The sequence below is a fragment of the Hydrogenispora ethanolica genome (assembly GCF_004340685.1).
Taxonomy (GTDB): domain Bacteria; phylum Bacillota; class UBA4882; order UBA8346; family UBA8346; genus Hydrogenispora; species Hydrogenispora ethanolica.
On the sequence record NZ_SLUN01000028.1, the window covers coordinates 1 to 57671 of the forward strand.

General features: G+C 56.4%; 49 protein-coding genes and 1 other annotated feature (1 of these 50 running past the window's edge). Of the genes, 41 read left to right on the plus strand and 8 right to left on the minus strand.

What is annotated here, in order from left to right:
* Together EDC14_RS18995 and EDC14_RS19000 are read right to left on the minus strand one after the other, a co-directional pair.
* The coding region (locus EDC14_RS18995) for a DUF559 domain-containing protein (RefSeq protein ID WP_341540175.1) at positions 1 to 138 on the minus strand (138 nt) is incomplete at its 3' end.
* A 961-nt stretch (positions 139 to 1099) separates the two neighbouring features.
* On the minus strand, positions 1100 to 2011 hold the full coding sequence (locus tag EDC14_RS19000; protein WP_132015897.1) for an ArsR/SmtB family transcription factor: 912 nt from the start codon (positions 2009 to 2011) through the stop codon (positions 1100 to 1102).
* Between the two features lie 547 nt (positions 2012 to 2558).
* Between EDC14_RS19000 and EDC14_RS19005 the strand changes: the two genes are divergently transcribed.
* From EDC14_RS19005 to EDC14_RS19035, 7 genes are all read left to right on the plus strand, one after another.
* The gene (locus EDC14_RS19005; protein WP_243663026.1) at positions 2559 to 3902 is read left to right on the plus strand and encodes an ABC transporter substrate-binding protein; all 1344 of its coding nucleotides are present in this window, start codon (positions 2559 to 2561) and stop codon (positions 3900 to 3902) included.
* A 55-nt stretch (positions 3903 to 3957) separates the two neighbouring features.
* Complete coding sequence (locus EDC14_RS19010) at positions 3958 to 4872, plus strand: carbohydrate ABC transporter permease (protein ID WP_132015898.1); 915 nt, start codon at positions 3958 to 3960, stop codon at positions 4870 to 4872.
* Positions 4873 to 4875: 3 nt separating this feature from the next.
* The gene (locus EDC14_RS19015) at positions 4876 to 5721 is read left to right on the plus strand and encodes a carbohydrate ABC transporter permease (RefSeq protein ID WP_424337422.1); all 846 of its coding nucleotides are present in this window, start codon (positions 4876 to 4878) and stop codon (positions 5719 to 5721) included.
* 165 nt (positions 5722 to 5886) lie between these two features.
* Entirely contained in the window at positions 5887 to 7341 is a 1455-nt protein-coding gene (locus EDC14_RS19020) for an arabinan endo-1,5-alpha-L-arabinosidase (protein ID WP_132015899.1), read from the plus strand.
* 127 nt (positions 7342 to 7468) lie between these two features.
* Positions 7469 to 8041, plus strand: coding sequence for a LemA family protein (locus EDC14_RS19025; protein ID WP_132015900.1), 573 nt, complete (start codon positions 7469 to 7471; stop codon positions 8039 to 8041).
* 275 nt (positions 8042 to 8316) lie between these two features.
* Positions 8317 to 9099: a TPM domain-containing protein gene (locus tag EDC14_RS19030; protein ID WP_132015901.1), complete on the plus strand. Its 783-nt coding sequence runs from the start codon at positions 8317 to 8319 to the stop codon at positions 9097 to 9099.
* A 12-nt stretch (positions 9100 to 9111) separates the two neighbouring features.
* Positions 9112 to 9561: a TPM domain-containing protein gene (locus tag EDC14_RS19035; protein ID WP_132015902.1), complete on the plus strand. Its 450-nt coding sequence runs from the start codon at positions 9112 to 9114 to the stop codon at positions 9559 to 9561.
* Between the two features lie 172 nt (positions 9562 to 9733).
* Here the strand turns inward: EDC14_RS19035 and EDC14_RS19040 are convergent, their stop codons facing one another.
* Both EDC14_RS19040 and EDC14_RS19045 read right to left on the minus strand, forming a co-directional pair.
* Positions 9734 to 11299: an alpha-amylase gene (locus EDC14_RS19040; RefSeq protein ID WP_243663028.1), complete on the minus strand. Its 1566-nt coding sequence runs from the start codon at positions 11297 to 11299 to the stop codon at positions 9734 to 9736.
* Between the two features lie 109 nt (positions 11300 to 11408).
* Positions 11409 to 12971, minus strand: a complete 1563-nt coding sequence (locus EDC14_RS19045) for a carbohydrate porin (protein WP_165908136.1) — start codon at positions 12969 to 12971, stop codon at positions 11409 to 11411.
* 865 nt (positions 12972 to 13836) lie between these two features.
* On the opposite strand from EDC14_RS19045, the gene EDC14_RS19050 reads away from it, so the two are divergent.
* From EDC14_RS19050 to glgP, 9 genes are all read left to right on the plus strand, one after another.
* Positions 13837 to 15084, plus strand: coding sequence for a sugar ABC transporter substrate-binding protein (locus EDC14_RS19050; protein WP_165908137.1), 1248 nt, complete (start codon positions 13837 to 13839; stop codon positions 15082 to 15084).
* 124 nt (positions 15085 to 15208) lie between these two features.
* Complete coding sequence (locus EDC14_RS19055; protein ID WP_132015906.1) at positions 15209 to 16084, plus strand: carbohydrate ABC transporter permease; 876 nt, start codon at positions 15209 to 15211, stop codon at positions 16082 to 16084.
* Positions 16084 to 16935, plus strand: a complete 852-nt coding sequence (locus tag EDC14_RS19060) for a sugar ABC transporter permease (protein WP_132015907.1) — start codon at positions 16084 to 16086, stop codon at positions 16933 to 16935. The genes EDC14_RS19055 and EDC14_RS19060 overlap by 1 nt, the downstream gene beginning before the upstream one ends.
* A gap of 42 nt (positions 16936 to 16977) precedes the next feature.
* Positions 16978 to 18414, plus strand: a complete 1437-nt coding sequence (locus EDC14_RS19065) for an alpha-amylase family glycosyl hydrolase (protein ID WP_132015908.1) — start codon at positions 16978 to 16980, stop codon at positions 18412 to 18414.
* A 333-nt stretch (positions 18415 to 18747) separates the two neighbouring features.
* Positions 18748 to 19647 (plus strand): carbohydrate kinase family protein, encoded by a 900-nt coding sequence (locus EDC14_RS19070; protein WP_132015909.1) that lies wholly within the window; start codon positions 18748 to 18750, stop codon positions 19645 to 19647.
* 20 nt (positions 19648 to 19667) lie between these two features.
* Positions 19668 to 20513 carry a nucleotidyltransferase domain-containing protein gene (locus EDC14_RS19075; RefSeq protein WP_132015910.1) on the plus strand — a complete coding sequence of 282 codons (846 nt, stop codon included), beginning with the start codon at positions 19668 to 19670 and terminating at the stop codon, positions 20511 to 20513.
* 69 nt (positions 20514 to 20582) lie between these two features.
* Positions 20583 to 21602 (plus strand): LacI family DNA-binding transcriptional regulator, encoded by a 1020-nt coding sequence (locus EDC14_RS19080; protein ID WP_132015911.1) that lies wholly within the window; start codon positions 20583 to 20585, stop codon positions 21600 to 21602.
* Positions 21603 to 21763: 161 nt separating this feature from the next.
* Positions 21764 to 23797: an alpha-amylase family glycosyl hydrolase gene (locus tag EDC14_RS19085; RefSeq protein WP_132015912.1), complete on the plus strand. Its 2034-nt coding sequence runs from the start codon at positions 21764 to 21766 to the stop codon at positions 23795 to 23797.
* Positions 23798 to 23992: 195 nt separating this feature from the next.
* Positions 23993 to 25609: an alpha-glucan family phosphorylase gene (gene glgP / locus EDC14_RS19090; RefSeq protein WP_132015913.1), complete on the plus strand. Its 1617-nt coding sequence runs from the start codon at positions 23993 to 23995 to the stop codon at positions 25607 to 25609.
* A 140-nt stretch (positions 25610 to 25749) separates the two neighbouring features.
* Here glgP and EDC14_RS19095 read toward each other — a convergent pair whose 3' ends face one another.
* Positions 25750 to 26226: a DUF6803 family protein gene (locus EDC14_RS19095; RefSeq protein ID WP_132015914.1), complete on the minus strand. Its 477-nt coding sequence runs from the start codon at positions 26224 to 26226 to the stop codon at positions 25750 to 25752.
* 384 nt (positions 26227 to 26610) lie between these two features.
* Between EDC14_RS19095 and EDC14_RS19100 the strand changes: the two genes are divergently transcribed.
* The 9 genes from EDC14_RS19100 (at position 26611) to EDC14_RS19140 (ending at position 38610) form a co-directional block, all read left to right on the plus strand.
* Positions 26611 to 27084: a DUF2318 domain-containing protein gene (locus EDC14_RS19100; protein WP_132015915.1), complete on the plus strand. Its 474-nt coding sequence runs from the start codon at positions 26611 to 26613 to the stop codon at positions 27082 to 27084.
* Positions 27085 to 27335: 251 nt separating this feature from the next.
* Positions 27336 to 29177: an urease accessory protein UreH domain-containing protein gene (locus EDC14_RS19105; protein WP_132015916.1), complete on the plus strand. Its 1842-nt coding sequence runs from the start codon at positions 27336 to 27338 to the stop codon at positions 29175 to 29177.
* Between the two features lie 48 nt (positions 29178 to 29225).
* Positions 29226 to 31640 carry a heavy metal translocating P-type ATPase gene (locus EDC14_RS19110; protein ID WP_132015917.1) on the plus strand — a complete coding sequence of 805 codons (2415 nt, stop codon included), beginning with the start codon at positions 29226 to 29228 and terminating at the stop codon, positions 31638 to 31640.
* 291 nt (positions 31641 to 31931) lie between these two features.
* Positions 31932 to 33212 (plus strand): extracellular solute-binding protein, encoded by a 1281-nt coding sequence (locus EDC14_RS19115; protein ID WP_132015918.1) that lies wholly within the window; start codon positions 31932 to 31934, stop codon positions 33210 to 33212.
* An 84-nt stretch (positions 33213 to 33296) separates the two neighbouring features.
* Positions 33297 to 34196: a carbohydrate ABC transporter permease gene (locus tag EDC14_RS19120; protein WP_165908138.1), complete on the plus strand. Its 900-nt coding sequence runs from the start codon at positions 33297 to 33299 to the stop codon at positions 34194 to 34196.
* Between the two features lie 56 nt (positions 34197 to 34252).
* Positions 34253 to 35119 (plus strand): carbohydrate ABC transporter permease, encoded by an 867-nt coding sequence (locus EDC14_RS19125; RefSeq protein ID WP_165908139.1) that lies wholly within the window; start codon positions 34253 to 34255, stop codon positions 35117 to 35119.
* A 60-nt stretch (positions 35120 to 35179) separates the two neighbouring features.
* Complete coding sequence (locus tag EDC14_RS19130; RefSeq protein WP_132015921.1) at positions 35180 to 36973, plus strand: glycoside hydrolase family 2 protein; 1794 nt, start codon at positions 35180 to 35182, stop codon at positions 36971 to 36973.
* A 111-nt stretch (positions 36974 to 37084) separates the two neighbouring features.
* Positions 37085 to 38086 carry a LacI family DNA-binding transcriptional regulator gene (locus tag EDC14_RS19135; protein ID WP_132015922.1) on the plus strand — a complete coding sequence of 334 codons (1002 nt, stop codon included), beginning with the start codon at positions 37085 to 37087 and terminating at the stop codon, positions 38084 to 38086.
* A gap of 329 nt (positions 38087 to 38415) precedes the next feature.
* A complete protein-coding gene (locus EDC14_RS19140; protein WP_132015923.1) occupies positions 38416 to 38610 on the plus strand; it encodes a hypothetical protein in 195 nt (64 codons plus the stop codon).
* A 100-nt stretch (positions 38611 to 38710) separates the two neighbouring features.
* Here the strand turns inward: EDC14_RS19140 and ku are convergent, their stop codons facing one another.
* A complete protein-coding gene (gene ku, locus EDC14_RS19145; protein WP_132015924.1) occupies positions 38711 to 39535 on the minus strand; it encodes a non-homologous end joining protein Ku in 825 nt (274 codons plus the stop codon).
* 436 nt (positions 39536 to 39971) lie between these two features.
* Between ku and EDC14_RS19150 the strand changes: the two genes are divergently transcribed.
* The 7 genes from EDC14_RS19150 (at position 39972) to EDC14_RS19180 (ending at position 44365) form a co-directional block, all read left to right on the plus strand.
* Positions 39972 to 40226, plus strand: a complete 255-nt coding sequence (locus EDC14_RS19150) for a hypothetical protein (protein WP_132015925.1) — start codon at positions 39972 to 39974, stop codon at positions 40224 to 40226.
* A 162-nt stretch (positions 40227 to 40388) separates the two neighbouring features.
* Positions 40389 to 40808 (plus strand): type II toxin-antitoxin system VapC family toxin, encoded by a 420-nt coding sequence (locus tag EDC14_RS19155; RefSeq protein WP_279388783.1) that lies wholly within the window; start codon positions 40389 to 40391, stop codon positions 40806 to 40808.
* Positions 40809 to 40879: 71 nt separating this feature from the next.
* A complete protein-coding gene (locus EDC14_RS19160; RefSeq protein WP_132015927.1) occupies positions 40880 to 41140 on the plus strand; it encodes a GNAT family N-acetyltransferase in 261 nt (86 codons plus the stop codon).
* A gap of 88 nt (positions 41141 to 41228) precedes the next feature.
* Positions 41229 to 42410: a protein-L-isoaspartate O-methyltransferase family protein gene (locus tag EDC14_RS19165; RefSeq protein WP_165908140.1), complete on the plus strand. Its 1182-nt coding sequence runs from the start codon at positions 41229 to 41231 to the stop codon at positions 42408 to 42410.
* Positions 42411 to 42448: 38 nt separating this feature from the next.
* Positions 42449 to 43090 carry a class I SAM-dependent methyltransferase gene (locus EDC14_RS19170; RefSeq protein ID WP_132015929.1) on the plus strand — a complete coding sequence of 214 codons (642 nt, stop codon included), beginning with the start codon at positions 42449 to 42451 and terminating at the stop codon, positions 43088 to 43090.
* 77 nt (positions 43091 to 43167) lie between these two features.
* Positions 43168 to 43677 carry a lysozyme inhibitor LprI family protein gene (locus tag EDC14_RS19175; protein WP_132015930.1) on the plus strand — a complete coding sequence of 170 codons (510 nt, stop codon included), beginning with the start codon at positions 43168 to 43170 and terminating at the stop codon, positions 43675 to 43677.
* 472 nt (positions 43678 to 44149) lie between these two features.
* Positions 44150 to 44365: a hypothetical protein gene (locus EDC14_RS19180; RefSeq protein ID WP_132015931.1), complete on the plus strand. Its 216-nt coding sequence runs from the start codon at positions 44150 to 44152 to the stop codon at positions 44363 to 44365.
* 1034 nt (positions 44366 to 45399) lie between these two features.
* Here EDC14_RS19180 and EDC14_RS19185 read toward each other — a convergent pair.
* Positions 45400 to 45807, minus strand: coding sequence for a VOC family protein (locus EDC14_RS19185; protein ID WP_132015932.1), 408 nt, complete (start codon positions 45805 to 45807; stop codon positions 45400 to 45402).
* 502 nt (positions 45808 to 46309) lie between these two features.
* Between EDC14_RS19185 and mntA the strand changes: the two genes are divergently transcribed.
* Together mntA and ileS are read left to right on the plus strand one after the other, a co-directional pair.
* Positions 46310 to 46738, plus strand: a complete 429-nt coding sequence (gene mntA, locus EDC14_RS19190; RefSeq protein ID WP_165908141.1) for a type VII toxin-antitoxin system MntA family adenylyltransferase antitoxin — start codon at positions 46310 to 46312, stop codon at positions 46736 to 46738.
* 465 nt (positions 46739 to 47203) lie between these two features.
* Positions 47204 to 47438, plus strand: a binding site (T-box leader).
* A 75-nt stretch (positions 47439 to 47513) separates the two neighbouring features.
* Entirely contained in the window at positions 47514 to 50666 is a 3153-nt protein-coding gene (gene ileS, locus EDC14_RS19195; protein WP_132015934.1) for an isoleucine--tRNA ligase, read from the plus strand.
* Between the two features lie 152 nt (positions 50667 to 50818).
* Here the strand turns inward: ileS and speD are convergent, their stop codons facing one another.
* A complete protein-coding gene (speD, locus tag EDC14_RS19200; protein ID WP_132015935.1) occupies positions 50819 to 51199 on the minus strand; it encodes an adenosylmethionine decarboxylase in 381 nt (126 codons plus the stop codon).
* A gap of 133 nt (positions 51200 to 51332) precedes the next feature.
* On the opposite strand from speD, the gene EDC14_RS19205 reads away from it, so the two are divergent.
* From EDC14_RS19205 to rny, 7 genes are all read left to right on the plus strand, one after another.
* A complete protein-coding gene (locus EDC14_RS19205) occupies positions 51333 to 51662 on the plus strand; it encodes a hypothetical protein (protein ID WP_132015936.1) in 330 nt (109 codons plus the stop codon).
* Positions 51663 to 51742: 80 nt separating this feature from the next.
* Positions 51743 to 52468: an N-acetylmuramoyl-L-alanine amidase gene (locus EDC14_RS19210; protein WP_165908142.1), complete on the plus strand. Its 726-nt coding sequence runs from the start codon at positions 51743 to 51745 to the stop codon at positions 52466 to 52468.
* Positions 52469 to 52653: 185 nt separating this feature from the next.
* Entirely contained in the window at positions 52654 to 53898 is a 1245-nt protein-coding gene (locus EDC14_RS19215) for a competence/damage-inducible protein A (RefSeq protein ID WP_132015938.1), read from the plus strand.
* Positions 53899 to 53934: 36 nt separating this feature from the next.
* On the plus strand, positions 53935 to 54495 hold the full coding sequence (gene thpR / locus EDC14_RS19220) for an RNA 2',3'-cyclic phosphodiesterase (protein ID WP_132015939.1): 561 nt from the start codon (positions 53935 to 53937) through the stop codon (positions 54493 to 54495).
* Between the two features lie 115 nt (positions 54496 to 54610).
* A complete protein-coding gene (gene recA / locus EDC14_RS19225) occupies positions 54611 to 55654 on the plus strand; it encodes a recombinase RecA (RefSeq protein WP_132015940.1) in 1044 nt (347 codons plus the stop codon).
* 6 nt (positions 55655 to 55660) lie between these two features.
* Positions 55661 to 56101 carry a regulatory protein RecX gene (locus EDC14_RS19230; protein WP_132015941.1) on the plus strand — a complete coding sequence of 147 codons (441 nt, stop codon included), beginning with the start codon at positions 55661 to 55663 and terminating at the stop codon, positions 56099 to 56101.
* Positions 56102 to 56283: 182 nt separating this feature from the next.
* Positions 56284 to 57671, plus strand: the 5' portion of a protein-coding gene (gene rny / locus EDC14_RS19235) for a ribonuclease Y (RefSeq protein WP_132015942.1). It continues 142 nt past the right edge of the window; 1388 of the gene's 1530 nt are visible here — the first part of the coding sequence; the start codon lies at positions 56284 to 56286; its stop codon lies off the right edge, out of view.

Consider the following 57671-nt stretch of genomic DNA (forward strand, 5'->3'; position numbering starts at 1 on the left):
TCCTCGTTGACGGCGGAACTTGTATCCCGCTAATCGCCGGTCCCGTAAGGCTTCCCATAAAGTCTGTTCCGCCGGGGTCTGATTTTTGCGCAAATCCCGCGCCAAAGTATTGATATACCAGGGAGATTTCAGTTTCACTCGGAAAGCCCCTTTCGTAAGCCAACTCGATGCAGCCCCTCATCCCCAGCCCTTCTCCCGGCGGCCGGGAGAAGGGAGCCGAGCTTGTTATGATAGCCAATCCGTTCCCCAAACCCTCTACCGGCCCTTGACGGGAGAGGGTCGGCGCAGGCTTTTTCGCGCCGGGGTGAGGGCTGCTTCGAACCGGAGATTTGAAGGCAGTCAGTTATTTCTTAAGACGACTATTGGTCCCCGCGAAAGCCTTTTGGCATAAAGGCAATTTGGGAGATTTCGGTTTCACTCGGAAAGCTTTTTCGTAAGCTTGCTCGATGCAGCCCCTCATCCCCAGCCCTTCTCCCGGCCGCCGGGAGAAGGGAGCCGGGCTTGTTATCATAGCAAATCCGTTCCCAAAACCCTCTACCGGCCCTTGACGGGAGAGGGTCGGCGCAGGTTTTTCGCGCCGGGGTGAGGGCTGCTTCGAACCGGAGATTTGAAGGCAGTCAGTTATTCCTTAAGGCGACTATTGGTTCCCGCGAATGGCTTTTGGCATAAAGGCAATTTGGGGGATTTCGGTTTCATCGGAAAGCCCCTTTCGTAAGCCAACTCGACGCAGCCCCTCATCCCCAGCCCTTCTCCCGGCCGCCGGGAGAAGGGAGCCGAGCTTGTTATCATAGCCAATCCGTTCCCCAAACCCTCTACCGGCCCTTGACGGGAGAGGGTCGGCGCAATGCTTTTTTGCGCCGGGGTGAGGGCTGCTTCGAACCGGAAAAATTGGGAGGCAAGCCAGACACTCCTTGGGGCGACTATAGTTCTCCGCGAATGGCTTTTGGCATAAAGGCAATTTGGGAGATTTCGGTTTCACTCGGAAAGCTTTTTCGTAAGCCCGCTCTTGGGCCTCTTGAAAGCTTCAGCAAATGGCCTAAAAGATAGGCCCGAGGGAGGACCGGGAGTTCCGGGGCAGAAACCGGCCCCGGCGCTGAGCCTAATTCTGTTCGTAGATGACCCGGACTTTGATCCCTTGGCTATAGTTGCCGAAATTCTTGCCGTAAATGGTTAAGCCGCCGATATGCTCGGTATCGTCGGGAATGGAGAGCCGGATGGAGAGATCGCTCTTGTAATCGAGGCCGATATCCTTCAACGTGACCTCGGACGCTGCCACGCCGTCGATGAAGGTGCCGAAGCGGTTGATGGTCAGGAGCTTCAGCAGGCCGTACTGGTTCCAGCACGGGAACCACCAGGAAGGAGTCAGGATCCCTTTGCTGTCCGCATAATCGCCCGGACTGGTCCAGCTCGCGATATGCAGGTTATTGAGACTGAAGTGAATGTCCGACGGCCAGATGCTGCAATTTCCCGGCGCCTCGGAACCGATCTCCAGCGAGATTTGGATCTCCGAGAAGTCCTGTCCCGGCTTGAGATAGTTCGGGATGCGGTATTCCACGAAACCTCTGCTGAACCAGAGAATATCGCTGTTGATCCGCTCGGGATCGGCAAAATACCGGGGATTGTCGACTTCGCCGATGAGTTTGTCCTTGGTGGCGATGCCGCAGGTCGGAAAGATCTCGTAGGCCGTGTAGTGGCCGATGCCGAGCTCAGTCTCATAGGAATGGGGAACTTCCTGCTGGCCGATGTCGATGACGAATTTATCCTCGTGCAGGTTGCAGATCTTCTGCGTGCCGCGCTTGGCGGTGAGGGTGGCGATCCGGATGAGGCCGCACTCCTCAAGCTTCTTGACGTGCATCGTGACGGCGCCGTTGGAAAGCCCCAATTTCTCCGCCAATTCGTTCATGTTGAGCTGCTTATGGACAGACAAAAGCTCCAGAATCTGAACCCGGATCTCGGAACTTAGGGCTTTGAAGAGCGGCAGGCTGTTTTTGAGATTGGTGATGTGGATCATCGGAAATCTCCTTCGCTGGCACGGAATATACGATGGTGAGGATACGGGCGGAAAACCGCGGCATGAAGTCAGCCCGCCGGTCTTCCGCGGTAAAATACTGCCGCAAGCCCGCGATTTCCATCGCTATCTCCGTTTCTCCCTTATTCGACAGCGAATGGAAAATTCCTATTCATTTCGCCGGGTTCGGCGGGATATGGGCATTTTATTTTACAAGAATATAAAATGAAATTCATTTAGAATGAAGATGACGGATTTTCCCGATTTCTCGATTCCCCGATTTCTCGATTCCCCGGTTTCGGCCGCGTCCATAAGGGGTAAAAAATTAGATTACCTGCTTATAATGGATTTATAGCTGCGGCGATTGTTGCTTGGCGGCGCCGGTCACCGGAAAATACAAGCTCCAAGCATTTATTCTAAGCTAAACCATTTTATAATAAACTAAAATAAAGATTGATCCTTGGAAGCATTTGTAAGATAATAGAAACAGGACTGTCGTTACCCTATGTTAACCTGAAGAAAAAGATTATTTTACAAAGGGGGCTGTTCAATGAAGGTTGTGAGCTTGCGTTTCAGAACTGTCATGGCGGTGATCCTGGCGGTGTGCGTTGCATTGGCCGGTTTTTCCGTCGCGGGCGGCGCCGCCAGGGCCACCAGGATGGAGATGTGGGTTTTCGTCGAACTGCACAGCAAATTCTATAAAGAGATGATGCAACGCTGGAATAAAGTCAATCCCAAACGGCAGATCGATATCAAGTTTACCGTTCTCCCCTATGACGACATGCATAACAAGCTCCAATTGGCGCTACAGTCCGGCGCGGGCGCTCCCGACCTTTGCGACGTCGAGGTCGGCAGGTTCCCGAATTTTCTGATGGGAAAACCGCAGCTCGTGGAGTTGAACGATGTCGTGAAACCCTACCGGGGCAAGGTGGTCCAGTCCCGGCTGGATCTCTACAGCAAGGACGGCAAGCTCTACGGCCTGCCGACCCATGTCGGAGCCACAGTCGCTTTCTACAATACCGAGATCCTGGAGGCGGCCGGCGTCGATTATAAAACGATCGTGACTTGGGATGATTACATCCAAGCCGGCAAGCAGGTTTTGAAAAAGACCGGGAAACTGATGGGCGTCGCCGAAACCAGCGCCACCTGGATCATCTCGGCCATGCTGGCGCAGCAGGGCAGCGATCTCGTCACCAGGAACGGCGCCCCCAACCTCAATTCGCCGGAGATGCTGAAATCAGTCACCCTGCTCCAACAGATGCTGAAAGAGGGCCTCATTGCGGTCTGCCCGGGCGGCCAGCCCGACACCGAGGAGGGTTTCGGCTTCATCAACGGCGGCAAGGTGGCCAACGTGATCATGCCGCTCTGGTTCATGTCCCGGTTCAAGGATTATATGACCGATCTGAAGGGGAAGATCGCCATCGCCCCGGTTCCGGTCTTCCAAAAAGGGATGCCCCGTTCGGTGGGGCTCGGCGGCACGGGCACGGTGGTGACCAAGACCGCCAAAAATATCAAGCTGGCCAAGGATTTTCTGGCCTTCGCCAAGCTCTCGGAGACCGCCAACATTCAGATCTGGGAGGTATTGGGCTTTGACCCGGTCAACACCGGGATCTGGCAGAATCAGAAAGTGACGCATAATCCGAACAACGCCTATGTCAAGTACTTTAAGAATAATCCCTTCGACGTGCTCAACGAGATCAAAAACGAAATCGCGCTGCACCGTTCGGTGGCGGCGAGCCCCGCCATTTATAACCTGCTAGGGACGCAGGTCCAGAATAAGCTCTTCGAAAAGCTGGCCAATCCCGCGCCGCTCCTCAGGGATGCGCAGGCTCAGATCGAGAACGAACTCAGAACTAGCCTTCCAACTTCAGTGCCAACCATGGTAAGGATTTGATGAAACCGCACAATTCCATCGGGAGGCATCCCGATGGAATTTAATATCGGGACGGATGGGAGAGATATTTGTGGCCGGCCTCAAAAAACTGGTGTATTCGCAAAAGTTGGCGCCCTACGTCTTTGTGTCCGCTTTTTTCCTTACTTTTGCGATTTTCTTCGTTTATCCCCTCGCCAACACCACAGTGATGAGTTTTCAGTCCGTCTTGCCCGGCGAAGTGGAATTCATCGGCCTTGACAACTATACCAAGCTTTTTCACGACGAAGTGTTTTGGAAAGCGGTCGCCAACAGCTTTCTGTACATGGTCTTGACCGTGGCGCTGCTCATCCCGTTTCCCATGGTCTTCGCCTGCTTTATTCACAGCAAGATCATGATCGGCGGGGAATTCTTCAAATCGGTCCTATTCATCCCGGTGCTGACCTCGCTGGTGGTGGCGGGCACCATCTTCCGGCTGATCTTCGGAGAACTCCCCGGTTCGTTCATGAACCAGCTGCTCGGCTATTTCCATCACGAACCCATCAAATGGCTGAAAATGCAGACGACCGGGTTCGGCGCCCTGATCGTGCTGGCCTGTTGGCGCTGGACCGGGGTGAATATCTTGTATTTTCTCTCCGGCCTGAAAAGCATTCCCCAGGAATTCTACGAGTCGGCCGAGATCGACGGCGCCAATGCCTGGCAAAAATTCTTCCGGATTACCATGCCGTTATTGAAACCGATCACCATTTATGTCTCGACCATCAGCGTCTACGCGGGTCTGGCGATGTTTCTCGAAAGCTACATGCTGTGGACCAACAATAATTCGCCCGACAATATCGGCCTGACGATCGTCGGCTATCTCTATCGGCAAGGCATTGAGAAGAACCGCATGGGCTACGCCTCCGCGGTCGGCCTGGTGCTGTTGGCGCTGGCGATGCTGATCAACCTGGCGCAGCTGCGCCTGACCGGCGTTTTGAAAAAGGAGGGGGAGTGAGGAATGCGATCGATGCGAGCCAGTCAAACTTGGCCTAAAATCCTGCTGCTGGGGTTCTTCGTTTTCCTTGCCGTCCTCGTTCTGATTCCTTTTGCGGCGATTCTGATTGCATCGTTCAAACCGGGCAAGGATCTGATCCGTTACGGACTCAACCTGAACCTGGACTTTCAGATAATGTCCCTCGCCAACTATGTCTTTTTGTTCGCCGGCGACCATCCCTATTTCGTCTGGTTCAAAAACAGCGTGATCCTGACCGCCTTCCAGTCTGCATTGACGCTGCTGGTCAGCGCCGCCGTGGGCTACGGCTTCGCGATCTATGATTTCCGGTTTAAAAGGACGCTGTTCATTTGCGTGCTGCTGATCATGATGGTTCCTTTTGAAATCCTGATGCTCCCGCTCTACCAACAGATCATCGCCATCCGCCTGGTGGATACGTTCTCCGGCATCATCCTCCCCTACATGGCCAACGCTTCGACGATCTTCTTTTTCAAGCAATACCTGGGCGGGATACCGCGTTCGCTCATTGACGCCGGGCGGGTGGACGGCGCCTCCGAATACGGGATCTTCGCCCGGCTGATCTTCCCCCTGATGAAGCCGGCCTTCGCCGCGATGGGGATCCTTTCGGCCATGGGCAGCTGGAATAATTTTCTCTGGCCGCTACTGGTGTTGCGGAGTTCCGAAAAATTCACCCTGCCGATCGGGCTCAATACGCTGCTCACACCCTATGGAAATAACTACGATCTATTGATTGTCGGGTCTTGCTTCTCCATTATCCCGATCTTCATTTTGTTCCTGTATTTCCAGAAGTATTTCATCGCCGGGATGACGGCCGGGAGCGTCAAGGAGTAGTGAGCCGTTCCGCCGCGCCGGCGGCAAATGGTACAGCATTTTGCGAAAGCGATGACGGGTTTGGAGCGCAAAGCGCGAATGCTTCACCGCACTTTTCGCGAGTCAAGCCGTTTACGCTTTCTCAAAATGCTATAATGGCCGAGGATTTCAGGAGGGGTTGCCGAGATGTTCAAACCGATCTTCAGAGCGCTCGCTCTTGGCGCGCTATTGGTCATGGTCCTGTCGTTTGGCGGGTTGGCCGTTTCCGATGCTTCCCGCCTTGTGAAAGACATTGCAACGGCCAATCCGCCAACGGAGCCGCCAGGGGAGCGGCTCTATGACTTTTCGCTCCTCGGCCGGCCGGATGCCTGGGGAAATCTCAATGTGCACGATCCCGCCGTCTATCGGGACGGGGATACCTATTACGTCTTTTCGACCGACGCCAGTTTGGCCGATGTGGCCCGGCCCGGGATCCAAGTCCGGAAGTCCCGCGATCTGATCCACTGGAGCTGGATCGGGCAAGCCTTGGGCGGCGTGCCCCGGAAAGCCCGGGAATGGACGGGGGCGACCGGTCTTTGGGCGCCCGACGTGACCCGGATCGGCGCTCATTACTACCTGTATTATTCGGCGTCGACTTTCGGCAAGAACCGCTCGTTCATCGGCGTCGCCCGGAGCAAGCGGCTCACCGGGCCATGGGAAGACCTCGGCGAAGTGCTCAAGACCGATATTGGGGACCGGGTCAACGCCATCGATCCCAATGTCGTCTACGACAGCGCCGGCGATCTATGGCTGGCCTATGGCTCGTTCTGGTCGGGGATCCATATCGTCCGGCTCGACCAAAAAACCGGAAAGCCGCTGGAAAAGGGGGTTGGAAAATTGCTGGCCTCCCGCTCCCTCAGTGTGCACGGCGCGATCGAAGGCGCTTATCTTATTTATCATCCCGGGTATAAGAAATATTATCTCTTTGTATCCTATGATTCACTGTTCAAGGATTATAACGTCCGGGTCGGCCGGTCCGACAGGATCGACGGACCCTATGTGGACGCCAACGGGGTGGCGCTGACGGACACCCGGACGGAGCCTGCGGCAGTGGGCAACAAGATTTTGGGCGGCTACCGGTTCGGCAATGCGGACGGCTGGATCGCGCCGGGCCATAACTCCGTTTTGCAAGACGGGGAAGAATATTATCTGTTGCACCATGCCAGAGGGGACCGGGACAAGAACTGGTTCTACCTCCAGGTGCGGAAGATGCTTTGGTCCCGGGACGGATGGCCGCTGCTCTCCCCGGAACGCTATGCCGGCGAGAGGGAACAAGACATCGCCAAGGAAAGAATAGCGGGGGTTTGGGAAGTCATCGTGCTGGCCAAGGACGATAATTTGCAGCTGTCGTCCGCGCCGCTCCGATTGTCGGCCGATGGCCGGATTGACGGCGCCGCAGCGAAAGGCAGTTGGGAGTTCGCTCCGGACAATACGTTGATCCTGCATTTGCAGGATTCGGATACGGGGCAAGTCTCAACCTATGAATGCAGGGTATTGCCCGCGTGGGATTGGGAAGAGCGGCGCAGGACCCTGGTCTTTACGGGTATCGATCCCCAAGGGATCGCCATCTGGGGAAAGATGACCGAATCATCAAGTCGATGAAAGTCAACGCAAATCATAAACTTGTGGTGAACCCCGCCGGTTCTTATGTTAAAATGGAGTCAGCCCGAGATAACTACGAAACTTTTTGGCCGGGTTTGCGTTTTCAGTTGGGTAGGAGGGATGATATTTGAACAAATTATTCATTGTCTTGGCAGTCGTCGTCGTGCTGATCATTTTGATTATGATCCCGGTGGGAATGTATTTTGGCTTCTACAACAGCGTCACGGTGCTCAGGAACGAGACCGAGGCCCAGATGAAGCAGGTCGACAACCAGTTGCAGCGACGCTATGACCTGATTCCGAATCTGGTCAATACCGTCAAAGGCTACGCTGCGCATGAGAAAGAGATCTTCACCAACATCGCCGACGCCCGGGGCCGGATGATGCAGGCCGGCAATGTCCGGGAGAAGGCCGCCGCCGATGCCGCGTTGACCTCGGCGCTCAGCCGCTTGATGGTGGTGGTCGAGAATTATCCGCAGTTGAAGGCGAACGAACAGTTCAACCGCTTGATGGATAACCTGGAGGGGACCGAGAATCGTTTGGCGGTGGAACGGAAACGCTATAATGACCTGGTGAAAGAGTACAACAATAAGATCCAGCTCTTCCCGGGCAGTATCTTCGCGGGGATGATGGGCCTGCAAAAGATGGACTATTTTGAGGTGCCCCAGAGCGCCAGGGAGAACCCGCAGGTGAAGTTCTAACCCGGATTCGCCGGATTCAACGGATTTCGCAGATTGTGAAGGCAAAAAATTTATTTTAACTTAATTTTAAGCAGAATATTTCGTCCCAAAACGGGGCCGAAGGTTCTTCCGCCTTGTAACCGGGCATAAATACCCGGCTGGCTTGCTGATTTGGGTTGAAAGAGAAGCCATGTGATAAAAAGTCACTGTGTTGACTTTTTCACTTCGGATCATCGTTGTGACCTTCCCCGGCCTGTCGGCCGGGGTTCACCACAACGTTTTTAGGAGGCGTGCGAATGAATAAGCGATGGTTCTCTTTGATCATCGCCTTTCTTTTTTTGGCGGGATTCGCCGGCGCGGCGCTGGCGCTGGAGCCGTTTCCGATCAAGGGGTATGTGACGGACCGGGCGGGGCTGATGAGCGAGGGCGAGCGGCAGCAGCTCGGCCGGGAGCTGTGGAAGTACGATCAGGATACCGGCAACCAGATCCTGGTGGTGACCGTGCCCACGCTGGAGGACCGGGAAACGGTCGAATTCACGGAAGCCTTGTTCGAGCTGAATAAGCCGGGCCAGAAAGGCAAGGATAACGGGATTATTCTCTTCGTGGCCAAGGCTGAGCGGAAGATCCGGATCGAGGTCGGTTACGGACTGGAGAGCGCGGTCCCCGACGGCAAGGCGGGCACGATTATTCGCGACGCGATCAGCCCCCGTTTCAAGGCCGGCGATTTTGGCGGCGGGATCCGGGCCGGCGCGGCCGCGCTCATCGGCGCCATCAGCCCCGGCTATACCCTGGCCGACCAGCCGGCTCCGGTGAGGAGCCGCCCGGAGCGGGACCGTTCCTTTCCGGCCGCGCTGGTGGTGGGACTGGTCATCTTCGCCTTCGTCAGCATGGCCGGCAACCGGGGCAACCAGGTGCGTCAAGGCCGGCTGCGCCGCGGTTATAGCGAGCCCTGGTATTGGGGCGGCGGCGGTTTCGGCGGCGGATCGGGTTCCGGTTGGGGCGGCGGTTCCGGCGGAGGCGGCGGATTCAGCGGCGGCGGCGGGAGTTTCGGTGGCGGCGGCGCCAGCGGCGATTGGTAGGAGGTGGCGGAGATGATTGAAATTCACAAGGCGCGGCGTTTCTTCTCGCCTCAGGAGAAGGAACGGATCATGGCCGCGATCGGCCAGGCCGAAAAAGCGACCAGCGGCGAGATCCGGGTGCATGTCGAAAACGGCGGCGGCGGCGACCCCATGGACCGGGCCAAACATGTCTTCACTCAGCTCGGCATGGCCGGGACCGCGTTGCGGAATGGCGTATTGATCTATCTGGCGGTGAGCGATCGTAAATTCGCGATCATCGGCGACGCCGGGATCGACGCGGTGGTGCCCGAGCACTTCTGGGAAGAGACCAAGGAAGCGATGCGGCGGCAGTTCCGGGAAGGCCATTTCGCGGAAGGAGTCTGCCAGGGGATCCTCTCGGTGGGGGAGCATTTGCGCAAGAATTTTCCCTGCCGGGCCGATGATGTGAACGAGCTGACCAACGAGATCTCGGAAGGATATTGAGCGGTTGCCGTTGAGGGACGCTGCAAATCCTCTCCCAATCAAACAAGGAAATGAGGCCGCTCCATGGTTAGGACCGTGAGGGCGGCCGGGCTGTTATCGAAAACCAGCCGGGTATGGACCGGCTGGTTTTTTGCCGTCAAGGACCGGGGTGCGGTCTCTGGGTGCAAACCCATTAAAGCACCGGCACCCAGATCGACCAGCCGTCCGCGGCGTTCAGTTTCACTTTGAATTCGGCGTAGCCGTTGGCGTCGGTGGTGACCGTCTCCGTGAAATGGCCGGTATAATCGTAATAGGTGGTATTGGGCTGGCGGGAGTTGATGCTTTTGACGGCGGTCCCGGTTCCGCCGGCCGGGCCGTCGGCGATCAGCAGCACCAGGCCCCGCCCGGCGCTGCCGTCGCCGGCCCGGACATAGCCATATACGTCGTTGTCGTTATTGGAGACCTCGTAACCCGGCCCGTAAGCGAAGTATTTTCTGGCCTTCAACAACCGGGTCAGCCCCTCTTTCATTCCGTAAGTGTAGAAATCTTTCCAAAAAACATCCGGGATGCCGTGTTCCCGCAGCAAAATATAGGCGTAAGCCTGGTATTTGTATTGGCGAATCGGAGTCGCCTGGCCGTCGCGGTCGGTATCGTGGCTGTCGACGAAGGTGACCGCCCGGTCGCGATCGCCGGGATCATTGACCAAGCCGGCCCCGGCCAGCGTGGCCAGGTTAAACCCGCCGCCGGAACCGGACAGTTGGGCGAAAACGGCCCGCAGCGGGAAGTCGAAGACCCTCAGGCTGCTATTGCTGACCGCCGCCAGATAAGCCTTGAGCCGGGAGCGTTCCTCAAACCAGGCTTCGCCCACAAAAAACGGGTTTTTGGCGGGAGACTTCCCCCGGACGGATTCAATCCAATGATTGGTGAAGGAACTGCTGACATGCTTGATCGCATCGAGCCGGAAACCGTCGCAGCCGATGGTGTTGATAATCCAGTCGCCCCAGGCGTCCAGCTCGTCGCGGACCGCCGGGACGGTATAATCGACGTTGGAGCCCATCAGATAATCCTCGTCGAAGCTGTCGTTCCAGGACTTGCCCTCAAAGAGCCGGCCGTCGGCGCTGTTGAAATTCCGCCAGTTCCAAGTGGCGGGGTAATAAGCGCCGTTCCGTCCGGCAAAGGTGAAGCCGGTCCAGGCGCCGGTGCTGCCGCCGTCCGCCAACGGAACGGTCTCGCTCTGGTCCGCGCCCATCCGGTGATTTAGAACCGCATCATAATAGACTTTAATGCCCGCGCCGTGGAGAGCACCGATGGCCGAGAGCAACTCCGCCTTGGTGCCATATTTGGTCCGGGTGCTTCCTTTCTGGTTAAATTCGCCCAGATCCCAGAGGTCGTAGGTATCGTATCCCACGCTACTCGCGCCGGCCATTCCTTTGTTGGCCGGCGGCAACCATACCGCGGTCACCCCCGCGTTGGCCAGCTCGCCGGCGCGGCTGGCCAGCAGGTTCCAGAGATTGGCCTCTTCCGGATATTTTCCCGCGTACGCGCCGGTGTTCATCTCCCAGTAAAAACCCTGCAGCAGGGTCTGGTTGTCGCCGGCCGGCGGTTTGGCATAATTGGGCTCGGCCGGAATCTCACCGCCGTAACCCGGAATGTTGCTATTGCTTTTGGCGCGGCCGCCGCAACCGGAAAAGACGGCAACCGTAGCGATCCACAGGAAAATGAGCAAGAGCGGGAGGAAACGATTTCGATATTTTGCCAAGGCCATACCCCCAATTCATTTGCAGTTGGCGGATTTTTTGGAGGGAACTCCTCTTTTTTGAGGAGTTCCCTCCTGGAGGAAGAGAGCTTTTACGAAGCAAGTAAAGGAATTACCACCAAACCTCCATCTGTACCCCGTAAGTCATATAGGAATCGCCTTGATCGGGATTGAACCGGGAGGCGAAGACCCTGAGCTGTGGCCGGGCATAGAAGCCCGTATCCAGGGTTATGGTGGGGGCGATGGTCAGTTTGGAACCGGAAACATCGTTTTGATTCTTGGTTTCGACCTGATCGTAACCCGCCTCGAATTGGAGCGCGAAGTTCTTGGTGAAGTGATACACCGGGCGGCAGCCGATGGATTTCCAGGTTTGGTCCAGATTCCAGTCTTCATTCTCCTGTTTCAAATAGACCAGGACCGGCTGGATCTCGAATTTTTCGGTGATCTGGCTGACGCCGCTGGTCACCAGTTTGGTCAGTTTGGCGTTTTTATTATTGTCCGGCGGATTGACCGCGTCCAGGCCATAGGTGGCGAGGCCTTTTCCGTAATAAAGCCCGACCATGGAAGAGCCTTCGGTCAGCCCGAAAAAGCTGCCGATGGAATACTTGCCGGTAAAGATCAGCCCATCGCCATCCTTACCGGCCGCCGAGTTATCCTTTTCACTCGAAGCGACCAGATCAAAATCGAAGCTTCCCGGTCCGGCCTTGACGCCGCTGAGGGTGAAAATCAGCGAATTGTCGAGCAATTCGTTGGAATTGGGATCGTTGTTCCGGTACCCGGAATGAGCCATGTAGGCGAGGTCCAATTGGTAATCCCCAACTTTAATGCCTTGAACGCCGGCGCCGACGCCGGTGAAGTCGCGCCAGTACCAGTCGATGATATGGATATCGTCACGCCGGTAATACCGTTGGCCGGCCCAGAAAGTCAAGTTGCCCAGCTCGGGCAGGTTGCCGATTTCCGCATAGGATTCCCGCATGAAAAAGCTGGTGTCGGAGTCGCCGTCTGCCTGGATGGGGGCTTGCCAGCCGCCGCCATTGGTAATGCTTTGATGGCAATACAAGAAATGAACCAGGGCGTAAGAGCCGTTATCCAGCCGCCATTTCTTTTCCAGAGTGTTCTCGATGAAGGTATCCGGCTCGTTGCCGAGGCGGTACTTGGCCCAGGCGCCATTGACCTGGAATGAGCCGGTCTGATGTTCCTTGTCGTCATCCACCAGAATGCCGGTCCGGGCATAGCCGTGGAAACTGAAGCCCTGATCCGCGGCCTTGATCGCGGCGATATCGGCTTCGACCTTGCTGAGCCGGGCATCATCGGCCCCGGCAGCGGCGGCGCTTTTTTCGCGGACCAACAGGACGGCGTTCTTCCCGCCATAGCCGTCATCCACCGTGCTGGTGGCGTCGGGGTCGGGAGTCCAGGTGCCGTCGACCACAAACTTGTATTGGTAGGTGCCGGGTTTCAACGGAATGGTCACCGACCAGACGCCGTCGGCGCCTTTGGACATTTTTTGCCCGGCCGGATTCCAACTGTTGAAGGAGCCGGAGAGATAGACCGCGGTGGCGTCCGGAGCTTTGAACGTAAAGGTGACGTCACTTCCATTGACGCTGGTCCCGGCCAGCGCGGGCAGTCCGAACAGCAAAACCATCCATACCGCAAGCAACAGGGAAAACTTCTTCATTTCAATCCTCCTTAAAATAAAAATATAGGCACCCCAATCACTGCAATTAAGCCTGGCCTCATCTCCTTCCGCGGCCTTTTCGATTAAGGGAGTCTTCAAAGCCATGGAAAACGCCCTCAAAGGTTCATCGAAAACGGAAATCATGCAATCGCTTGCGTAAAATATATACGGAAATCCAGCCCGAGAAGCGCAGAATGGCGTGCGGGAAGTTTTCTCGATAGGGAACCCCGAATGCAACCCCTCGACCGGCAATCATCAATGCAAAGACTGTGATATTCGCTTCATAACAAGCTCTGGCGAAGGTTTTCCAAAGAGTGCGATGGGAAAATCAATTTCTGCAAACGTTTGCCTAAATAATTAGCCGTCGATGGGGATAGTCCTTCTTTTTTGGAAATATTTTTTACCGATTTGAAATAAAAAAATTACATCAAATAAATTTTTCTGGGCGTGTTCGAGGAAATGAAGAACATAAAATATTGGATTATACAGCTCGTATAGCAATGAAACTTTATAAAATGCTGGGATCGAATGGGATGCGATTCTCACGAATTCCCGTTGACGGGTCAGTAATATAATGGTAATATTTGATACAAGCGTTTGCACTATATTTCCAAAAATCTCTGTAGGGGATTGCTCCCGGTGTTTCTTAAGACGGATGGTCGGTGAAAACGGGGGTTGCACTTGAACCCTTGCGATTGAAGGGATTTTTCGACCGGAGCCGCATATCCCAGGATGGTATCTTGGAGGAGAAAACGCGGCTGAACGGCGTTTTTGGGAACAAAAAGTGCAAACGGATGCATTAAGGCGAAAAGACTTCCTTGGATCAGTCGTTTTCGTAAAAATGAAAGGGAGGAATCAAAACGCAATGAGTGGGAAGCTGAGCAAAATCTTCTGGATGGTCCTGGCGGTGTTGTTGGCGGTGTCCGCGGTCCCCATGGCCTGGGCGAAACCCAGCCCGGTCGAGATCGTTTTCTCGGAGTTTGACGACCCCAATGTCTACAAAGAGGATTTCTGGCGTTCCTATCTGCAGAAATTCACCGACAAAAACCCCGGCATCGTTGTCAAACGGATCCATAACAACGACAACGATATCCGCACCAACTGGCAGAACCAGGTGGCGGCCGGCGCCGGCCCCGATATCACCTTTGCGCCCCATGACAGCATCGGATTGTTTGTCGAGGCGGGAACCGCCCTGGCGTTGGACGACTTTTTCCCGAAAAGCTTTTATAACCAGTTTGACCCGGAGATGCTGAACGCCTACAAGTACCGGGGCAAGATTTACGGCATCCCTTACCGCCTCGGCAACTGTGTCTTGTTGATCTATAACAAGGCGCTCCTGCCGCAGCCCCCGAAGACCATGAACGAGCTGATCGCCAAGGCCAAGCAGCTGACCCGGGGGACCGAGCAGTACGGATTGGCCTATGACATGGTCGAACCCTTCTTCATCATCGGCTTCCTCGGCGGGTACGGCGGCAGCGTCTTCGACGACAAGGGCAATATCACCTTGAACACCGAGGCCATGCGGAAAATGGTCAAATTGGTGTACGATTTCAAGTTTACCTACCGGATCACGCCCAAAGAGGCCAACTCCGACGTGGCCAACGGCCTCTTCAAAGAGGGCAAGGCGGCGATGACCATCTGCGGCCCCTGGCTTTTCCCGCAGCTGGATGAGGCCAAAGTCAATTACGGCCTGGCCAACATCCCCAAACTGGATGACGCCGGCTGGCCGGCCCCCTATAGCGGCGCCAAAGTCCTGATCCTCAATCCCAATCTGGCCAAAGACTCCAAACGGGCGGCGGCGGTCAAGAAATTCGTCGCCTATATCAACAGCCCGGAGAATCAACTGAAATACGCCAAGATGGTTTCGGAGATTCCGACCCATAAAAAAGCCCTCGCCAACGCCTACGTCAAGAACGATCCGAAGGTCAAGGCCCTTTCCGAACAGATGAAAAAATCGCTTCCCATGCCGGGCCGGCCCGAGATGCGCTGTGTCTGGGATGCCATGAAATCGACCATGGCCATGGTGATGGGCGGCCGGCTCAAACCGGAGGACGCGCCCAGAGTGATGCAGGAAGAGGCGTTGAAATTGAAACGGAACATGTTCGGCGAGTAACTCGCCGGGCGGGATGGTTTGAGGGGGATGAACGGAGTGGTTTGTTCCCCTCAGCGTCGCCGTCGGCCGCGCGTTCCGGGCGGCTCCCCGCCGCTGGCGGGCGATGGCGTAAGGAGGGATTTTTTTGATCGTCAAACGGAGTACGCCCTATCTGTTGATCGGGCCGGCGTTACTGGTATTGTTATTCATGATCGGCTATCCGCTGGTCTTCGGGGTCCAGCTCTCATTCACCAATATGAATCTGTACCATTTCCTCCAGTATCAGTACGTCGGTCTGAAGAACTATCTCAGTGTGCTGACTGACCCCGAGTTGTACACTACCGCGTGGCGGACGGTGGTCTGGACCGTGGTGAACGTGACCTTGACGGTGCTGATCGGCCTGGGCCTGGCGATTCTGCTCAACCGGAAGCTGCCTTTCAAGAACCTGCTGCGGGTGCTGCTGATGCTGCCCTGGGCCGTGCCCCAGTATATCGCGGTGCTGACCTGGCGGAACATGTTTCAGGCTCAATACGGCACCATCGACATTATCCTGAACCGACTGGGGATCACCTCCATCTCGTGGCTGTCCGATCCCGCCTGGACTTTTATCGCCTGCATCATCACCAACATCTGGCTGGGGGTTCCCTTCATGATGGTGATCGCCCTCGGCGCGATGCAGAGCATCCCGGCGGAACTGTACGAGGTGGCGGCGATCGACGGCATCAAGAGCTGGCAGAAGCACCGCCATATCACCCTGCCGCTGTTGAAGCCGGTGATGACCCCGGCCATCGTGCTCTCGACGGTCTGGACCTTTAATATGGTCAATGTCATCTATATGATGACCGGCCGGACCGGCGACAATCAGACCCAGATCCTGGTCTCCCGGGTATACAAGGATGCCTTCACCTATTTCAATTATTCCAAGGCGGCCACCTTCTCGGTGCTGATCTTCCTGATCCTGGCGTTGTTCGCTTCGTCCTATCTGAAGCTGATGCGGAGCGGGGAAGGGGTTTACGACTGATGCGCAGCGAAAAGTTTAACAAAAACGACTCCCTGGGCAAGATCATCTTCATCTACGCGGTGCTGGTCACCATGGCTTTTATCAGTCTCTATCCGCTGCTGGACATCGTCAAGATCGCGTTGCGGCCGGCCAGCAGCCTGTTTTCGACCGATCTGAGCCTGATCCCCAGGAATGCCACATTCAAGAATTTCCATACCGCCCTGTGGGTCCGGCCCTATTTCACCTGGCTGAAGAACAGCCTGATCGTGGCCCTGTCCTCGACGGTGTTGTCCATCGCCATCGCGGTCGCGGCAGGCTACGCCTTTTCGCGTTTCCGGTTCCGCGGCCGCAATCTGGGACTGCTGGCCTTTCTGTTGACCCAGATTTTTCCGGCGCCGATGATGCTCTTGCCTACCTATATCCTGCTGAAGAATTTCGGGCTGCTCAACCATTACGGCGGCGGCATCGTTCCCTATATCGCCTTGACGGTGCCCTTCAGCGTCTGGGTGCTCAAAGGGTATTTCGACACCATCCCCCGCTCGTTCGAGGAGAGCGCCTATCTCGACGGGGCCAACTTCGCCCAAGTGCTCTGGGGCATCATGCTGCCCCTTTCCATTCCGGCGTTGGGAGTGGTCCTGCTCAATACCTTCATGGCCACCTGGAATGAGTTCGTTACCGCCAATATCGTCTTCACCGATACCGAGCTGCACACCCTGCCGGTGGGGATTTTCAATATGACCGGGTCGCTCGGCGCCGATTGGGGGATCTTTAGCGCCGCCTGCCTGGTGACCGCGCTGCCGGTGATCGTGCTCTATATCGCCATGTCCAAGTTTTTCATCAGCGGGCTGACGCTCGGCGGGGTTCGCGAATGAGCGGAACGCCGGCCGGCCGATTGTAAAGGAGGGGGTGAACCCATGAACCGTCCCCAAGGGCTGAAAAAATTCTGGCTGCTCCTGGCGCTGGCGGCGCTCTGCGCCGTAACCGTCGCCGCGCAGGACAGTCCCGCGCCGCTCACCGCGGCGGACCGGATCTATTTTCTGATGACCGACCGTTTCGCCGACGGCGACCCCGCCAATGATCAGAACGTATTGCGGAGCGACCCCTCCGCCTATCACGGCGGCGATTTTCAGGGGATCATCGACAAGCTGGATTACATCCGCGATCTCGGCTTCACCGCCGTCTGGATTTCGCCGGTCGTCGCCAATCAGTTCCGGGGCTACCACGGCTACTGGGCCAGCGACTTTTACCGGACCAACGAGCATTTCGGGAGCCTGGCCAAGCTCAAGGAACTGGTGGCCGCCGCTCACGCCAGGGGCCTCAAGGTCCTGGCCGACCTGGTGGTCAATCACACCGGGCTGCTCCACCCCTGGGTCGGCGAGCCGGAGTATGAGAGCTGGTTCCACCCGCGCCGCACCATCGCCAATTGGAATGACCAACGGGAGATCGAAGACGGCTGGCTGGCAGGGTTGCCCGATCTGAACCAGGAGAACCCGGCGGTCCGGGAATACCTGATCACCATGGCCCAATGGTGGATTCGCGAGACCGGCATCGACGGCTACCGGCTGGACACGGTCCGCCACGTGCCGCAGGAGTTCTGGCGGGAATTCGCGGCCGCGCTCAAAAAGGAGTTTCCGGGCTTTTATCTGATCGGCGAGGTCTGGGACGGCCGCCCCGATTTCGTGGCCGGCTATCAACGGGCCGGCCTGGACGGGCTGGTCGATTTTCCCATTTACTATGCGATCCACGACGTCTTCGCCGGCGACCGGCCCGGCGCCAGGCTGGCCCAGCTGATCCGGGAATGCGCCGCCGTCTATCCCGACCGTTCCCGGATGGGCACCTTCATCGACAACCACGACGTGCCCCGCTTCGTCAGCCAGGTCCACAACCTTCGCGACGAGCGGCTCCGGCAGGCGCTGGCCTTTCTGATGACCTATACCGGGATCCCCATCCTGTACTACGGGACCGAGATCGGGCTCGACGGCGGCGCCGACCCCGATAACCGCCGCGATATGGACTGGCAGGTCCGTTCGCCGCTGACCGATTACATCAAAAAACTGAACGCGATCCGCGCCGCCAACCCCGCCTTGACCCAAGGGGACTTGACGCTCCTTCCGGACCGGCCGGATTTTTTCGGGTATACCCGCAGTTTCGAGAGCAACCGGATCCTGACCGTCTTCAATCTGGCCAACCAAAAACGCCGCGTCGAGCTGGAACTGCCCGAAGGATGGGGAGAGCCCGGGAGTATCCTGCGCGGGCTGACCGGGTCCGAAAATTACCGGCTGCGGCGGGGAAAGCTCCAACTGCAACTGGCCCCGCGCCAGGTGAATCTCTTCCGCTGTGAGTCGAAATAAAAAGTTGTAGGTTTAGCGAATCAAAATTAAAAATTTGGTCGAAAATTAAATTTTCGATCATGGAAATTAAAATTCCGGTCGTGAGAATCGAAATTTCCAGCCTGAGAATTGAATTTTCACTCCTGGAAATGGGAATTCCCCGCCTGAGAATTGCAAAACCGGGCCGGAGAATTCGCTTTTCACTCCGGAGAATGGAATTTCCACTCGCGAAGATCGGAGATTCACTCCTGAGAATAGGATTTCCGCTTCCGGAAATGAAAAAAGCCCCGGAATGATGCGAAAGCGCTGCCCGATTGGGTGCTTCCGGGGGAACGGAGAGAAGGGGGGATGGGGTTGCAAAAGGTATTGGTAGTCGGCGGAGCCACCTTTGATGCATTGATCCACCTGCCGGTCCTGCCCGGACCGCTGCCGCAGACGATTCACAGTTGCGGTTTTCATGAAACCGTCGGTTCCACCGGGGCGGGCAAGGCGCTGAACCTGAGCCGGCTGGGACTGGAGACCACCTTGCACGCCTTGATCGGCGCCGATGATTATGGCGAGCGGATCCGGGCGGCGCTGCAGGTACCCAACTTGCATTTCCGGTACGATATCGACCCGCAGGGCACGGAGCGGCATATCAATCTGATGGACGGGGCCGGCCGGCGGATCTCCATTTTCGCCACCCGCTCCAGCGAGGAGCCCCGGCTGGACCTGGCAAAATTCCAGCCGCTGATCCAGGAGAGCGACTTGGTCGTCCTGAACATCATCGGTTATACCAAACGGTTGATCCCCCTCTGCCGGCAGTATGCCAAGCCGGTCTGGACCGATCTCCACGACTGGGACGGCCGGGATCCGTTCCATCAGGCGTATCTGGACGCCGCCGCTTATATCTTTATGAGCTCCGATAATCTGCCCGATTACCGGGCGGTGATGGCGGAGCTGATCGGCCGGGGCAAGCGGCTGGTGGTCTGCACCCATGGCCGGGAGGGGGCCACCGCCGCCACCGCGGTCGGCGAGTGGCTGGAGATCCCGATCATTCCGGCGTACCGCATGGTGGACGCCAACGGCGCCGGCGACAGCTTCATGGCGGGTTTCATCTACGGCCACCTCCGGGGCTATGCGCTGAAAAAATGTCTGGGTTTGGCCACCCTCTGCGCCGGACTCTGCATTACTGTCTCGGAGCTGGCTTACCCCGGATTGAGCCCGGCGCTCCTGGAGGCGGCCTACCGGGAGCATTACGGCGCTGAATCGTGAAACGAAAGGAGTGATCCCGCGTGGCGACTTTGGAACCCATGCCCCTGCCGGACGGCGTCGCCGGCCTGGTGCAACGCCTGGCGCGCCTGGACGGGGTCCGGGGTGTGCTGCTGGGAGGTTCGCGGGCCCAGGGCGGTGCCGAGCCGGATTCCGATTACGATCTCTATGTGTATCAGGACCGGCCCATCGACCTCGCCGCGCGGCGGGCCCTGGCGGCCGAGCTCTTCGCCGAGTGCGAAGTGAATAATCAGTTTTGGGAGACCGAGGACGACGGTTATCTCCGGCAGGGCCGGATCGCGGTGGACATCGTCTACCGCGATCTGGAGTTCGTCGCCGGGAATCTCTACGCCAAACTGGAGCGTTTCGAAGCGGATGTCGGCTATACCACGTGTATCTGGGGCAATTTCTGCGGCTCGCGGATCTTGTTCGACCGGGACGGAGTCATCGCTTCGCTGCAGCAACGATACAGCCGGCGCTATCCGCCGGAACTCAAGCGGAACATCATCCGCAAGAATTACCCGTTGCTCAAGGAACAGATCCCGGCCTATTATCATCAGATCGCCAAAGCCCTGGGGCGCGGGGACGCCGTCAGCGTCAACCACCGGACCGCGGCGTTTTTCGCCAGTTATTTCGATATCCTGTTCGCCCTGAATGAAATGGCCCACCCGGGAGAGAAACGGCTGCTCCGGACGGTCCGCGAGCAATGCGCCAAAGTTCCGGAGCATTGCGAGGCGGACGTCCTGGCGGTCCTGGGCCACAGCGGAAGATGCGACCCGGCCATTCTGCCGGCCCTCGACGGACTCATCGGCCACCTGGACGATCTGCTCCGCCTGGAAGGGAGCGGAGCGGGCGCGGGCGCAGATTGATGTTGACTTTCGGCGGCGGGCGATATTAAAATTGATGGGAAAAGAACTGTAAAATAAAGGGATGGCTTCATGAGAGTAACCATTAATGATATCGCCAAAGTCGCCGGAGTCTCGCCTTCCACCGTCTCGCGGGTGATCGCCAACAACCCCAAGATCAGCGCCGCCACCCGGGAGAAGGTCTTTAAGATCATGCAGGAGATGAATTATCATCCCAATATCATCGCCCGGTCCCTGGCCAACCAATCGACCCGGATCATCGGGGTGGTGATCCCGGGGATGGCCGACAAGGCGTTCCAGCATCCGTTTTATCCCGAGATCCTGCGGGGGATCAGCTCCATTGCCTATAAGAACAAGTACAACATTCTCATCTCCAGCATTGGCAATCCCGAGGAAGAGAAGCATTCGGTGAAACAATTCGCCTGCGGCGGGATCACCGAAGGGATCATCCTGCTGGCGTCGCGGACCCGGAACTCCTCCGTATCCGAGCTTCTCAAGCTGGATTTCCCCTTTGTATTGGTGGGCAAGCCGGAGAACGATCACGAGGTCAACTGGGTCGACAATGATAATTTCGCCATCGGTTACCAGCTGACGCAGCACCTGATCGAGCAGGGGCACCGCAAGATCGCCTTTATCGGGGTGGTGCCGGAGCATTTTGTGACCATGGACCGCTTGAACGGCTATAAACAAGCGTTGCAGGAGCACGGCATCCCCTGCGATGAGCAGCTGATCGTCGAGAGCCGCTTCATCACCGATAACGGCTACGACTTGATGAAGAAACTGCTGGAACGGGGCAAGCTGCCCACCGGGGTGATCGGCTGCGACGATCTGCTCTGCTTCGGCGCGATGAAGCTCATCACGGAGCGGGGGCTCAAGATCCCCGAGGATATCGCGGTGGCCGGCTTCAACAATGTCCCGCTGGCCGACTATTCCCATCCGCCGTTGACTTCGGTGGAGATCAACGCCTTCTCCCTGGGCTCCAAGGCGCTGGAACTGTTGCTGGCGGCGTTGCACAGCGAGTACCAGAGTTTTAACCGGGCGATCATCCCCGCCAAGCTGGTGATCAGGGAATCGACGCTCTCCCGGCGGTAATTTTTTTTACGGTTTTGGTGCAAGCGTATGCACTAACGCAAATTTCGATGCAACTGCTTTTTCAGAGGAAATGCTTTATCAAAAAACGCGAAGGCCGGCCATTGGCATTCCACACCCGTCCGGCCGGCTCGAAATCATTGCATCTCTAAAACAGGTGAATCATGCAAAATCTACAGATCGTCTGCGAGCAATTGGCGCGGCGCGGCGCTGCTTTTGACGGGTCCTATTTTATTCCCGAAGTCTGGAATGCGGTCGGCTGGGAGCGCTATGCCACCGACCAAAAACGACCCGGGCAGATCCGGGTCAATCCCTACGAGTTTTTGAGCCATATCATCGGGCGCCACATTTTGCCCCATGCGGAAGCGGGAAAGGATTACCTGCGGCCGTTGGACCGGGGGAGCGCCGCCCCGCCGGAGCTTCATCAGTGTGTGATCTATGGGGCGCTGCTTAGGACCTTCACAGCCTGGGACCATGTCCGGCCGGGGCAGGTCTGCCCGGGCAGTTTCATCAAGACCATCGGCCTCTTGCCCTACTTGAGGAAGCTCGGGGTGAACATCCTCTATTTGCTGCCGGTCTTTGCCACCAGCGATCGTTATAAGAAAGGGGAGTGCGGCAGCCCTTATGCCATTCGGGACAGCTACCGGCTGGACCGGAATCTCCACGACGACCTGCTGGGCGAAGCGGATGAAGCGATGGTGGCGACGGAGTTCAAGGCGTTGATCGAGGCCTGCCACATCCTGGGGATCCGGGTGATGGTCGATTTCGTCTTTCGCACGGTAGCCCGGGATCATGCGCTCCTGGCGGACCATCCGGAATGGTTTTACTGGATCCGCCGCCGCACCGCTCCGGTCTTCGCCCCTCCGGCCGTGGCCGGGGAGGGAAAACTGACCCTGCTGAACGACGGTTCCTTGAAAAGCCTGTACACTTGCGACGGGATCGCCGAATACCTGGCTCAATTTACCGTTTCCCCGCCGGAGATCGACCCGGCCCGCTGGCGCCGGCTCCTGGAACGTCACCGCCGGAGCGGAGCGAACCTGCTGGCCCTGATCGAGGAGGAGTATCAGATCACCACCGCGCCCGGCTTTTCCAATGTCTTGAATGATCCCCAGCCGCCCTGGACCGACGTGACTTACTTGCGGCTTTACCAGGATACGCACCCCAAGGCCCGGCCCTATCTGCCCCGGGAGCAGCCGCCTTACATTTTACAGGACGTGGCTTGCGCCAATCTTTACCCGGGTCGTCTTCCCAACCGGGGGTTGTGGGATTACCTTCTGGGAATTATCCCCCATTATCAGGAGGAGTACGGGATCGACGGCGCCCGGATCGATATGGGGCACGCGCTGCCGCCGGAGTTGAACCAGGCCATCGTGGCCCGGGTCAAGGCCGCCAATCCCCATTTCATTCTGTGGTCGGAGGAGTTCGCGCCCGAACATTCCCGGGCCGCCAGGGAGAACGGCTTTCATTTTATCAGCGGCAATCTCTGGTCGGTTTACAACGATCTCGACCAGCCCCGTTTCCGTTCCAGACTGCTGCGGATCGTCTCCGGCGCCGCGCTGCCGGTGACCGCCGCCCTGGAGACCCCGGATACGCCCCGGATGGCGCTGGTCTACCGGGAGCGCCCGAAGCTCAGCCTGTTATTGCTGCTGAACTGTTTTATCGCCAACGCCGTTCCCTTCATCAACAGCGGCATGGAGCTTCTGGAGCTTCAGCCGATGAATCTCGGGCTGAATAATGATGAAACGGGCCGCTTCGTACTGGACCGGGAGGACCCGATGTATGGCAAGCTGGCTTTCTTCGATCATTATCGCCTGCACTGGCTGAATCAGGACCATGGCTGGCTGCGGGAGCTGCTGGCGGAGGCGCTGCGGATCCGTCGCCGTTTTGGGGGCCTGGTGGGCAACAGGGTCCATCTGAGGAGCCGGCCGCTGAAGAATTCCAAAATCATATTTTTTTGGTATTTTGATCCCAAGACCGGTCAGAACCTGTTTTTCCTGGCCAACCGGAGTTTCGCCGAGCGGGCCCGGGTACGGCTGCAGGCCCTGTTTCCCGAGGAATTCCTGAAGGATCGGCCGGCGGTCGCGTGGCTGTACCCGGGAAGTACTGGAACCGGCCGAAAATGGGAATATAATCAGTGGAGGTTTCTGGCCCCCGGCGAGGTACGGATCGGATATTTACGCGAATCTTATCATTCATAAACCGGCTTTGGTCCACAATATAGGAAGACCCCGAGTAGGTCTCCGAATTGCGGCCCGAGAGTTTTTGCCGGCAATGATCATATATAGAGTTAATCCGGACACGACGGACTGTCCTGCGCGAAGTTTTTGATAGGGTAGTAAATGGACCACCCTGGATGGGGCCCATGACTTGTGACGAATGAGGGAGGCAAACTGATGAGCAATCGTTCCAAACTGCCGCGGGTGGCTTATTTTTGCATGGAGTATGGTTTGCATGAGGATTTCAAGATCTACTCCGGCGGACTCGGGATCCTGGCCGGAGATATATTAAAAGCCGCTTACGATAGGGATTATCCCATGATCGGGGTCGGCATTCTCTGGAGTCAAGGCTATACCAATCAATTCATCGGGGAGAACGGCAGGCCGTATGATTGCTATCCCGACAACAGCTACGGCTTTCTGGAGGATACCGGCGTGGCGGTGAAGGTGCGCATCCGGGGCAGACAAGTCACCTGCAAGGTCTGGAAATGCACCCAATTCCGGAACGCGCCGCTCTACCTGCTGGATACCAATCTGCCGGAGAATGAGGACCGGCTGATCACCGGCCAATTGTACGGCTGGTTCTCCGAAGAGCGGATCGCCCAAGAGATGGTTCTGGGCATTGGCGGCGTCCGGGCGCTTCAAGCCTTGGGGATCGCGGTGGATGTCTACCATTTCAATGACAGCCATCCGGTTTTGGCCGGCACCGAGCTGATCCGCAGCAAGATGGATGAGGAAGGACTGGATTTTGAAGCAGCCTGGCGGCAGACCCGGGAACGGATCATCTTTACCACCCACACGCCGGTGGTGGCCGGCAATGAGATCCATGAGCATGAGCTGCTGCAATACATGGGGGCCTATAACGGTCTGACGTTCGGGCAGATGCTGAAACTGGGCGGCGAACCTTTCAGCATGACTGCGGCCGGGTTGCGGCTGGCCCGGAAGGCCAATGCCGTGGCCGAGTTGCATGCGCTGACGGCCCGGGAGATGTGGCAGGAGGTGACCGGGGCCGCGGCGATCATCGCCGTGACCAACGGCGTTCATAACGGTACCTGGCAGGATCCCCGGATCGCCGCGGCCTTCGAGCAGCAGGGCGACCTGTGGGCTCCCCATCAGGCGGCCAAGCGTGAACTGCTGGCCGAGATCAGGAAGCGCAACGGGGTTGACCTGGACGAGAACACGCTGACCATCGGTTTTGCCCGCAGGGCCGCGCCCTATAAACGGAGCGATCTCATCTTCAAAAGGCCGGAACTGATCGTTCCGCTCCTGAAGTACGGCAAATTGCAATTGATCTTCTCCGGCAAAGCCCATCCCAATGATGCGGTCGGCAAGGGCATCGTGGCCAATTTGTACGAGATGTCCCGGTTGTATCCGGAGAGCGTGGTCTTCCTGCAAAACTACGATATGCAGATCGGAAGGCTCCTGACCCGCGGCTGTGACGTCTGGCTGAACAACCCCCGCCGGCCGATGGAGGCCAGCGGCACTTCGGGAATGAAGGCCGCCATGAATGGCGTTTTAAACTTCAGCGTGTTGGACGGCTGGTGGCCCGAGGGCTGCCGCCACGGCATCAACGGCTGGCAGATCGGGGACGGGAGTGCCGCGTCCGACCAGGAGGCGGCCGATGCCGAGAGCCTTTACCGGGTGCTCCTGGAGGAGATTTTACCGACCTATAACACGGACCAGAGCCGTTGGACCGAGATGATGCGCGCCAGTATCGCGATGTCGCACTGGCAATTCTCGGCCGCAAGGTTGGTGCAGGACTATTACAGCCTGCTATACCAGGACATCATCTGACGGTTCATCACCGTTCCTCCATGCGACGAGAAAGCCGGCTGGCGTTCCCCCGTCAGCCGGCTTTCTAAAAAAACCGCCCAAGCCCGGGCGAACAGCCTCGGTCTTGGGCGGTAATCATTTTGAACAACGGTGCAGGCCTCTTACATGCTCCCGCCAGCCGCGTTGCCGAGGATCTCCGGATTGACCATTCCGAAGATCATGGCCACGTGGGCAACGATCAGAAACACCGTCAACAGCAGAAAATGCAGCTTCATCTGTTCATCGGGAGTCTTGTTCTTCCCGATCCAGCCCAATTCCAGCAATGCCAGGCCGGCCAGGGGAACGACGCCCAGCAGATAGGACCAGACGGCGATGAAGTCGACGCCGGTGCGCCATTTCATGGTGGGGATGGCTGTGAATAACAGCGGGAAGAAGATGGCGAACGTAAAATAGGCGCCGGCGACGATGCTCAGGATTTTACTGGTGGTCTTGAGCGGTCCTGAGGTCTTACGGTAAAAGACGATGAAAAATTCCACGGCCACCAGGGCCTCGGCCAGAACCACCGGCACCACCATGTAATGCAACAAATTCCAAGGCTGGTTAGTGGCGAGCAGTTCCATATAATGGGTCATGTTCATTGGATTTTTACCCCTTTCTCCAAATCGAGCGTTTTTGCGGATTGATTGTATAGGATGAAATAAATTTCTTTATTAAGATTTGCATTCCTAAGGCCGAATGCAAATGGAATCAAAACGAATTTATTTCATCCTATTACAGCGGTAATAAGTTGAATTAAATTCCTTAATTTATCCATCATGGAAGGCTTACGGGACATGATGCTTATTTGAAATTTAATTCAACTTAATATAGCAAGAGAATGTGAAGATTTTATGAAGAGGGGAGCGCCTTTTTCTTCATAAAATCTTCACATCCCCCGGGTATACTTGGAGTAATTTTGAAGGGCATGACGCTTTAGGAGCGAAAGGGGAATTTACATGGGGCGATCGCAACAAGATGGGACCATGAGGTCAAAAAGGAATTGGCGTGGCGGCTATAAGATTGCGGGCTTGGTGCTGGCGTTGGCGGGGATTTTGGCAGTTTGGCAGGGCGGCGTCATTCGCGGCGAAACCGGGGACGAACTCCGGATCCGGAAGAGCGGGGTGACGGGGAATGCCCGGTACTATCCATATGACGCCGAGGGCACCAAAATGGAGGTGATTGCGGTCAAAGCCAGCGACGGAACGATCCGGACCGCCTTCAACACCTGCCAGGTCTGTTTCAATTCCGGCCGGGGTTTCTACACCCAGGCGGGGAACGAATTGGTCTGCAATAATTGCGGCAACCGTTTCAAGATCGATCAGATCGAAAAGAAAAAGTTCGGTTGCAATCCCATTCCGATCCTTAAAGAGAATAAGCGGGAGGACGGGGAATATATCATCATCTCCGGCGATTATCTGGCGAAGCATAAGAAATTTTTCGCCCGCTGGAAGAATTGACCGTAGCCCTCAGCGCTTGTGGAGACAATGACCGGATCTCAGCCATTGAGCATCCGGTCATTGTCATTTCAGCCTGGGATGCTCGGGGAAGGAGCGAGCGTTGGCGGTTGTTTTCCGGAAGATATCAAATTCGGAGCGATCTTCATGATTTCTTCACAGAGTTCGGCTAGAATAGCCTTGTTACGATTCAAAGCGCTGCGCAATGGATCCGGCGCGGTTGAGAAGTTTGCGTCATAGTTAGGAGGAGTGGCATGGAACCCCGATTGGTTTCCGAAGTCTTTCAAGTGCAAGGAATGTCTTGCGCCAGTTGTGAGCTGAAAATCGAAAATGCGCTACGCAAGATGGCCGGCGTCAAAACGGTTGAAGCCTCGCTGGCCAATTCGCGCGTGACGGTCCACTATGATAGTGATATGATAAAATCAGAAGCGTTGATCGGCGCCATTCAGAAACTCGGCTATGAGGCGAGCCGGCCCGGCGAGGCCCTGGCGGCGCGGAAAAATTCGGTCAATCAACTGATCGGCGCGGGGATCATCATCTTTGCGCTGTATCTGATCATCCGCTCCACCGTCGGCTTTAACTTCATACCGCAGGTTGACAGTTCCGTGGGCTACGGCATGCTTTTCGTCATCGGCCTGCTTACTTCCTTACATTGTATCGCCATGTGCGGCGGGATTAACCTTTCCCAGTGTATCGCCTCCGCTCCCGGCCGGCCGGCGGCGGCGGAGTCCAAATGGGTCAAATTCCGGCCCAGCCTGTTGTACAATGCGGGACGGGTGCTCTCGTATACGCTGATCGGCGGCATGGTCGGCGCCATCGGTTCGGTGGTCAGTTTTTCGGGAACCGCCAAAGGCGTGGTCGCCATCGTCGGCGGGCTGTTCATGATGGTCATGGGCCTCAACATGCTGGATATTTTTCCGTGGCTGCGCCGGTTCAAGCTCAGCATGCCCAAGTTCATCGGGGACCGGCTTTATGCCGGGCAGAACCAGCGGGGCCCCTTTATCGTGGGGCTATTGAACGGACTGATGCCGTGCGGCCCTTTGCAAACCATGCAACTGTATGCTCTGGGAACAGGCAGTTTTGGGGCGGGCGCCGCCGCGATGTTCCTCTTCAGTTTGGGTACGGTGCCGCTGATGTTCGGTTTTGGCGCGCTCAGCTCTTTGTTGAGCCGTAAATTTACCCACCGGATGCTGAAAGTCAGCGCGGTACTGGTCATCGTCCTGGGAATGACCATGTTGGGCCGGGGTTTGAGTCTTTCCGGGATTTCCTGGGCTTCCGTCGGACCCGGCTCCAATTCACCGGGGAACGTTGCGGTGATTGAGGGAGACGTCCAGGTGGTGACCACTACCTTTCAGTCCGGCCGGTATCAGCCGTTCGTGGTCCAAAAAGGGATCCCGGTGCGCTGGATCATCAAAGTGAGCGCGGCCGATCTGAACGGCTGTAATAATCCGGTGACCGTTCCCCGGTACAATATTCAAAAAAAGCTGGTTCCCGGGGATAATATTATCGAGTTTACGCCGCAGGAGGAAGGCTCCATCACCTATACCTGCTGGATGGGGATGATCAGCAGTACCATTAAGGTAGTGCCCGATCTCGCCAATGTTTCCGCGAGTGACCTGCCGGACGCGGCTGGAGACGCCAATCAGAGCCAGCTCGGGGGCGGGTGTTGTGCGGATAGCGCCAAGGCTGTCAAATTCCAGGGCGGCCGGATCCCCACCGACAACGTGGTGGTAGCGCAAGTGAAGGATGGCATCCAGGAAGCGACGATCACGGTGAACGACGAAGGATATGATCCGGCGGTGATCGTGTTGCAGCGGGGGATCAAGGCCAAACTGAAATTCAATCCGGAGAAATTGAATTCCTGTAATAACATTGTGGCTTTCCCGGAGTACGGCGGCCAGCTCGATCTGAGCGCCGGACAGCTGGAGACGCCGCCGTTAGAGGTAACCGAAGATTTTACCTTCCAGTGCTGGATGGGAATGCTGCACGGTTACGTGAAGGTCGTCGCTGATCTCCAACAGATCGATATGAAGGCGATCAAGAAAGAAGTGGAGGCTTTCCGGCCCGCCGGCGGCGGCGGTTGCTGCGGCGGATGATTAGAACGCCCGGATGCGGGTACTCATACCCCTAGAGGAGTGAAAAACATGGAAAAGAAGGAAGTCATACAGATCAGCGGCATGTCCTGCGCGGCCTGCGCTGCCCGGATCGAGAAAGGCCTGGCGAAGCTCCCCGGAGTCAGGGAAGCCGCCGTCAACTTCGCCACGGAAAAGGCGACCGTCGCTTATGATAGCGAATTGGTATCGGACCAGCAACTAGCGGAGACCGTCGTCAAACTCGGTTATGGCGTAGTGCCGCAGGCGGATCAGCCAGGCAAGGTGAGCCTGAAGCTCACCGGGATGAGTTGCGCTGCTTGCGCGGCGAAGATCGAGCGCAAGCTGAACAAGATGGACGGCGTCACCAAGGCCGCGGTCAATCTGGCCACCGAGAAAGCCACGGTGGAGTATGACAGCGCCCGGGTGAAAGTCTCCGAACTGCTGGCGGCGGTCACCGCCCTGGGCTACGGCGCCGAACTGGAGCAGGAGAACGGCGCGGACCGCGAAAAAGCCGCCCGGGAGAAGGAGATCAAGCGGCTGCGTCGGGAACTGATCATTGCCGCGGTTCTGAGTTCGCCGTTAATCCTGGCGATGGTGCTGACTATGTTGAAGCTGGACATCCAACTGCTGCATGATTGGCGCTTTCAGATCATTCTAGCGACCCCGGTCCAATTCATCATCGGCTACCGGTTTTATAAAAATGCTTACCATGCGTTGCGGGCCAAGAGTCCCAATATGGATGTGCTGATCGCCATGGGGACAACCGCGGCGTATCTGTACAGTGTCTATAACGCCTTATTCCAGAAGCCGATGCCGGGCACGTTCATGAAAGACCTGTATTTCGAGGCGGCGGCCACGATCATTACCCTGATTTTGCTCGGCAAATACTTTGAAGCAGTGGCCAAGGGAAAGACCTCCGAGGCCATCAAGAAACTGATGGGTCTGCGGGCCAAGACGGCGCGGGTGATCCGGAACGGCGCCGAGGCGGATATTCCCATTGAAGAAGTGGTGGTCGGCGACCTCGTCGTGGTCCGTCCCGGCGAAAAAATTCCGGTTGACGGGCGGATCGTCGAGGGCAACTCGGCGGTGGACGAGTCGATGCTGACCGGTGAAAGTCTGCCGGTGGAGAAGAAGGCCGGCGATACGGTGATCGGCGCGACCATCAATAAGTTTGGCACCTTTAAGTTCGAAGCCACCAAGATCGGCAAGGATACGGTATTGTCGCAGATCATCAAGATGGTCGAAGACGCCCAAGGCTCCAAGGCTCCGATCCAGAAGATCGCCGATCAGGTATCGGGCGTCTTTGTCCCGATCGTGCTGGGAATCGCCGTGGTGACCTTCCTGGTCTGGACCTTTGGGGATTATAACCTGAAGATGGGCATCGTCAGCGCGGTAGCGGTCCTGGTCATCGCCTGCCCCTGCGCTTTGGGCCTGGCCACGCCCACCGCGATCATGGTGGGGACCGGCAAAGGCGCGGAGAACGGGATCCTGATCAAGGGCGGGGAACATCTGGAGAAAGCTTATAAGATCAATGCAGTGGTTCTGGATAAGACCGGCACCATCACCAAGGGTGAACCCGAAGTCACCGACACGCTCCCGCTGGCGAGCGGTTTGGAACCAAACGAGCTCCTGAAGCTGGCCGCCATCGCCGAGAAGCAGTCGGAGCATCCGCTGGGCGTGGCTATCGTGGCTCACGGCAAGCGAGTATTCGGGGCTTTGGAGGATCCCGAGCGGTTTGAAGCCATCCCCGGGCAAGGGATTGCCGCAACCATCGGCGGCCGGAAGGTCTTGGTCGGCACCCGCAAGCTCCTGGCGGAACATGGCATCGACCGGAAGGAAAGCGAAGCGGTGGCCAGCGAACTGGAGAACGCGGGCAAGACGGTGATGTTCCTGGCCATCGACGGGGAACTGGCCGGCTTGATCGCCGTCGCCGACGTGGTGAAGGAGAGTTCGGCGGCAGCCATCGCCGAGCTGCAAAAACTGGGCATCGAGGTCTATATGCTGACCGGCGACAATCAAAGAACGGCCCGGGCCATCGCCAGTCAGGTCGGCGTCAGCCAGGTGCTGGCCGAAGTTCTGCCGGAGCACAAAGCGGCCGAGATCGATAAGCTGAAACAGGCCGGCAAGGTGGTGGCCATGGTCGGCGACGGGATTAACGACGCACCGGCGTTGGCGACCGCCGATATCGGCATGGCTATCGGCACCGGAACCGATATCGCCATGGAGGCGGCGGATATAACGCTCATGCGCGGCGATCTGACGGCGATCCCGACCGCGATCCGGCTCTCCCGGAAAACGATGCAGAAGATCAAGCAGAACTTGTTCTGGGCATTTTTCTACAACACGATCGGCATTCCCTTCGCTGCTCTGGGAATGTTAAATCCGATCATCGCCGGCGGCGCCATGGCTTTCAGCTCCGTCTCGGTGGTCACCAATTCGTTGAGTCTGAAGCGGTTTAAAGGCTAAGACCTCTTCCAGCCCATTCCTTAAAAACCCGATGTGCGTTTTGCATCGGGTTTTTTCATTTGCAACGTGCCTGCGAACGCCCATTGGATCCAGAGTCAAGCGATTAATCCAAAACAAAGAGGAATTGACAAAAAAGTGAAAAAGACTTATAGTGAATGTAAGCGATTTCATGAAACCGCTTACAAAAAATATTATCATCTATTTTCTTACTTCAAGAAGGAAAGGATGTGAGAGCGGGAGCAGCTACCATGGCTTGTTTTGACGACCTAAACTAGAGAAGGGGAGAAGAAAATGAAGAAACGATCGGCATTACTTTTTTTAATGGCTTGTGCCCTGATAGTCTGGTTGAGCGGTAGCATCAGCTTTGCCGCTCCGATCGAGATTAACTACTATATGTGGCAGGACCCGACCTACCAATCGATCGTCGATGCTTTTAACGCCAGCCAAAAAGAGATTGTCGTGAAACCGGTGATCGTTCCGTCGGCGGATTATGAAACCAAAATTGTAACGATGCTGGCCGGCGGGGCCGATATCGATTGTTATATGCAAAAACGGCAAACGGATATGTTCCCGCAGAATAAAAACGGCTTTATCGAACCGCTGAACAGCTATATCAAGAGCGCCAAATACGATATGAAATCGATCAAGGCGTATGCTCCGCAGATCACGGTCAAAGGCAAAGTATTGGCCATTCCGTTCCGCGGCGCCGGCTACTATACCTATTACAACAAGAAGCTCTTCGCCAAAGCCGGCATCCCCACCCCTGACCAATACGTGAAAAAAGGCGAGTGGACCTGGAATAAGTTTGCCGAAGTCTCCAAAAAACTGGCTTCGGGCGACGGCAAAGTGTACGGCGGGTTGCTCTACACCTGGCCGATGCTGAGCGTGCTCCCGGTAGTCCAGAAGAATAACCAGTTTATTAATGCCAAGGGCAAAGTGGATATCGACTCCAAAGTGCTCGCCTATAGCGTCAAGATGCGCCGCGACCTTGAAAAGTCCAAGGCGATCATATCGGCTAGCGAGTTGAAAGCCACCAAAATGCATTATTCCAAGGGATTTTACGATGGCAATGTCGGAATGCTGATCATCGGCGAGTGGTTCCCCGGAATGATGGTGGCCGGAAGAGATCAAAAACTGCTCAAGGATTACGGCTGGAATGACTGGGCCATCACCCGGATGCCTTGCAATCAGTCCAAGTATGTTACCGTCGGCGCTTGCACCTTCAACCATATTTATAGCCGTTCCAAAAAGAAAGCGGCCGCCTTCAAGTTCATCTCCTGGATGGGCAGTTCCGAAGGAGCCAAGGTCGTGGCCCGCAACGGGTTCCTGCCGCCGGTGGTTGACGCCGGCGTAAAGGCCGAGTTGGCCAAGGTCGTTCCCGACACCGAGTCGCTGAACGCGTTGATCGACCCCGCGCCGCGTATCGCTCCGTGGTATAGCGAATTGGGATCGCAGGTCGAGGCGACTCTGAATGTCGAGCTCGATAAGTATCTCGCCACCGATATGCCCGAAACCACGTTTGTGAACCAATTCCGGGCGCAATTGAAACAACTTGCCGAGTCCAATCGCTAAGAAATTTTTCGCTTCCGAATGATTCTGCTTCCGCAACGGAGCTTCGGCCGGGCCGAAGCTCCGTTTCAAAGAAAGGTGATGATGATGGCGGATAGCAATTCCAAATCCAGCTCCTGGCTGGTGGTGGCGGCTTTTTTATTGCCAAGCTTCCTTGGATTCTTCCTATTTGTCCTGGTCCCGATGATGGCGACCGTGGGATTGGCCTTCACCGATTACTCCGGAGGGTTTACCTACCAGTGGATCGGCTTGAAGAACTTTGTGCGCGCCTTTACCAGCACCTCGTTTATCAACGCCTTGACCAACACGGTCAATTTTACGGTGGTTTCGGTAGTGGCCCAGATCGTGCTCGGTTTCTGCTTCGCGGTCCTCTTGAATAAGAAGATCGTGGCCAGGAACTTCTTCCGGGCAGTGATCTTTCTCCCGGTCGTGCTGTCGATGGTCGCCATCTCGCTGGTGTTCATGGTCATCCTGCATCCGGACAAGGGGCCGATCAACGGTTTCCTGACCTCGCTCGGAATGACGCCGATACCCTGGCTGACCAGTCCGAAGACGGCTTTATTGACGATCATTCTGGTAACCATCTGGCAGTCGTTCGGCTATTATATGATTCTCTTCCTCAGCGGCTTGCAAGCGATCAATCTCGAGCTGTACGAGGCGGCCGATATCGACGGGGCCAGCAAATGGCGGCAGTTATGGAATATTACTATTCCCATGCTCAGCCCGACCACTTTTTTCTGCGTGATCATGGCGATCATCAACTCCTTCAAGGTATTCGACCCGATTTTCGTGATGACCGGAGGCCAATTGGGCGGCGGACCGGGCGATTCGACCACGGTGTTGGTCTTTGATATCTACAAGAATGCGTTCTCGTATTATAAGATGGGATATGCCTCGGCGGAAGCGGTGATTCTGCTGCTCATCGTCCTGGTGGTAACCATCATCCAATACCGGGGGCAGAAGAAATGGGTCACCTACGATCTGTAGGCCGGCCTACGGTCATCTTACGCCAAGCTGTTTGGGAGAAGGAGGTTTATGAGTCCATGGCGCAAGTGAATGCGAATTACTCCAGCGGCAATTCCGCCGCAACCCGGCAGGGGTCTGCCCTGGGTACCGTGGCGGTCTACGCCGCATTGATTGTGGCCGCGGCCATGATTATCATTCCGTTGCTTTTGATGATCTCCTCGGCTTTTAAGAACGAGTCGGAGATCTTCGATTATCCGGTGAAATTGATTCCGGAGCATTTTATCTGGAGCAACTTTCAGCAATTGCTGAAGACCTTCCCGGTATATATTTATAACTCGGTCAAGGTGACCGTGCTGATTACCGTGGTGCAAGTGGTCACCGCGACCACCGGGGCCTACGCCTTCGCCAAGCTCCGTTGGAAGGGGCGGGATGCGCTCTTTATGATCTATATCGCCTCGATCATGGTGCCGCAGCAAGTGATGATTATTCCCCAATTTATCATGGTTCGCAACATGGGACTGTACGATACGCATCTGGCCTTGATCCTGCTCGGTTCCTTCACCGCGTTCGGAACGTTTCTGGTCAAACAGTACTTCATGACCATTCCCGATTCGTTGTTGGAAGCGGCCCGCATCGACGGGGCCAATGATTTTCTGATCTTCGGCAAGATCATGCTGCCGCTGGCCAAGCCGGTCATCGCCGCGCAGATCATCTTCTCCTTCCGGTACTTCTGGAATGATTTCTTTACGCCGATGATCTACCTCTCGAAAGACTATCTGAAGACGATTCCGTTGGGAATGTCCGACTTTGTCACGCAATATACGGTTTATTACGGGCCCCAGATGGCGGCCTGCGTAATCTCGGTCATTCCGGTGATCATGATCTTCCTGGCGGCGCAGAAGTATTTCGTGCAAGGCATTGCCGCCGGCGGAGTCAAGGGATAAACAGGATTTCACAGCGACCGCAAGCGTCCTTGCGGGATACACTCGAAAAGGAGTCATCTCATGACGATACTGCCATCCGAGAATCATCAGGAAACCATCCATAATGAAAACTATGATCAGAAATACAATCTGCAGAATCTGAATCATCAAAACCTGATCTTCACCGAAAACCGGCCGGCTCAGAGCCTGAACGGGACCTGGACCTTCACTATTGATCCCTATGACACCGGGCTGCGGTCGGATTGGAACCGGCTGAGCCATTGCGACGCCGCGGGACGGCCGGTGCCCTGGGATTACGACTACGACGGCGGCGAGGCGGTCCCGGTACCGTCCTGCTGGAACATGCTGCGGCCGGAGTACTACTATTACGAGGGCAGCGCCTGGTACGCACGGGAGTTCACCTACAGGGAGCAAGCCGCCGGGGAACGGGTTTTCCTGCGGATCGGCGCCGCCAGCTATGATGCGAAGGTTTTTTTGAACGAAGCGTTTCTCGGCAATCATTACGGCGGGTCGACGCCTTTCTGCGTGGAGCTCACCGGCAGGCTGCAGGAGCGGAATGTGCTTCAAGTCTGCGTCAATAATACCCGGACTGCCGACCGGGTGCCGATGCGCAACACCGACTGGTTCAACTACGGCGGAATCTACCGCGATGTCGAGCTATACCGGGTGCCCGCGACTTTCATTAAGAATTTCAAGATCTTTCTGGCACCCGGCGCTTCCGATCGCCGGATCCGGGCCGAGGTCGAAGTGGACGGTCCCGTCCGGGACGGCGCGCTCCGCCTGGAACTGCCGGAACTGGGGATCGAACAAACGCTTCCGGTCAGCGCCGGAAAGGGCAGCTTGGAATTGGAGGCAGCGCCCGAGCTGTGGAGTCCCGAACAGCCGCGATTGTATGCGGTGCGGGCCGAGTACCAGGGCGACGCCATCGCCCTGCGGGTGGGATTCCGGCGGATCGAAGTCCGGGGCACCGAGATCCTGCTCAACGGCAAAGCGCTCTTTCTGCGGGGCGTCTGCGTGCACGAGGACGACACGGTCCTCGGCAAGGCGACCGACGAGGCCGATCTGCGGCGGCGCTTCGCCGACGCCAAGGAGCTGGGCTGTAACTTTTTACGGTTGGCTCATTATCCGCATACCGAGCGGGCGGCGCAGCTCGCCGATGAACTGGGCTTTCTGCTCTGGGAGGAGATCCCGGTCTACTGGGCCATCGATTTCGAGAACCCGGCGACCTACCGGGATGCCGAGAATCAGCTGCTGGAATTGGTCCGGCGTGACCAGAACCGCGCCAGCGTGATCATCTGGTCGGTGGGGAACGAAAACGCCGCCACCGCGCCGCGCCTCTCCTTCATGAGCCGGCTGGCGGAAGCCGCCCGGAAAGAAGACCCGACCCGGCTGATCTCCGCCGCCTGTCTGGTCAATGAGAAGAAGATCAGGATCGAAGACCCGCTGGCCGATTATTTGGACGTCATCGGCGTCAACGAATACTACGGCTGGTATAAACTGGATTTTACGGAACTGGCGCAGCTGGGCCGGAACTCCGCTCCGGTGAAGCCGGTGATCATCACCGAAACCGGCGCCGACGGGCTGGCCGGATATCATGACGACGCCGCGGTGCTTTTTACCGAGGAGCATATGGCGGAGGTCTACCGGAAACAGGTGAAATTCGTCAAGGAGTCCGATTATATCAAGGGCATCTCGCCCTGGATCCTCTATGATTTCCAGACGCCGCGCCGGATGAACCGCTATCAGCAGGGGGTCAACCGGAAGGGCCTGATCGCGCTGGATAAAAAGACCCGCAAGGCCGCCTTTTACGTCTTGCAAGCTTTTTACCGCGAGAAGCAGGCGGAGGGCAAATAGGGGCGGCTTGGCGGTCACGGATTGATTTGGCTATTTTAACCATTTTTTCGGTATCACGTTTCCCAAGAAAATGTTATAATTGAAGGAAAATGTTTTGGGTGTAATAAAGCCATGAAAATGCAAGATGTCGCCAAGTTGGCCGGGGTTTCCACCGCCACCATCTCCCGGGTGCTCAACCAGCCGGAGATGGTCCGGGAGGAGACCCGGCGCAGAGTCCAGCAGGTGTTGGAGCAGACCCAGTATGTGGCCAACGCTTTCGCCCGGGGCCTGGTGGTCAGCTCGATGAAGACCATCGGGATATTGACCAATGATATCACCAGCGCTTATGTGGCCGGAATGTTCCATACCATCGAGCGCCGCTTTACCGAGCTAGGCTATAATGTGATCCTGGCCAATACCGGCATGGAGCTTGAGAACAAAAAGAAAAGCCTGCGGATGATCCTGGAACGGCAGGTCGACGCGGTGATCCTGATCGGTTCGATGTATAAGGAGCGGAAGAGCAACGCTCACATCTTTCAGGCCGCCGCCAAAGTCCCGGTCCTGATTATCAACAACTATATCCAGGCCGCCAATGTCTATTCGATCACTTGCGACGATGCCTGCGGCATCCGCCAGGCCGTCCAATACCTGGCGGATCTGGGGCACCGCCATATCTACTATTTCATCGACTCGCGCACTCCGAGCGCATTGGCGAAGCTGAAAGGGTTTCAGCAAGGAATGGCCGCCAACGGGCTCGACCCGGGGAACGTCCTCCCCATCGCCTGCAGCCTGGAAGGGGCCGCGGCCGGCCTGCGGGAGCTGATCGCCAAGAATCCCCGGGTCACGGCGGTGGTCTGCGGCGAGGACATCGTGGGCATCGGGGTGATGAAAGGCTGCATTCAAATGAAGCTCCGCGTCCCCGAGGACATCTCGGTGATCGGTTATAACAATACGATCCTGGCGGAGGCGGCCACGCCCTCGCTCACCACGGTGGACAATGATCTGCTGCATACCGGCCTGGAGGCCGTCCATAAACTCTACGATGTTTTCCAGGGCAAACCGGTCGCCAAAAAGACCGCGATTACCCCGACCCTGGTGATCCGGGAGAGCACCGGGCCGGTCCCGGAACGTTAAAATCCGGCGTTTTTTCCTTCCCCGACCGGGCCACTCCGGCGGTTAACGGGTGAAGCGCCGTTCGGCAGGTTCATTTTTTCACATGGATGTTTTGAAAAATCGTCTCATCAGGCGATTTTTTTTTGCCGCAAACCGCCGCAAAATTTCCCGATCCGGCCCGCCAAACCCCGGAAACCGCAACAACGGACCTTGCAGCGCCTCCTTTTGATCGAAAAGCGCTCTTTTTTCCTTCCATTCGAGCTTTTGCCCGGAAAGTCCAGGAAAATTTTTGAAGGAAACCCAGCAAGTGTAGAGAACAACTGAGTATGTCAACATTTCAGGAGGTAGAAATGGTAAAACGGATAAAAATCCAGGGTCAGCTGGCATTGGAACTCGATCTGGTCTACTTTAACCGGGTGCAAGATTTCGAGGAGACCATGAGCTGTTACGAAGAGTCGGCCCGCTATTTCCTGAGCGGGGCCGACCCGTTGCCGAATCCGCCGGCCGCTCCGGAACGGTGCGTGCACAAACCCGAAGTGGCATGAATACGGCATTTTGTTAAAGCATTGACGGGTTGGAGTGAAAAGCGCGAACAAAGCCGTTTACGCTTTCGCAAAATGCTATAGAGCGCGGCCCTCCGGCGGCTCAGCCAGTCTTGGAGCGGCCGCGGCGTTTGGCCGCTTTGGGCCGGTCCGGCTGGGCCTTTTCAGTCGCCGCCAGACTGGCCCGGAGCGCTTCCATCAGGTCGATAATCTTGCCGGTCTCCGCCGCCGGAGCTTGCGCGACTTCGCCGCCGGCGATCTTGGTCTGGATCAATTGCATCAGATTTTCGCGATAATTGTTGGTGTACTTGGCCGCGTCGAAATGGCCCGAGAGATTGGCGATGAGGTTGTTGGCCATGGCGATTTCGTTCTCGTGCAGATCCGGCTCGGTCTGGACGCCGCTCAGTCCGGCGGTGGAACGGATCTCGTCGGGGTAAAAGATGAGCGCCATCAACAGCACGTTCTGATAGACCCGCAGCACGGCCAGGGTTTCCTTGGTGCGGATAGTCACCTTGGCCACGGCGATCTTGCCGGTCTCCTCCATGGCCCGTTTCAGCAAAGCGTAGGCCTTTTCCCCGCCCGGGTTGGGCTCCAGGTAGTAGCTCTTCTCGAAATAGATGGGATCGATCTCCGTCAGATCCACGAAGTCCAGGATATCGATGGTCTTGCTCTTCTCGTCGGGCAGCCGGTCGAAATCCTCTTCCTTCAAGACCACATACTGGCCTTTCTGATATTCGTAACCCCAGACGATCTCCTCGTTGGGAACCGTCGCGTTGCAAGTGGGACAGCGCCGTTCATACTTGATGGGCGTGCCGCATTTTTCATGCAGATAATGAAATTTGATCTCTTTCTTCTCGGTGGCCGTATACAGCTTGATGGGCACATTCACCAGTCCGAAGCTGATGGCGCCTTTCCAAAGGGTCCGCAAAATCCATCACCTCACTGCATAGACTGCCCGGAAGCGGAGAATTCTACCCCGGAGGATGCGATAGCAGGATCCAAAGCCGGCCCGCGAAAGCTGAAAAATCCCCCAATCATGGCGGGCGGCGGCGTTGACAAAGAAGGAGCGAGGTCCGATGATTCGAATATTCGTGGAATATATGATGGGTTTTAAAGGAAAAAGGCCGAAGGTGTGGAAAATGATGAGAATCGGTACGGGCTGGGAGTGACGTTTTCAAAGAATACGTTCCCCGGAGAAGTGAGTTGCGGAAAAGTCGGACTCTTTCCATCATTTTGGAATGGTCCTTCCGTCTGCTATGGATCGATTCTGGAAAATGGTATAATAAAACAGGATTGTGCGGTGCAAATCAGTTAATCGCATTTGCGTTTTGAGAGCTTCATGGACCAGGAATGGGGGGCTACGGTTGGAAAAACAGAGATTATGCTCGGTCATCAACCATCATTACCAAACTGAGATTCCGCAGGAAATTGCGGCAAAGATCGAGGCTAAAATCGGCGATGAGCTGATCTGGGACTATGATGAAACCAGCGCCACCATATTTATCATTAAAAAGCCGCAATCATTCACCCGAGAGCTGGAGGGGCTTGGGAAAGAAATATGGGAAAAGCATGACGCCACTTCTTATATTCGGGAAGAAAGAACGTCATGGGAAGACTAATTGAGATAATCCCCGTTCATGCGAGAGTATTAAAAGCCATGTGATAAAGTCCTCAAATTCGGAAATCACTCTTTCAAAGGATAAAAATCGACTTTATCACTTGCTTCTCTGAGCTTTTGTGTTCACCCCGACCTTCGGACGGGGTTTATCACAACGCTTTTAATTGACACCAATTGCTTCATTTATCATATTGAACAAAATCCCAGATATATCGGGGGAACGCGGGAATTATTCAACGCAGTCGAACATGGCCGAAATTTTGGAATAACATCGGTTTTAGTTCTTACCGAAGTTTTAACCCATACGTTTCGTCAAGGAAACGAGGTTCTAGCAGGAAAATACCGATTGTTACTCAAAAGATTCCCCAATCTCACCCTCGTGGAAGTAGGAGATCGGGTTGCCGAATTGAGCGCTAAAATCCGGGCCGAATATGGATTGAAAGTTCCGGATGCCATCTTTGTGGCGACCGGGATTCTCAATCAAGCTGATTTTTTTGTCACCAACGATAAACAATTGAAAATTGTAAATAAGCCTAAGGTATTGATATTAGAGGATATTCTCATAGGATCCGGCCAATCGTAGAACAATGAAGAATAAGCATAGTCAAGGTATCACGCAGCTAAGACGGATGGAATGGCCGCGCCGGATATGCCCTGGGGAGGATCTTCGAGGAAGACCGGACCGCTGATAATGGCGGCGGCAGAATGGGATTGTGCGATGAATTGTACCTCAATGAGCGGGCCAGGGGCTTGGGCATCGGCAAAAGACTCCTCGACGAAGTGCTCCGCTGGATGAAGGAGCGGGGGATCGCCAGAGTCAAGCTGCACGCCTACTCCTGGAACCGCCGTGCCCAAAAAATCTATGAGATGTGCGGCTTCGAAGAATATGCCGTGTCCTACGAGAAGTTTATCTGAGGCTGACGGGAACCTCGGAACCGGCCTTTTAGCGGGATTCACAGGTTCAATCGGGCTGCTCGGGCGAGGGTAAGGAATGGTGGGAACCATGGCGAATTACCATAAATACCAGAACGAGCTGCTGGAAGTGGCCAGACGCGTACCGTACCGTCAGTTTCCGCTGCGGGAAGCGACGGAACGGGCTTTCCTTGCCTGCCCGCGCCACCGCTTCGTCCAGCGTTACCGGCTCGGTCCCGGCGCCTGGGTGGAGATCACCCCGGAGAATCTGGCGGAGCATCTCCCGCTGCTTTACCGGGACGTCCCCTTGGCGTTGCAGGAAGACCGGAACGGCAGGGTGCTCTCCACCATCTCCCAGCCGTCGTTCGTCCTCTACATGCTGGACCTGTTGCGGCTGGAGCAAGGCCAGCGGGTCTTCGAAGTGGGGGCGGGAAGCGGCTGGAACGCGGCGCTCATGGGTTATCTGGTGGGCGAAACGGGCCATGTCTACAGCGCGGAAATCCTCCCCGAAGCGGCGCAACAGGCGCAGTCCAATCTCCGGCAATTGCAGGTCCGCAATGTCACCATCATCGCCGGGGACGGCGGTCCCGGCCTGGAGCGTGAGGCGCCTTTCGACCGGGTGATCTTTACGGCGGGAGGCTTTGATCTGCCCCGTTCCCTGTACCGGCAGGTGAAAGACGATGGCCTCGTCTTATTCCCGCTCAAGGTGAAAGGGGCGGGGGATATTCTTTACCTTCTGAAAAAGGCGGCGGACCATTTTACGGCGCTTCAAGCCATCGATTCGCAGTTTGTGCCCTTGACCGGCAAGCACCGGGCTCCGGAAACGGAGGGGGTTTTCCTTGAAGAACTGCCGGAATGGGAGAGCCTGAAGACGCGCTTCGTCTCGGACTCCCCCTTGCCGTGGGAAGCGGACATCCGCCTTGGGGCGAGTGTCATGAGCAAGACCCTTGCGCTCCGCTTCTTCCTGAGTCTGCGGGAACCGGATTTTTTCATTCTGAAATTGGGAAGCGATGCGGACGAAGCCAATGCCTTCGGCCTTCGCGCCGGGGACTCTTTGGCGATCTGCAGGGACGGCCGGGTCGTCGCCTATGGGAACGACGCAGCGAGGGAGCGGCTGTTTCAGGCGGTCCGGGAGTGGGTGGAGCGCGGCCGGCCCGCTCCGGCGGAATTCCGGCTCCAAATCTATCCGGCCGACAGCGTTCTCCCCTGTCCGGCCGGAGCGGACCAGTGGCTCGTCAAGCGGGCGGAATCGCAATTCCTGTGGACGCTCTGACCCGGCGGCGCAAGAAATGTCAAGGAGGGCTTATTGCCATGGCGAATGAAGCGGAACGGCCGAATGACTGGGACCGGATATTTGCGGACCAGGGCGCGGCCAAACCCCAATATGACACTTGGCTGGACGCATACCGGGATTATCTGGACGAATCCAAAGCGATCCCCGTCATCGATCTCGGTTGCGGTTCCGGCAACGATACCCTGTACCTGGCGGAACGGGGATACCCGGTGATCTCCTGCGATTACTCGTCTGAAGCCTTGCGGCGCTTGCAGTTTTTTATCCCAAAACCGGATACCCGGCATTTTAATATGTTGGACGGACTGCCTTTCGCGGATGACGCCGCCCAAGTGCTCATCGCCGATCTGTCGCTTCATTATTTCAGTTGGCTGGAGACCGGACGGGTCGTCCGGGAGATCGGCCGGGTATTAAAGCGGGGCGGTTATCTGCTTTGCCGGGTCAATTCGGTGCGGGACCGGAATCACGGCGCGGGCCAGGGGGAGCGGATCGAGGAGCATTTTTATCAGGTTCACGGCACGCGGAAACGATTCTTCGACCAGCGGGACCTGTTAAGGCTCTTCGACGGTTGGGAGGTTCTCGCCCTGAAAGAATACGAGATGCACCGGTACCAGGCGCCGAAGCTGCTCTGGGAAATCGCGTTGCGGAATACCAAAGCGTGAGTGCCCCGGAGCCCGGCGGCTGCGAGTCATCCCGGCGGAAGGCCCGGTGCGGGGAATATGGCGCGAAGGAGAAGCGGATGCGGAAGACAATTTTGATAGGAGTGGTCCTGCTCCTGGGACTGGCCCTCCTGGCCAACGCCGGATACGGCTACGACATGAGCGGTGAGTTTCAGAGAATGATCGGGTCCAACCCGCTTGACGCCGCGTACGACCGCGAGAGCAAAGCGGTTTCGAATGGCAAGGATTGGGGAACCCAAACATGGGTCGAGCTCGAAACCAAATATGCGAAACTGTGGGATGGCGAATTGAACGCGATTTACCGGAAACTGCTGGCGGTTTTATCCCCCGGGGAACAGGCGAAGCTCAGAACCGCGCAACGAGGCTGGCTGCAATACCACCGGAACGAAGCGGAGTTTGTCGCGGCAACCTTGCTCGCTACTCGAAAAGACGGGCCGATCCTGGGCAGTCAAGGCCGGGTCGACAGCATCCTCGCTTACAAGAACCGGATCCGCTCCCGCACCCTGGAGCTCATGGAATACTTTTATTTGCTTCGGGGCGAGGTCCGGTTCGTCTACCGGGAACCATAGCCCCGGTTAAGCCTTGAAAAACAGTCCGGCTCCGTTCATCACCGAGACATAGCGCCGCTCTCCACGAGCGCGACCCTTCCGGAAAAGCCCCGCTCGATCGGGGGCGAACCCCACCGTTCACCGTAATCCGGCCGTTCCCCAACCCAAAATACTACACCGCCGGGCATGATCAGCATCCCGGCGGTGGCGTCCGGAACGATCCCCACCAAAGGCCGATGCCTTTTCCCATCCGGAATTGCAGAGTTCCCTCATCTCACAGATCTTTTCAAATAAATCGCTCTGAAGCCGGAGCAAATTGCCGCTGAACGCGACTTGGTGGTCCCGGACGATGCAAATGGGGGAGGAAGCCCTCCGTGATCCTTAGGCAATGTCCCGATTCTTTTGGCTTTGAATACGAAAAAAGGCGAAATCCAATGCATTTCCAATAGAAGTTCACGATGGATCGGAAAAAAGCTGGAGGATTGCATGGGAAATGACAGCGGCGGAAAAACAATTTGTCGAAGCGCTGCGGGAACTGTTCGATAGGGAACAATGTCCTTTCGGGTCCCTGGCGCATTTTTCGGACGTGCAAGTCTTATCGTTTGCCCGGAGGCTGTCTTTTTTTGATTACCCGGGCACAATGAACGCCGAACAGTATGCGCTGGAGATCGAGAAGGCCCTCGGCTTGACGGAGCTGGATTTTAACTGAGCTGGGGCGAGGCTTTTCTTTTCATCAGCGGCGACTGCGCGGAGCAGGCGTTTTATGCCCCAAAAAGAAACCGTGAAGTCACTTTCTCACTTCACGGCGTCTCCGCTCCTGGTTCAGCCGGATCATGTACATGGCCAACCGATCGAGTTTAGCACCGTTTTATGGATAAGCCACCCACCCCAACAAAGTTGGGACAAACGAAAGGATGAAAAATGCCTAAGTGCGACCCCTTGCCCCTTAAAGGGGAAACCACAAGGCTTCGAAGCGATTTTTCTAAGTAGTCCCCCACCCCAGTATAGCTGGGGCAATCGCAAGGATGAAAATAAGCCATTTTTATACTCCCGCAGAGGCGCAAAGGCGCAGAGTTTTTAATATAATAATCCCCTCAATCATTACTATTCGTACTTTCTCTGCGTCTCCGCGTCTTGGCGGGAAGAATATTCTTTTAGATTTTTTTTCCCTGTTGATACATGATTTATTTTCTAGAGTAGGGATCGGGTTGAGGAGCTGAAAGAGCTCATTTTGCGAGTGACGGATCTCTTTTGGTGACTGAAAGAGCTTGCTCAGTCGTCCAGCGAGCTCTTTTTGTGGAAAAAGAGTTCTCTCAATCGCCCAGCAAGCTCTTTTTGTGAATAAACAAGCTTGTTTTGTGAATAAGAGAGCTCGCTCAGTCGTTCAGTAAGCTTGTTTTGTGGATAAGCGAGCTCTTTTTGTGAATAAATGAGCTCTTTTTCGCGAGAATGAGCTCGCTCGGTCGTCGAGTAAGCTCATTTTGTGGATAAGCGAGCTCTTTTTGTGAATAAGTAAGCTATTTCCGTGGATAAACGGTTCCGTTGAATGGGGTTAATGAATTTTGGCTGTGGATAAGTCGGGAAAGTGCAGATCCATGCAACGAAAACTTGATGGTTCAGGGAGAGCTGGCGGGAATTCGGCATTACCGGTCAACGGTAAACGGGCGGCGCAACGTGGCCCATGCAAACGGCCGGCGTCCCCCGACGCCGGCCGTTTGGTTTCGAGAGAAACGGATTAACCGCTCAGCTTTTGCTCTGAAGCGAATTCGGATCCATCTGCATAAACTCGATCCGGTTGTCATCCGGGTCGCGGACCCAACATTGATAGTTGCCGTCCTTGCCCTGCTTGGGCTCGACATCCAGGGTCAAGCCTTTGGCGCGGAGCCGGTCGGCGATGGCGTGAATGTCATCCACTTCCAGGCAGAGATGGGAATAGGTCAATCCAGGCGCGTTGCCCCTGGATAACGCTTCCTTGGCGTAGAATAACTCAATGAACTGGCCCTGGCGGATCTTAATATACTCGATCCACGGATTGCCATGGTCATCCCGGATTTCAAACACCTTTTGAAAACCCAGCACGTCACAGTAAAACTGGAGCGATTTCGACATGTCCGTTACATTAAAAGCTACGTGCGCGATTCCTTTAATCATCAGCGAGCCTCCATTTGATGGAATTGTTATTCTTAGTTTACCACGAAACGGTACGGTGAACCAATAGCCTGGTATGACCGGTTAATTCATTTTTGTTACGCCGAGTCCCTCAGCTGTGGCGGGGACAAAGGGATCCGGATGCAGACGGAGGTGCCGAACCCCGCTTGCTCCGGATCTGCAGGCTGCAGTCCTCACCGTAGGTCAGCTTCAACCGTTTGTTGGTATTGGACGGGACGGTTATCGGGAGTATTGGAGCGACGCTCTGACTCCGGCAGTAAGCGCCGGAGTTGCTTATGAGAAAAAACCCCGCGTAAGGACTGCCAGAAAGCCAATGGCCGGGCTGCCGACGCCGCCATTGCAACCGGATTCCAAATGGTTTAGAATGGAAGTATGTTGGCACGGCGTTGAATAACCTGGTTTGATGACAGGTTGAGGTTGGGAAAGTTCATACGATAAATCGCTAAATCGATCGGTTTGGAGCGGATGGTAGCGGATGATGAAGATGGAACGAGTAGCAGTAGACCGGGAACATTTGCTGGCGGAACTAACCGCATATTATCAACCCCAAGCCAAGGTGCGCTTCGGTTATTTGTTCGGTTCCTACGCCGCAGCGCGGAACGGCCCGGGCAGTGACATCGATATCGGAGTCTACCTGAGCGACGCTGACCCGGAATCCATGCTTAAATATAAGATCGCCGAAATCGCACAGCTTCAGGAGCGATTTAAACGAACCGTCGATCTGGTGCTCATCAACCAAGCCCCGCCGTTATTGCGGCACGAAATTTTCAAGCGCGGCATCCTGTTTAAAGATGGGGACCGGCCGTTCTTGGTGGAGTACCGGACCGCCAGTTTCTATCAATATCTGGATCAGACCTATATCATCAACCGCTATTTTGAAATGAATAAAGCAAGGCTCCTGGAGGATAACTAAAAGCCATGTGATAAAGTCCTCAAATTCGGAAATCATCCTTTCAATGGACTAAAAAACGACTTTATCACTTGCTTTTCTGAGCTTTTGTGTTCACCCTGGCCTTCGGACAGGGTTTATCACAACGCTTCTAAATGGTAAGCCTGAGCATTCTTTGAAGCGTGTCGGCCGGGCGTCCGCCGTCCGAACGACGTGGTTTTGGCCCGTGAGGCGGGATTCTCCGACGCGGACTCGTCAAAGTCAAAAATAAAACGAAAGTGAGTTTTACGATTTATTACTCCCGCAGAGGCGCAAAGGCGCAGAGTTTAGTCGCATAAAATCAACAACCCTTTCTCATTTTTCTCAGCGTCTCAGCGGAGAATGAATGGATGGGACTTTGACGTACCCCTGGATTCTCCGACGACGGAAGTTGACGGGCGCCGAAATATATATTATACTTAGAATGTTTTAGCATGATTTTCATGACTTGCAAAGGCGTTGAAGGAGAAGAGTACTGTTTCAGACGGAAGCTGCAGAGAGCCGGGGTAGGTGAGAGCCGGCGCTGGACCGGGAAACGGGAAGATCGCTCCGGAGCCGCGTTCCGAAAGGTAGCTTTTAGAACCGTGTAGGAATGGCCGGGATGCCGCCGTTAACGGCAATGAGCGGAAGAGCGTTTGACTCTTCAAGCTGGGTGGTACCACGGGTAAAGTGACTCGTCCCTATTGACAGGGGCGGGTTTTTTATTTGTACCCTATGGTTTGCGCGTTATTGAAGCAAAAGGATTGAAAGGAGTAATCCGATGGGCAAGTTTTGGGACGTTGAGACCAAAGTTCCCGTGAACCAACGGGAAGAAACGATGTTGCAAAAATGGCAAGCGGAAAAGATCATCGAACGGAGCGTGAGCGAGCGCGAGGGCGCGCCCCGGTTTATTTTCTACGAAGGACCGCCGACCGCCAACGGCAAACCCGGCATTCACCATGTTTTGGCCCGGACCCTGAAGGATACGGTCTGCCGTTATCAGACCATGCAAGGGTATCAAGTGAACCGCAAAGCCGGCTGGGATACCCACGGCCTTCCGGTCGAGCTGGAAGTCGAGAAGCAGTTGGGCTTCTCCTCCAAACAACAGATCGAGGCTTACGGCATCGAAGGCTTCAACACCAAATGCCGCGAGTCCGTCTTCACCTACGAGCGGGAATGGCGCCGGATGACCGAGCGGATCGGTTACTGGATCGACATGGACCATCCCTATATCACGCTCGATAACAACTATATCGAGTCGGTCTGGTGGATCCTCAAACGCTTCTTCGATGAAGGAATGATCTACGAGGGCCACAAGATCATGCCTTACTGCCCGCGCTGCGGAACGCCGCTGGCCTCCCACGAGGTCTCGCTGGGCTATAAGGACGAGACCATCGATTCGATTTATATCCGGATGAAAGCCGCCGACCGGCCGGACGAATACTTCCTGGTCTGGACCACCACGCCCTGGACCTTGCCGTCCAACGTGGCCCTGGCGGTCAATCCCGAATTCACCTATGTCCGGGCCCGCCGCCCCGAGGACGAGGCCGTCTATATCCTGGTCCGGGAGCGGGTCGAGGCCGTCCTGGGCAAAGAAGCGGAGATCCTGGAGGAATTCAAAGGCGAGGCGCTCTTGGGCCGGGCGTACGAACAGTTTTTGCCGTTCATCCGGACTGATTCCGCGACCGCTTTCAAAGTTTATGGCGCCGATTTTGTCTCCACCGAGGATGGCACGGGCATTGTCCATATCGCTCCGGCCTTCGGCGAGGACGACTATCAGTTGGGCAAGAAATATGATCTGCCGGTGCTCCAGCCCGTCGACAAAGAGGGCAAATTCACGGCCGTCATCACGCCGTGGGCCGGACGGTTCGTCCGGGAGGCCGATAAGGACATTACCCGCTACCTGAAGGCCGAGGGGAAACTCTTCTCCAAAGAGCGGCTGACACACTCGTACCCCTATTGCTGGCGCTGCGACACCTCGCTGCTTTATTACGCGCGGAAATCGTGGTATATCGCGACCACCAAATATAAAGAGCGGCTGATCGCCGCCAACCAAAAAGTAAACTGGTTCCCGGAGCATGTCGGGAAGGGCCGCTTCGGCAACTGGCTGGAGAACATGATCGACTGGGCGATCTCGCGGGACCGCTACTGGGGGACGCCGCTCAACATCTGGCGCTGCGAAACCTGTAACAAACTGACCAGCGTCGGATCCCGGCAAGAACTGGCCGAACGGGCCATCGAACCGGTCGACCCGGCTGCCATCGAGCTGCACCGGCCCTATATCGACGATGTCCATCTCCGCTGCGAATGCGGCGGCCGGATGACCCGCACCACCGAGGTGATCGACTGCTGGTTCGATTCGGGCTCGATGCCGGTGGCACAGTGGCATTACCCCTTCGAGCACCAGGATGATTTCGACCAGCTGTTCCCGGCGGATTTTATCTGCGAGGGGATCGACCAGACCCGGGGCTGGTTCTATTCGCTGCTGGCGATCGGGGCGTTCCTCTTCGGCGAGCCGCCCTATAAGAACGTGCTCGTCAACGACCTGCTGCTCGACAAGAACGGCCAAAAGATGTCCAAGACGCGCGGCAACGCGGTGGATCCATGGCAGATGCTGGAGAAGTACGGCGCCGACGCCACCCGCTGGTACCTGCTGGCGGTTTCGCCGCCCTGGACGCCGACCCGCTTCGACGAGGACGGCTTGAAGGACGTTTCGGCCAAGTTCTTCGGGACGCTTCAGAATGTCTATTCGTTCTTTACCTTATACGCCAACATTGACGGGGCCGATCCGGCCAGTTACCGGATTCCCGAAGCGGAGCGGCCGGAGATCGACCGCTGGATCCTCTCCAAGCTGAATTCGCTGATTGCGGAAGTCCGGGAGGATATGAAGGAGTACGACCTGACCCGGGTGGTCCGGGCGATCCAGAGCTTCCTCATCGACGAGGTCTCCAACTGGTATGTGCGGCGGACCCGGGACCGTTTCTGGGCGTCGGCGATGGACCGCGATAAGCAGGCGGTTTACCGGACGCTCTGGGAAGTATTGCTGGCGGTGGTCAAATTGATGGCGCCGTTCGCGCCGTTCCTGGCCGACGAGATTTACCGCAATCTGATCCAAGGCGCGCCGGGCGCCAAAGATTCGGTTCACTTGGAGCTGTATCCCGAGGCGAACCTTTCGCTGATCGACAAGACGCTGGAAGAGCATATGGGCTTGGTGATCGATCTGGTCTCGCTGGGCCGGGCCGCCCGGAACAAGGTCCAGATCAAGGTGCGGCAGCCGCTCGCGACGATGCTGGTGGACCGGAAACACCAGTCCGAGTTGACGCCTATGGCGGAGCTGGTCAAGGAAGAGCTGAACCTCAAGACGCTGGAGTTCATCGACGCCCCCGACGCTTATGTGGTCTATACGGTGAAACCCAACTTCCCGGTGTTGGGGCCGAAATACGGCAAGCTGCTCGGAGCCATCGGCGCGGCGCTGGGGAAGAGCGACGCGGCGACGCTCGTCAAGGAGTTGCGCGGTAGCGGAGTGATCAAGCTCGATGCCAACGGTACGGAAGTGATCCTGGGCCAGGAGGATCTGGAAGTGCGGGTCCAGGATCGGGAAGGCTTCGCGGTGGAGATGGATCACGGCCGCTATATCGTGCTCAACTTGCAGTTGGATCAGGCTTTGATCGAGGAAGGCCTGGCCCGGGAGGTCGTTTCCAAAGTGCAAAATATGCGCAAGACTCAAGGACTGGAGATGACCGACCGGATCCGGCTGAGCTTTGTCAGTGACGACGAGGTGGCCGCGGCCATGGAGCATTTCCGGGAGTATGTCATGGCGGAGACGCTGGCCTTGGTGCTCGAGCGGCAGCCGGCGGCGACCGGCAAGTTTGAAAAATGGGATATCAACGGCCATCCGGCGGAGATCCGGGTGGAACGGCAAGCGCAAGCGTAGGAAAGAGGTCATCAAAATTGGGAAAGAGGCCGGTTGGTTCGGCCTCTTTCCGGTGTGTTCGGTAGTTCCATAGCTGATTCTTGAACGCATCCAAAAAAGCGACACCTGGGAATACCAGGTGTCGCTTGATCGTATTTCGGTTCATTGCGAGATTAAGAAGCGTTTACCGCGAACTCTTCATCTGGCAGACCGCGCCGGACCACCATCTGATGGACGGTCTCCGGTTCGAGAGATTCCTTCAGAAACTCGATGGCTTTCTGCGTCATACCGCCGCCGCACGTATACACATCGATCGCGGCGAAACCCCGTTCGGGATAAGTATGAATCGAGATATGACTCTCCGAAAGCAAAAGGAGACCGGTAAATCCTTGCGGTTCAAACTTAAAAGACTCCTCCCCGAGGACTGTCATTTTGGCGCTGCTTGCGGCCTTCCGCAAACAATTCATCAGGAACTCTGCATCATTGAGCTTTTCGAACCGGCAGCCCCAAAAGTCTGCCAGAACGTGAGCACCTACAGTATCAAAAGTTTCCATTCCCCTCAACCCCTTCTTCGAAGTATCTTCTGGTCAGGAAGAATAATTTTGACCCATAAGCACCCTGATTTCCCTTTACCCGATGATGCACTACGGCTCGCCTCGGGATATATGTTAGATCAGGAGTATGAACTTGTGGACTGGAACGAGAATTCTCACGCTCCCCGCTTATTTTACAAACAAACCTATAATAGCAAAAATCGGGGGGGCTGTCAATCATATGACGCAACATTTTCGAGTCGCGCTTCTCAGAATAAATTGGATAATTGACCAGCTAAAATGCTTTAAATTTTTTCGCGCCCGGAACCGCTCCGATCCTTCCGGGCAGAAATCGCAGGAAAACGCGACCTTCGCCCGGGCAGAACGGCACGGTGCGCGCAACGGTCACGCTGCTTTTGGTTCCATTTTCCAGATGAACCGGAGCTTCCCGCCGGATTCCGGTACTGCGGCGCCGGCAGGCTGAATATCTTTGGAACGAGAGGCGCCGCGTTGCGGAGAAGGCTGTGCCGGCGCTTGGGAGAAGGAAAGAAAGGCGGTATGGTATTGGCTCGAAGGCGGCTCTTCGTTCTATGGTTGCGGGGCGATCATCTGTATTGGATGGTAGTGGGTCTCAGTCTTTTGGTGGGGGTGTGGCTATACTCCCAACCGGCGATCTGGACCAACCTGCCTTTATCCGGACTGGTTTCCGGCAAAAAAGTGGCCATCGACGCCGGCCATGGCGGCGACGATCCAGGCGCCCGCTCCCGGGAGGGATTGCTTGAGAAAGAGTTGAATCTGGATATCGCGTTGCGTTTGAAACGTTTCCTGTCACGGGTCAATGTGTATTGCGTGATGATTCGCGAGACCGACTGCGACTTCAGCGAGGGGCCGGAACAGTTGCGCCACCAAAAACGGCAGGACTTGATCAATCGGGTCCGGATGGCCGGGCAAAGCGGCGCGGATATTTACCTGTCGCTGCATGCCAACAGCTTTCCCGAGAGCCGCTACCGGGGCGCCCAAACTTTTTACGGACCGGGTAACCCCGATTCCCGGCGTTTAGCCGAAGCCATCCAGAAGCAACTGGTCGGGCGGCTCGGCCCCAACAACCGGCGGGCCAAACCGGGTAATTTCCGGGTTCTGCAAGACAGCCGGATGCCGGCGGCCATCATTGAAGTGGGTTTCCTTTCCAACCCCGAGGAGGCGGCGCTCCTCGGCCGGCCGGAATATCGCGAACGGGTGGCCGAGGCGATTTGCCAGGGCGTGATCGACTATTTCAGCGGCAGGGGATGAGCATATCCTGATTCCTGATCCAGAATACCAGAATAAAAATCGCGCCCGGGATGGACGGCTCCTTTTATTGAAGGAAGAATACCTTCGGCCACAACAGGAATTTTCAAAGAAGAGGCGAAAATAATATGGAGAAGTACTTGGCTCCGGCCAAGCACGGATCTTAATCTTACATGAGGCGAAGCGGATTGAAAGCGGAAATTGTATGCATCGGAACCGAATTGTTGCTGGGGCAGATCCTCGATACCAATGCCGCCTTTCTGGCGGAAGAATTGGCCGGATTAGGCATTGATTTGTATCATAAGCTGACGGTCGGAGACAACCTGGAACGGATCGTGGCGGCCTTGCGGCAGGCCTGGCAACGGGCTGACTTATTAATCCTCTCCGGCGGACTCGGGCCGACCCAGGACGATTTGACCCGCGAAGCCGTGGCGGCGCTGCTCGGAGAAGAATTAACGCCGCGGCAGGCGGCTTGGGAGCAGATTGTGGCCTATTTTCACAAGATGGACCGGCCTTATCCGGAGAGCAATCGCAGGCAAGCGTTGTTTCCCGCCTCCGGGCAGGTGATCGCCAATTCGTTTGGCACCGCCCCCGCCCTTTGGGTCGAGCGGGAGGGTCGGGTACTGGTCGCTCTTCCGGGCGTGCCCTATGAATTGAAAGGGATCTGGAATGAGAGCGTCAGGGAGCGCTTGGGGCGTATTTTGGCGGCGGAAGGGAATCCCTTGCTGACCTCCAGAACCATCCGGATGGTCGGCATCGGCGAATCGGCCATGGAAGAACAGGTCATCGACCTAATCGCCGCGCAAAGCAATCCGACGATTGCGCCTTATGCCGGCCGGGGCGAGGTTTCGCTGCGGATTACCGCCAAGGGCTTCCGAGAGGACGAGAATTGGCGGCTGATCGACGCCTTGACCGAAAAGGTGCGGGCGCGATTGGGCGGGTACATTTATGGTTATGATCAGGACAACCTGGAGACGGCCATCGGGCGATTGCTGCGGGAGCGCGGTTGGCGGTTGGCGCTGGCCGAGTCCTGCACCGGCGGGTTGATGGCCCACCGGATTACCAATGTCGCGGGGAGTTCCGATTATTATCTGGGCGGAGTCAACTCCTACAGCAATGAATTGAAAATGGCGGTGCTGGGCGTTCCCGAATCGACCCTGGCGGAGCATGGCGCGGTCAGTCCGGAGACGGCCCGGGCCATGGCGGCGGGAATCCGCCGGCTGACTGGCGCGGAGGTTGGACTTTCGGCCACCGGGATCGCCGGTCCCGGCGGCGGAACGGCGGAAAAACCGGTCGGCCTGGTCTATCTCGGGGTGGACTTGCCTGGTTACAGCCAAGTCGAACGGCGGATCTTCCCGCTCGACCGGATCGGCAACAAAGAATCGGCGGCCCAGGCCGGACTGGCGCTGCTTTGGCAGGCGCTGCGGAGCTAGGAAATCTCGGGGAATCTACGTTGCTTGGAGTTGAATATGCGGCTTTTTATCGGAGTTTGGCTCTCGCCGGAGCAGCGGGAGGAGGTCGCCGTCTTCATCCGCCGGCTCAGTCCGGAGAGTCCGGATTGGAAATGGACGAGTCCGGCGAATCTTCATTTTACGTTACGGTTTCTGGGCGAGGTGGACAGGGCGGCTGTCGGGCCGCTGCGCTTGCGGTTGCAAGAGGAGGCCCGGAGGATGAGGCCTTTTACGATGCGCCTCGGTACGGCGGGCTTCTTTCCGCCGGCCGGGCCGCCCCGGGTGTTCTGGTTCGGCCTGGCGGAAGGTGCGGCGGAATTGACGGGATTGGCGGCACGGCTGGAAAACGCCTGCCGGGAGCGGAGTTTCGGCCCGGCGGACAAACCATTCAAGCCTCACCTGACCGTGGCCCGGGCTAAAACCCACTCGCCGGGGACCATTTCCTTTGCCAATCCCCTTTGGCGAGCAGGGACCCTGGTGACCGGCTTCTCGTTGATCGAGAGCCAATTGCGGCCGGCGGGTCCGGCGTATCGCTCGATAGCCGACCTGACCTTTGGAGCAAAAGGAAACCATTCTTAATTTGACATCGGAGACCGGGTTTGTTATACTGAATCAGAACATATGTTTGGAAACGTTCTTGATCCATTCTTAAGCAGGATGTCACTCACGCAGTAACCAAAGGAGGTTTCTAGCTTTGTCCGATAAACAAAAGGCGTTGGAAGTCGCATTATTGCAGATCGAAAAGCAATTCGGCAAGGGCTCCATCATGAAACTGGGCGAAAGTGCCGATAAGTTGAATATCGAAGTGATTCCCACCGGCGCGCTCACCCTGGATCTGGCCTTGGGAGTGGGCGGCGTGCCCCGGGGCCGGATCGTGGAGATCTATGGGCCGGAATCGGCCGGTAAAACCACGGTGGCCTTGCATATGGTGGCCGAGGCGCAACGGCTGGGCGGAATCGCCGCCTTCATCGACGCCGAGCATGCGTTGGATCCGCTATATGCCAAAAAGTTGGGCGTGGATATCGACAATCTCCTCATCTCCCAGCCGGACACCGGCGAACAGGCGCTGGAGATCTGCGAGGCCTTGGTCCGCAGCGGCGCGGTGGATGTGATCGTCATCGACTCGGTGGCGGCATTGACGCCGCAAGCCGAGATCGAGGGGGAAATGGGCGATTCCCACGTCGGATTGCAGGCCCGTCTGATGTCGCAGGCGCTCCGCAAGCTGACCGCGGTCGTCAGCAAATCCAATACCATCACCATCTTTATCAACCAGATCCGCGAAAAAGTAGGCGTCATGTTCGGCAACCCCGAGACCACGCCGGGCGGCCGGGCGCTGAAGTTTTATTCCACAATCCGTTTGGAAGTCCGCAAGGTGGAGACCTTGAAACAAGGTTCGGACATCATCGGCAGCCGGACCAAGGTGAAAGTGGTCAAGAACAAGGTGGCGCCGCCTTTCAAGGAAGCGGAGTTCGATATGATTTACGGTGAAGGCATCTCCAAGACCGGTTGCGTTCTGGACATGGCGGTGGATCGCAATATCATCAACAAGAGCGGCGCCTGGTTCTCCTACGGCGAGACCCGGATCGGCCAGGGCCGTGAAGCGGCGCGGGAGTTTTTAAAGAAGGATCCGGCGCTGTTTGCGGAGATCGAAAAGAAGATCCGGATCGCCGTGGGCTTGCTCAGCGAAGACGCCGAAGTCAAGCCGGAATCGGTTGCGGCGCCCGCCAAAGGGAAGTAACGCGCCGTGAAGGAACGGACGGCCATGGATGCGGCGCTCCGGTTGATCGGCAGGCAACCCTATTCGGAGCGGCGGCTGCGGGAGCGCTTAAGCAAGATGGGTTTTGAGGCGGCGGAGATTGCCGCTTGTCTGGAACGTTTGACCGGTTGGGGCTATCTGAACGACCGCGCTTACGGTGTTGCCCGGGTTGAGTTGCTGAAACGCCGTTTGAAGAGCCGTGCCTATGTCAAAGCGGACCTGGCCGCCGAAGGGATCGCCCGGGAACTGATCTCCGAATTACTGGGTGAGCACTATTCCGATGCCGACGAGATCATTATCGCCCGGACCTTACTGGCCAAACGGGCTGGAGCCGGGGAGATTGGAGTCAAGGAATGTCAGAAATTAGCCCGGGCCGGTTTCGCCGAACACACGATTGGGCGGTGTTTTCAGGAGATATCTACCCCTTGACACACTATCTAAAAATGTTTACAATGATCTATTGAGGACAGAACAAAAGCCGAGTTCTTACTCGGCTTGTTTTGTATTTATTTTTGCAGTGAATTTTCTTCTCTAAAATCCGAAAAATCCGATCATTATCGCAAGGACTTCGCTTTCAGAAGTCTGTTTTGAAAGAGCTAAAATTATAGGAGGTGATTAGCATCCAATATTTCTTAGGAATCATCATCGGTTCAGTCCTTGGGTTTGCCGCCGCGTATATTTATGGAAAAATTCAAGTCGAATCAGCGAAGGAACAAGCGCGTAAGATTATTGAGGAAGCCCACAAGGAAGTCGAGTCGATTAAGCGCGAGGCATTGCTTGAGGCGAAAGAGGAAGCTTTAAAGGTAAAAAACGAACTCGAACGGGAAAACCGCGAGCGTCGTGCCGATATTCAACGTTTGGAGAAACGACTTTTACAGAAGGAAGAATCCCTTGATCGGAAATACGAAGTTTTAGAGAAGAAAGAGGAAGCCTTAACCAAAAAAGATGCCGAAGTCGAACGGTTGAAAAACGAAGTTCAGGAAATCCATCAGAAGCATCGTCATGAATTGGAGCGAATCTCGGGTTTGACCACGGAGGAAGCGAAGACGCTCCTGCTCAAGGATGTGGAAGAAGAGATCCAACAAGAGGTCGCCATTAAGATCCGCGATTTGGAGGCTAGAGCAAAAGAGGAATCCGACCGGAAAGCCCGGGAGATCATCTCTCTCGCCATCCAGCGCTGTGCCGCGGATCATGTGGCGGAGGCCACCGTTTCCGTGGTAGCGCTGCCGAACGATGAGATGAAAGGCAGGATCATCGGCCGTGAGGGCCGGAACATCCGGGCGCTGGAGACCTTGACCGGGGTCGATCTGATCATCGACGATACGCCCGAGGCAGTGATCCTCTCCGGATTTGATCCGATTCGCCGCGAAGTCGCCCGCCTGGCGTTGGAGAAACTGATCGTGGACGGGCGGATTCACCCGGCCCGGATCGAAGAGATGGTGGAAAAGTCCCAGAAAGAAGTGGACGCCATCATCAAGGAAGAGGGCGAACGGGCCACTTTTGAAACGGGCATTCACGGGCTCCATTTTGAACTGGTAAAACTCTTGGGACGGTTGAAGTACCGGACCAGTTACGGACAGAACGTTTTGAATCACTCCATTGAGGTCGCCCATTTGTGCGGCATCATGGCCGGAGAGCTCGGCGCCGATGTGACTCTTGCCAAGCGCGCCGGATTGCTCCATGATATCGGCAAAGCAGTCAATCATGAAGTGGAAGGACCCCACGTAACCATCGGCGCGGATCTCGCCAAGAAATACCGGGAGACCCCGCTCATCGTCAATGCCATCGCCGCTCATCACGGCGATGTCGAACCGGCCTCGGTAGAGGCGGTGCTGGTGCAAGCTTGCGATGCGGTCTCGGCGGCCCGGCCGGGCGCCCGCCGTGAGACTTTGGAGACCTATATCAAGCGTCTCGAAAAACTGGAGAAGATCGCCGACTCTTTTGAAGGGGTCGAAAAAGCGTACGCGATTCAAGCCGGACGGGAGATTCGGATCATGGT

Coding starts and splice junctions, on each gene's coding strand:
- EDC14_RS19130 (WP_132015921.1), top strand. CDS start 35,180: ATGACGATACTGCCATCCGAGAATCATCAGGAAACCATCCATAATGAA.
- EDC14_RS19180 (WP_132015931.1), top strand. CDS start 44,150: ATGACAGCGGCGGAAAAACAATTTGTCGAAGCGCTGCGGGAACTGTTC.
- EDC14_RS19060 (WP_132015907.1), top strand. CDS start 16,084: ATGCGCAGCGAAAAGTTTAACAAAAACGACTCCCTGGGCAAGATCATC.
- EDC14_RS19125 (WP_165908139.1), top strand. CDS start 34,253: ATGGCGCAAGTGAATGCGAATTACTCCAGCGGCAATTCCGCCGCAACC.
- EDC14_RS19095 (WP_132015914.1), bottom strand. CDS start 26,226: ATGAACATGACCCATTATATGGAACTGCTCGCCACTAACCAGCCTTGG.
- EDC14_RS19135 (WP_132015922.1), top strand. CDS start 37,085: ATGAAAATGCAAGATGTCGCCAAGTTGGCCGGGGTTTCCACCGCCACC.
- EDC14_RS19000 (WP_132015897.1), bottom strand. CDS start 2,011: ATGATCCACATCACCAATCTCAAAAACAGCCTGCCGCTCTTCAAAGCC.
- EDC14_RS19080 (WP_132015911.1), top strand. CDS start 20,583: ATGAGAGTAACCATTAATGATATCGCCAAAGTCGCCGGAGTCTCGCCT.
- EDC14_RS19185 (WP_132015932.1), bottom strand. CDS start 45,807: ATGATTAAAGGAATCGCGCACGTAGCTTTTAATGTAACGGACATGTCG.
- EDC14_RS19035 (WP_132015902.1), top strand. CDS start 9,112: ATGATTGAAATTCACAAGGCGCGGCGTTTCTTCTCGCCTCAGGAGAAG.
- EDC14_RS19030 (WP_132015901.1), top strand. CDS start 8,317: ATGAATAAGCGATGGTTCTCTTTGATCATCGCCTTTCTTTTTTTGGCG.
- EDC14_RS19165 (WP_165908140.1), top strand. CDS start 41,229: ATGGCGAATTACCATAAATACCAGAACGAGCTGCTGGAAGTGGCCAGA.
- EDC14_RS19015 (WP_424337422.1), top strand. CDS start 4,876: ATGCGATCGATGCGAGCCAGTCAAACTTGGCCTAAAATCCTGCTGCTG.
- EDC14_RS19100 (WP_132015915.1), top strand. CDS start 26,611: ATGAGGTCAAAAAGGAATTGGCGTGGCGGCTATAAGATTGCGGGCTTG.
- EDC14_RS19005 (WP_243663026.1), top strand. CDS start 2,559: ATGAAGGTTGTGAGCTTGCGTTTCAGAACTGTCATGGCGGTGATCCTG.
- EDC14_RS19170 (WP_132015929.1), top strand. CDS start 42,449: ATGGCGAATGAAGCGGAACGGCCGAATGACTGGGACCGGATATTTGCG.
- EDC14_RS19065 (WP_132015908.1), top strand. CDS start 16,978: ATGAACCGTCCCCAAGGGCTGAAAAAATTCTGGCTGCTCCTGGCGCTG.
- EDC14_RS19105 (WP_132015916.1), top strand. CDS start 27,336: ATGGAACCCCGATTGGTTTCCGAAGTCTTTCAAGTGCAAGGAATGTCT.
- EDC14_RS19120 (WP_165908138.1), top strand. CDS start 33,297: ATGGCGGATAGCAATTCCAAATCCAGCTCCTGGCTGGTGGTGGCGGCT.
- EDC14_RS19110 (WP_132015917.1), top strand. CDS start 29,226: ATGGAAAAGAAGGAAGTCATACAGATCAGCGGCATGTCCTGCGCGGCC.
- EDC14_RS19115 (WP_132015918.1), top strand. CDS start 31,932: ATGAAGAAACGATCGGCATTACTTTTTTTAATGGCTTGTGCCCTGATA.
- EDC14_RS19020 (WP_132015899.1), top strand. CDS start 5,887: ATGTTCAAACCGATCTTCAGAGCGCTCGCTCTTGGCGCGCTATTGGTC.
- EDC14_RS19140 (WP_132015923.1), top strand. CDS start 38,416: ATGGTAAAACGGATAAAAATCCAGGGTCAGCTGGCATTGGAACTCGAT.
- mntA (WP_165908141.1), top strand. CDS start 46,310: ATGGAACGAGTAGCAGTAGACCGGGAACATTTGCTGGCGGAACTAACC.
- thpR (WP_132015939.1), top strand. CDS start 53,935: ATGCGGCTTTTTATCGGAGTTTGGCTCTCGCCGGAGCAGCGGGAGGAG.
- glgP (WP_132015913.1), top strand. CDS start 23,993: ATGAGCAATCGTTCCAAACTGCCGCGGGTGGCTTATTTTTGCATGGAG.
- speD (WP_132015935.1), bottom strand. CDS start 51,199: ATGGAAACTTTTGATACTGTAGGTGCTCACGTTCTGGCAGACTTTTGG.
- EDC14_RS19175 (WP_132015930.1), top strand. CDS start 43,168: ATGCGGAAGACAATTTTGATAGGAGTGGTCCTGCTCCTGGGACTGGCC.
- ileS (WP_132015934.1), top strand. CDS start 47,514: ATGGGCAAGTTTTGGGACGTTGAGACCAAAGTTCCCGTGAACCAACGG.
- EDC14_RS19085 (WP_132015912.1), top strand. CDS start 21,764: ATGCAAAATCTACAGATCGTCTGCGAGCAATTGGCGCGGCGCGGCGCT.
- EDC14_RS19010 (WP_132015898.1), top strand. CDS start 3,958: ATGGGAGAGATATTTGTGGCCGGCCTCAAAAAACTGGTGTATTCGCAA.
- EDC14_RS19045 (WP_165908136.1), bottom strand. CDS start 12,971: ATGAAGAAGTTTTCCCTGTTGCTTGCGGTATGGATGGTTTTGCTGTTC.
- EDC14_RS19050 (WP_165908137.1), top strand. CDS start 13,837: ATGAGTGGGAAGCTGAGCAAAATCTTCTGGATGGTCCTGGCGGTGTTG.